General features: G+C 72.2%; 40 protein-coding genes and 1 riboswitch. Of the genes, 14 read left to right on the top strand and 26 right to left on the bottom strand.

Translation table 11 applies throughout. From position 1 onward, the window contains the following. Window positions 1-2046 (bottom strand): GNAT family N-acetyltransferase (locus tag V5O46_RS28700; protein WP_332887634.1); only part of this gene is annotated, 2046 nt, incomplete at its 3' end. A gap of 168 nt (window positions 2047-2214) precedes the next feature. On the opposite strand from V5O46_RS28700, the gene V5O46_RS28695 reads away from it, so the two are divergent. Beyond that, window positions 2215-2496, top strand: coding sequence for an HPr family phosphocarrier protein (locus V5O46_RS28695; protein WP_332887633.1), 282 nt, complete (start codon window positions 2215-2217; stop codon window positions 2494-2496). 127 nt (window positions 2497-2623) lie between these two features. Here V5O46_RS28695 and V5O46_RS28690 read toward each other — a convergent pair whose 3' ends face one another. The 4 genes from V5O46_RS28690 to V5O46_RS28675 form a co-directional block, all read right to left on the bottom strand. Further along, window positions 2624-3319: a GntR family transcriptional regulator gene (locus tag V5O46_RS28690; protein WP_332887632.1), complete on the bottom strand. Its 696-nt coding sequence runs from the start codon at window positions 3317-3319 to the stop codon at window positions 2624-2626. A 225-nt stretch (window positions 3320-3544) separates the two neighbouring features. Next, on the bottom strand, window positions 3545-4309 hold the full coding sequence (locus tag V5O46_RS28685; protein WP_332887631.1) for a M23 family metallopeptidase: 765 nt from the start codon (window positions 4307-4309) through the stop codon (window positions 3545-3547). A 12-nt stretch (window positions 4310-4321) separates the two neighbouring features. Beyond that, window positions 4322-4484: riboswitch (cyclic di-AMP (ydaO/yuaA leader) on the bottom strand. Between the two features lie 200 nt (window positions 4485-4684). Next, window positions 4685-6073: a M16 family metallopeptidase gene (locus V5O46_RS28680; protein ID WP_332887630.1), complete on the bottom strand. Its 1389-nt coding sequence runs from the start codon at window positions 6071-6073 to the stop codon at window positions 4685-4687. Beyond that, complete coding sequence (locus V5O46_RS28675; protein ID WP_332887629.1) at window positions 6070-7422, bottom strand: M16 family metallopeptidase; 1353 nt, start codon at window positions 7420-7422, stop codon at window positions 6070-6072. The genes V5O46_RS28680 and V5O46_RS28675 overlap by 4 nt, the downstream gene beginning before the upstream one ends. A 326-nt stretch (window positions 7423-7748) precedes the next feature. Between V5O46_RS28675 and V5O46_RS28670 the strand changes: the two genes are divergently transcribed. Continuing rightward, a complete protein-coding gene (locus V5O46_RS28670; protein ID WP_332887628.1) occupies window positions 7749-10205 on the top strand; it encodes a DNA gyrase/topoisomerase IV subunit A in 2457 nt (818 codons plus the stop codon). On the opposite strand, the gene V5O46_RS28665 is transcribed toward V5O46_RS28670, so the two are convergent. Then, window positions 10202-11278: a CobW family GTP-binding protein gene (locus V5O46_RS28665; RefSeq protein WP_332887627.1), complete on the bottom strand. Its 1077-nt coding sequence runs from the start codon at window positions 11276-11278 to the stop codon at window positions 10202-10204. The two genes, V5O46_RS28670 and V5O46_RS28665, sit on opposite strands and share 4 nt — an antisense overlap. Before the next feature lie 316 nt (window positions 11279-11594). Between V5O46_RS28665 and V5O46_RS28660 the strand changes: the two genes are divergently transcribed. The 3 genes from V5O46_RS28660 to V5O46_RS28650 all read left to right on the top strand — a co-directional run bounded on the left by V5O46_RS28660 (window position 11595) and on the right by V5O46_RS28650 (window position 12895). Continuing rightward, a complete protein-coding gene (locus V5O46_RS28660) occupies window positions 11595-12146 on the top strand; it encodes a DUF6082 family protein (protein WP_332887626.1) in 552 nt (183 codons plus the stop codon). Window positions 12147-12320: 174 nt separating this feature from the next. Then, the gene (locus tag V5O46_RS28655) at window positions 12321-12533 is read left to right on the top strand and encodes a hypothetical protein (RefSeq protein WP_332887625.1); all 213 of its coding nucleotides are present in this window, start codon (window positions 12321-12323) and stop codon (window positions 12531-12533) included. A 125-nt stretch (window positions 12534-12658) separates the two neighbouring features. Continuing rightward, window positions 12659-12895, top strand: coding sequence for a hypothetical protein (locus V5O46_RS28650; RefSeq protein ID WP_332887624.1), 237 nt, complete (start codon window positions 12659-12661; stop codon window positions 12893-12895). A 145-nt stretch (window positions 12896-13040) separates the two neighbouring features. Here the strand turns inward: V5O46_RS28650 and V5O46_RS28645 are convergent, their stop codons facing one another. Next, window positions 13041-14279 carry a citrate synthase/methylcitrate synthase gene (locus V5O46_RS28645; protein ID WP_408649075.1) on the bottom strand — a complete coding sequence of 413 codons (1239 nt, stop codon included), beginning with the start codon at window positions 14277-14279 and terminating at the stop codon, window positions 13041-13043. A 144-nt stretch (window positions 14280-14423) separates the two neighbouring features. Between V5O46_RS28645 and V5O46_RS28640 the strand changes: the two genes are divergently transcribed. From V5O46_RS28640 to V5O46_RS28625, 4 genes are all read left to right on the top strand, one after another. Next, the gene (locus V5O46_RS28640; protein ID WP_332887623.1) at window positions 14424-15758 is read left to right on the top strand and encodes a citrate synthase; all 1335 of its coding nucleotides are present in this window, start codon (window positions 14424-14426) and stop codon (window positions 15756-15758) included. 58 nt (window positions 15759-15816) lie between these two features. Continuing rightward, a complete protein-coding gene (locus V5O46_RS28635) occupies window positions 15817-16761 on the top strand; it encodes a sucrase ferredoxin (protein ID WP_332887622.1) in 945 nt (314 codons plus the stop codon). A 362-nt stretch (window positions 16762-17123) separates the two neighbouring features. Further along, complete coding sequence (locus V5O46_RS28630; protein ID WP_332887621.1) at window positions 17124-18809, top strand: sensor histidine kinase; 1686 nt, start codon at window positions 17124-17126, stop codon at window positions 18807-18809. After that, entirely contained in the window at window positions 18806-19486 is a 681-nt protein-coding gene (locus tag V5O46_RS28625; RefSeq protein WP_332887620.1) for a response regulator, read from the top strand. The genes V5O46_RS28630 and V5O46_RS28625 overlap by 4 nt, the downstream gene beginning before the upstream one ends. Before the next feature lie 169 nt (window positions 19487-19655). On the opposite strand, the gene V5O46_RS28620 is transcribed toward V5O46_RS28625, so the two are convergent. From V5O46_RS28620 to V5O46_RS28610, 3 genes are all read right to left on the bottom strand, one after another. Beyond that, the gene (locus V5O46_RS28620; RefSeq protein ID WP_332887635.1) at window positions 19656-21248 is read right to left on the bottom strand and encodes a solute symporter family protein; all 1593 of its coding nucleotides are present in this window, start codon (window positions 21246-21248) and stop codon (window positions 19656-19658) included. Between the two features lie 5 nt (window positions 21249-21253). Further along, complete coding sequence (locus V5O46_RS28615; RefSeq protein ID WP_332887619.1) at window positions 21254-21751, bottom strand: DUF485 domain-containing protein; 498 nt, start codon at window positions 21749-21751, stop codon at window positions 21254-21256. Between the two features lie 95 nt (window positions 21752-21846). Further along, window positions 21847-23970 (bottom strand): DNA gyrase/topoisomerase IV subunit B, encoded by a 2124-nt coding sequence (locus V5O46_RS28610; protein WP_332887618.1) that lies wholly within the window; start codon window positions 23968-23970, stop codon window positions 21847-21849. A 443-nt stretch (window positions 23971-24413) separates the two neighbouring features. On the opposite strand from V5O46_RS28610, the gene V5O46_RS28605 reads away from it, so the two are divergent. After that, a complete protein-coding gene (locus V5O46_RS28605; RefSeq protein WP_332887617.1) occupies window positions 24414-24644 on the top strand; it encodes a DUF7455 domain-containing protein in 231 nt (76 codons plus the stop codon). A gap of 163 nt (window positions 24645-24807) precedes the next feature. Here V5O46_RS28605 and V5O46_RS28600 read toward each other — a convergent pair whose 3' ends face one another. From V5O46_RS28600 to V5O46_RS28555, 10 genes are all read right to left on the bottom strand, one after another. Next, on the bottom strand, window positions 24808-25683 hold the full coding sequence (locus tag V5O46_RS28600; protein WP_332887616.1) for a S1 family peptidase: 876 nt from the start codon (window positions 25681-25683) through the stop codon (window positions 24808-24810). Between the two features lie 197 nt (window positions 25684-25880). Next, the gene (locus V5O46_RS28595) at window positions 25881-28268 is read right to left on the bottom strand and encodes an excinuclease ABC subunit UvrA (protein ID WP_332887615.1); all 2388 of its coding nucleotides are present in this window, start codon (window positions 28266-28268) and stop codon (window positions 25881-25883) included. A 206-nt stretch (window positions 28269-28474) separates the two neighbouring features. Further along, complete coding sequence (locus tag V5O46_RS28590) at window positions 28475-28885, bottom strand: VOC family protein (protein ID WP_332887614.1); 411 nt, start codon at window positions 28883-28885, stop codon at window positions 28475-28477. Between the two features lie 10 nt (window positions 28886-28895). Beyond that, window positions 28896-29339 (bottom strand): helix-turn-helix transcriptional regulator, encoded by a 444-nt coding sequence (locus V5O46_RS28585; protein ID WP_332887613.1) that lies wholly within the window; start codon window positions 29337-29339, stop codon window positions 28896-28898. A 152-nt stretch (window positions 29340-29491) separates the two neighbouring features. Next, complete coding sequence (locus V5O46_RS28580; protein WP_332887612.1) at window positions 29492-31039, bottom strand: RNA polymerase sigma factor; 1548 nt, start codon at window positions 31037-31039, stop codon at window positions 29492-29494. 470 nt (window positions 31040-31509) lie between these two features. After that, entirely contained in the window at window positions 31510-32397 is an 888-nt protein-coding gene (locus V5O46_RS28575; protein WP_332887611.1) for a FadR/GntR family transcriptional regulator, read from the bottom strand. Window positions 32398-32558: 161 nt separating this feature from the next. Beyond that, window positions 32559-34760, bottom strand: a complete 2202-nt coding sequence (locus V5O46_RS28570; RefSeq protein ID WP_332887610.1) for an ABC transporter ATP-binding protein — start codon at window positions 34758-34760, stop codon at window positions 32559-32561. A gap of 112 nt (window positions 34761-34872) precedes the next feature. Further along, on the bottom strand, window positions 34873-35631 hold the full coding sequence (locus V5O46_RS28565; protein WP_332887609.1) for an NUDIX hydrolase: 759 nt from the start codon (window positions 35629-35631) through the stop codon (window positions 34873-34875). Between the two features lie 131 nt (window positions 35632-35762). Continuing rightward, window positions 35763-37817, bottom strand: a complete 2055-nt coding sequence (locus V5O46_RS28560; protein WP_332887608.1) for a glycogen debranching N-terminal domain-containing protein — start codon at window positions 37815-37817, stop codon at window positions 35763-35765. A gap of 244 nt (window positions 37818-38061) precedes the next feature. Then, window positions 38062-39609: a DUF4192 domain-containing protein gene (locus V5O46_RS28555; RefSeq protein WP_332887607.1), complete on the bottom strand. Its 1548-nt coding sequence runs from the start codon at window positions 39607-39609 to the stop codon at window positions 38062-38064. A 131-nt stretch (window positions 39610-39740) separates the two neighbouring features. Here V5O46_RS28555 and V5O46_RS28550 point away from each other — a divergent pair, with 131 nt between their 5' ends. Together V5O46_RS28550 and V5O46_RS28545 are read left to right on the top strand one after the other, a co-directional pair. Further along, window positions 39741-41906, top strand: coding sequence for a RecQ family ATP-dependent DNA helicase (locus V5O46_RS28550; RefSeq protein WP_332887606.1), 2166 nt, complete (start codon window positions 39741-39743; stop codon window positions 41904-41906). Window positions 41907-42216: 310 nt separating this feature from the next. Further along, the gene (locus V5O46_RS28545) at window positions 42217-42831 is read left to right on the top strand and encodes a hypothetical protein (RefSeq protein WP_332887605.1); all 615 of its coding nucleotides are present in this window, start codon (window positions 42217-42219) and stop codon (window positions 42829-42831) included. Window positions 42832-43260: 429 nt separating this feature from the next. Here the strand turns inward: V5O46_RS28545 and V5O46_RS28540 are convergent, their stop codons facing one another. The 3 genes from V5O46_RS28540 to V5O46_RS28530 all read right to left on the bottom strand — a co-directional run bounded on the left by V5O46_RS28540 (window position 43261) and on the right by V5O46_RS28530 (window position 45362). After that, window positions 43261-43890: a hypothetical protein gene (locus tag V5O46_RS28540; RefSeq protein ID WP_332887604.1), complete on the bottom strand. Its 630-nt coding sequence runs from the start codon at window positions 43888-43890 to the stop codon at window positions 43261-43263. A gap of 68 nt (window positions 43891-43958) precedes the next feature. Further along, a complete protein-coding gene (locus V5O46_RS28535; RefSeq protein WP_332887603.1) occupies window positions 43959-44660 on the bottom strand; it encodes a ribonuclease HII in 702 nt (233 codons plus the stop codon). Window positions 44661-44741: 81 nt separating this feature from the next. Then, window positions 44742-45362: a TetR/AcrR family transcriptional regulator gene (locus V5O46_RS28530; protein ID WP_332887602.1), complete on the bottom strand. Its 621-nt coding sequence runs from the start codon at window positions 45360-45362 to the stop codon at window positions 44742-44744. Window positions 45363-45549: 187 nt separating this feature from the next. Here V5O46_RS28530 and V5O46_RS28525 point away from each other — a divergent pair, with 187 nt between their 5' ends. Next, the gene (locus tag V5O46_RS28525; protein ID WP_332887601.1) at window positions 45550-47097 is read left to right on the top strand and encodes an MFS transporter; all 1548 of its coding nucleotides are present in this window, start codon (window positions 45550-45552) and stop codon (window positions 47095-47097) included. A gap of 318 nt (window positions 47098-47415) precedes the next feature. Here the strand turns inward: V5O46_RS28525 and V5O46_RS28520 are convergent, their stop codons facing one another. The 3 genes from V5O46_RS28520 to V5O46_RS28510 all read right to left on the bottom strand — a co-directional run bounded on the left by V5O46_RS28520 (window position 47416) and on the right by V5O46_RS28510 (window position 49725). Beyond that, entirely contained in the window at window positions 47416-48324 is a 909-nt protein-coding gene (locus tag V5O46_RS28520; protein ID WP_332887600.1) for an ADP-ribosylglycohydrolase family protein, read from the bottom strand. A gap of 12 nt (window positions 48325-48336) precedes the next feature. After that, on the bottom strand, window positions 48337-48996 hold the full coding sequence (locus V5O46_RS28515; RefSeq protein ID WP_332887599.1) for a histidine phosphatase family protein: 660 nt from the start codon (window positions 48994-48996) through the stop codon (window positions 48337-48339). 123 nt (window positions 48997-49119) lie between these two features. Next, a complete protein-coding gene (locus tag V5O46_RS28510) occupies window positions 49120-49725 on the bottom strand; it encodes a YdbC family protein (protein ID WP_332887598.1) in 606 nt (201 codons plus the stop codon). Between the two features lie 156 nt (window positions 49726-49881). Here V5O46_RS28510 and V5O46_RS28505 point away from each other — a divergent pair, with 156 nt between their 5' ends. Continuing rightward, the gene (locus V5O46_RS28505) at window positions 49882-50415 is read left to right on the top strand and encodes a TerD family protein (protein WP_332887597.1); all 534 of its coding nucleotides are present in this window, start codon (window positions 49882-49884) and stop codon (window positions 50413-50415) included. Window positions 50416-50521 lie beyond the last annotated feature (106 nt).

Raw genomic sequence — 50521 nt, 5'->3', positions numbered from 1 at the left:
GGAGTCGGTCCGGGAGGCGGAGTCGGTCCGGGAGGCGGAGTCGGTCCGGGGGGCGGAGTCGGTCCGGGGGGCGGAGTCGGTCCGGGGGGTGGGGCCCGTCTGGGGCATCGGACCGGGCCGAGCTGCGGGGCGGGACGGCCGGTCGGGGGCCGCGGGGGCGGCCTGAGGGGCGGTGCTGGCCGCCGCGGACAGGGCTTCGGCCAGTCCGCCGAGCTCCACATGGACCACGAGGACGGGCTTGGCAGGCGCCGCGGCGACGGCCGAGCGCAGCGCCTCGGCGAGCTCTGCGTCGCCGGTGGTCGCGGAGTCCTCCCCCACCATCGGGATGGCGGTGACCACCACCGCGTCGCAGGTTTCGTCGGCCAGCGTCCGGGAGAGCGCGGCGTGGAAGTCGCCGGCCGAGGCCGAGGTGGTCAGGTCCAGCGGGGCGTGTGGGCGCAGCCCCTCGGCGAGGCAGGCGTCGTAGGTGAGCAGGCCCAGCGACTCGGAGTTGCCGAGGATCGCCACCCGCGGGCCGGTGGGCAGCGGCTGCCGGGCCAGCAGCAGGCCGGTGTCGACCAGGTCGGTGATCGTGTCGACCCGGATCACCCCGGCCTGCCGGAGCAGCGCGGAGACGGTGGCGTGCGGGAGCCGGGTGGCCCGCACGGCATGGCCCTGCGGTGCGGCGCTGCGGTGGCGGGCGCCCTGGACCACGACCAGCGGCTTGGCCGCGGCCGTCCGGCGGGCGAGCCGGGTGAACTTGCGGGGGTTGCCGATGGACTCCAGGTACATCAGGGCGACATCGGTGTCCGGGTCGTCGTACCAGTACTGGAGCACGTCGTTGCCGGAGACGTCGGCGCGGTTGCCGGACGAGACGAAGGTCGAGACGCCGGTCACGCCGGTGACCCCGCCGCCGCGCCGGTGCAGCCGGGAGAGCAGGGCGATGCCGATGGCGCCGGACTGGGCGAACAGCCCGATCCGGCCGGGGCGGGGCATCTCGGGGGCGAGGGAGGCGTTGAGCCGGACCTCTGGCGAGGTGTTGACGATCCCGAAGGCGTTGGGCCCGATGATGCGCATCCCGTACGTGCGCGCGTGCCGCACGAGGGCCCGCTGGCGCTCGCGACCGTCGGCGCCGCTCTCGGCGTAGCCGGCGGAGATCACTACCAGGCCCTGCACACCGTGCTCGCCGCACTCGGTGACGACCTCGGGGACATGGTCGGCGGGCACCGCGACCACCGCGAGGTCGACGTGGGCGTCGATGTCCCGCACCGAGCGGTGGGCTCGCACGCCGTCGAGCTCCTGCAGATCCTCGGGAAAGGCCCGGTTCACGGCGTACAGGCGGCCGGTGAAGCCGGCGTCCCGGATGTTGCCGAGGATGCTGCGGCCCACGCCGCCGGGTGTACGGCCGGTGCCGATGACGGCGACGGAGCCGGGCGCCAGGAGCCGCTGCACGGAGTGGGCCTCGGCGCGCTGTTCGCGCGCGTACTGCACGGCCAGCGAGCGGTCGGTGGGCTCGAGGTCGAACTCCAGCCGGACGACGCCGTCCTCGAAGCTGCGCTTCTGGGTGTACCCGGCGTCGGTGAACACCTTGATCATCTTGGTGTTGGCGGGGAGCACCTCTGCGGCGAAGCGGCGGATGCCTCGCTCCCGGGCGACGGCCGCGATGTGCTCGAGCAGCGCGGAGGCCACACCGCGGCCCTGATGGGCGTCCTGGACGAGGAAGGCGACCTCTGCCTCGTCGGCAGGTACCGAGGAGGGCGTGCCGTCGGGGCCGATGCGGTCGTAGCGCACGGTGGCGATGAACTCGCCGCCGACCGTGGCCGCGAGCCCCACCCGGTCCACGAAGTCGTGATGCGTGAAGCGGTGGACGTCCTTGGCGGACAGACGAGGGTACGGCGCGAAGAAGCGGTAGTACTTCGACTCGTCGGAGACCTGCTCGTAGAAGCTGACCAGGCGCTCGGCGTCATCGACGGTGATGGGGCGCACGCGCGCGGTGCCGCCGTCGCGCAGCACCACGTCGGCCTCCCAGTGCGCGGGATACTCGTGCCGGTCCGGCGAGGTCTGCATGGGCCCCAGAGTACGGCTCGCGTACGACAACGGCGCGGGGCAGTCTGTGGTGGACGACACGGTCGGGCCGAGGCCGCGGCGCGACCGCCGGCGGCGAGTCGTCGGGGCATGCTTCACGATGTGGGAAACTGGTCTAGACAACCCTGAACACCTGAAGGGCAGCATCACATGGCTGAGCGCCGCGTCAACGTCGGCTGGGCCGAGGGTCTCCACGCCCGCCCCGCCTCCATCTTCGTCCGAGCCGCCACGGCCACAGGCGTCCCGGTGACGATCGCCAAGGCCGACGGCAACCCCGTCAACGCGGCCTCCATGCTGGCCGTGCTGGGCCTGGGCGCCCAGGGCGGCGAGGAGATCGTCCTCGCCTCCGACGCCGACGGCTCGGACGCCGCTCTGGACCGGCTGGCGAAGCTGGTCTCCGAAGGGCTCGAGGAGCTTCCCGAGACCGTCTGAGGCCCGCCTTGTCCTCAGCTCCACGAAAGGCCCGCCCGGATCACCGGACGGGCCTTTCGCTTTTCTTTTTTCGGGCAGCAGAAAACAGGGCCCCCGAATTGCCTGTTCTTTGTATACGGCGCCGGTGTTAATTCCGCAGGCTCGGCATGTTTACGGGACGTTGCGAATGCCTCACACGCGCCGGCCGCTCGCCGCCGGAGGCGAAGCGCGGCCGGTGCGCCGGGGCCGCCCGTTCGACGTGCAGCGCGGTGAGCGCGCGGGCCCGCTCGCCGTCCCCGCGGGCCACCGCGTCGACGATGGCACCGTGCTCCGTCCAGGACTCCACCGGGCCGGCCGGCGGCTCCACCGCGTACATCCAGGCGATCTTGTGCCGCAGCTGGGCCAGCATCGCGATCAGCGCGGGACTGCCGGAGGACTGGGCCAGTGTCTCGTGGAACCAGCCGTCCAGTGAGCGCAGGTCGTCGCTGGTGCCCTGGCGCGCCCGCTGCTGCCCCAGCCGGACCAGGCCGCGCAGCACCTTCAGATGCGCCTCGGTGCGGCGCTGGGCCGCCCGGGCGGCGCCGAGGGGTTCGAGGAGCAGCCGCATCTCCAGCAGATCGGCGGCCTCCTGCTCGGTCGGTTCCGCCACGCACGCGCCCGCGTGCCGCCGGGTGACGACGAAGCCCTCGGCCTCCAGGGTGCGCAGCGCCTCGCGCACCGGGACCCGGGAGACGCCGTAGCGCCGCGCGAGCAGCTCCTCGGTGAGCCGGCTGCCGCGCTCGTAGACACCGGCGACGATGTCGTCCCGGATCGCCGTGCAGACCGAGTGCGCCGGAATACGCATGACCGACCTCCGCCTTAATCCCCGTGCAACGTCGTCGAGTGACGTGCGTTCCGTGACTCTATGGCAATGAGCGGGAATTTCCGACGGCGGGTCGGAATCCATGGCTATTTTTTGGACAGACGGACGTTCGAAAAAGTCCGAAAGCCCCGGCTCGGGGCCGGGGCTTCGGGGTGCGGCGTGGGGTGCGGCTCGCGGCTGCCGCTCCGGGCCGCCGCGGCGGCGGGGTCAGAGGCTGACGCCGTGGGCCCGCAGATAGGCCACGGGATCGATGTCCGAGCCGTACTCGGCGCCGCTGCGGGCCTCGAAGTGCAGGTGTGGTCCGGTGACGTTGCCGGTCGCACCGGACAGACCGATCTGCTGGCCCGGGGTGACGCTCTGGCCCACCGAGACGCCGACGGAGGACAGGTGACCGTACTGGGTGTACGTCCCGTCGTGCATCTTGATCACGACTTGATTGCCGTACGCCCCGCCCCAGCCGGCCTCGACGACCGTGCCGGTGCCCACCGCGCGCACGGAGGTGCCGGACGCGGCATGGAAGTCGACACCGGTGTGACTGCCGGAGGACCACACACCGCCGCCGGCCCGGTAGGAGGTGGACACGTAGGAGCCGCTGATCGGGGCGACGAAGGTGTTCAGTCGCTTGCGCTCGGCCTCGCGAGCGGCGCGCTCCCTGGCCTCCCGGGCCTGCTCGGCCGCCTCGCGGGCCCGCTCCCGGGCGGCCTGCTCGGCCCGCTCCCGGGCTGCGGCGTCCTCGGCGGCCTGCCGCTGGGCCTCGGCCTGGGCGTCGATCTGGTCGGCCACGGAATCGCCGATGGTGACGACCGGGGTGAGACCGGTCTGCTCCGCCGCGGGTTCGGCGGCGAGCGCGGGGGCCGCGAGGGTGCCCACCACGCCGCTGGTGGTGAGGGCGGCGACGCCCGCCGCGCGGGCGGTGGTGCGCTGTATCCGGCTGGGCCGGCGGTGCTTCCCGGTGGCGCGCGTGAACGCCATGTACAGGCTCGTCCTTTCCTTCCCTGTCGCCTACCGGGTTAGCTGACGGGTTCGGAGCAGGAAGGTCTCCTACGGACCCCCTCGCTGCGCGCGGGCGTCCGATTCACCCCAGGGACTGCGTTGGGTCCCCGGCTCCCCTGGCTCGCGCCGTACGGGGACTCGGCGATGACTGTCCGGTGCCGCGGGCGCGGCGCACTGCATGACGAACAGCCCGGAAGACGCTAAGGGGGCCAACTTTCAATTCCCAAACGGATCGGCCCTTTTGTAGCGCACACCACAGGCCAGACGGGGAACCTCTCCCTCAATTCGGACATAGCAGGGCCCTGGTGACGCCTGCGCCACCAGGACCCCACGCGCGTGCCGCTGAGGTGCGGTCTACTCGGCGGTCACGACGGTGACTTCACCGATGCCGAGCGCCTCGACGGGATCCTTGATCTCGGCTGCGTCGCCGACCAGAACGGTCACCAGCCGGTCCTCCGGGAAGGCGTTGACGACCGCCGCGGTGGCCTCGACGGTGCCGGTCGCGGCGAGCTGCTGGTACAGCGTGGCCTGGTAGTCGTCCGGCAGGTGCTGCTCGACCTGGTCGGCCAGCGTGCCGGCCACGGCCGCCGCGGTCTCGTACTTCAGCGGCGCCACCCCCACCAGGTTCTGCACGGCGACGTCGCGCTCGGCGTCGGTGAGCCCCTCCGCGGCGAGCATGCGCAGCACGGTCCACAGGTCGGCGAGAGCCGGACCGGTGTTCGGGGTGTCGACGGAACCGCTGATGGCGAGCATCGCCGCGCCGGTGCCGTCCGGGACGGAGAGCAGGACCTGCCCGAAGGACCGCACCCCGTAGGTGTAGCCCTTCTCCTCGCGCAGGACGCGGTCCAGGCGGGAGGTCAGGGTGCCGCCGAGGCAGTAGGTGCCGAGCACCTGTGCGGGCCATACGCGGTCGTGCCGGTCGGGCCCGGTGCGGCCGATCAGCAGCTGCGTCTGGACGGCGCCCGGGCGGTCCACGATGACCACCCGGCCGGTGTCGTCGGCGGACACCGGGGGCACCGGGCGGGACTCGGCCGGGGAGCCGGTCCATGCGCCGAGGGTGTCGCCGAGCAGCGCGTCGAGGTCGATGCCGGTGAGATCGCCGACGACCACCGCGGTGGCCGTGGCGGGGCGCACATGCCGCTCGTAGAAGGCGCGTACGGCCGCGGAGTCGATGCTCGCGACCGTCTCTTCGGTGCCCTGGCGCGGACGCGACATGCGCGAGTCGGCCGGGAACAGCTCCTTGGAGAGCTCCTTGGCCGCACGGCGCGCGGGGTTGGCGAGCTCGTGCGGGATCTCGTCGAGCCGGTTGCGCACCAGCCGTTCGACCTCGCTGTCGGCGAACGCGGGCGCCCGGAGGGCATCGGCGACCAGCCCGAGCCCCTTGGCCAGGCGGGAGGCCGGGACCTCCAGGCTGAGCCGCACGCCGGGGTGGTCGGCGTGCGAGTCGAGGGTGGCACCGCAGCGCTCCAGCTCTGCGGCGAACTCCTCGGCGGAGTGCTTGTCGGTGCCCTCGGAGAAGGCGCGCGCCATGATCGTGGCGACGCCGTCGAGGCCGGCCGGCTCGGCGTACAGCGGGGCTTGCAGGAGCACCTCGACGGCGACGACCTGCTGGCCGGGGCGGTGGCAGCGCAGAACGGTGAGGCCGTTTCCGAGCGTGGTGCGGTCGGGGGCGGGGAACGCCCACGGCTTGGGCTCGCCCGCCCGGGGCCGGGGGTGGAAGTCCATCGTGGCGAGCTCGGTCACTGGTCCGACTCCTCGGTCTCGTCGGTGGCCTCGGCGGCGTCTGCGGCTTCGGGTGCGGTCGGCTCGTAGACGAGCACCGCGCGGTTGTCGGGGCGCAGGCGGGCTGCGGCCACCTCCCGGACCTCGTCGGCGGTGATGTCGAGCACCCGCTGGACGGCGGTGAGGGCGAGCTGCGGGTCGCCGAACAGGACCGCGTACCGGCAGAGTTCGTCGGCGCGGCCCGCGACGGTGCCGAGTCGGTCCAGCCACTCGCGCTCCAGCTGGGCCTGGGCGCGCTCCATCTCCTCCGCCGTCGGGCCCTCCTGGGCGAACCGGGCCAGCTCCTCGTCGATGGCGGCCTCGATGACCGGCACCTCCACGTCGCCGGAGGCCTTGACGTCCAGCCAGCCCAGCGAGGGTGCCCCGGCCAGCCGCAGCAGGCCGAACCCGGCGGCCACCGCGGTGCGGTCGCGCCGCACCAGGCGGTTGTAGAGACGGGAGGACTCACCGCCACCGAGTGCGGTGAGCGCCAGGTCGGCCGCGTCGCACGCGCGCGTGCCGTCGTGGGGCAGCCGGTACGCGGCCATCAGGGCGCGGGCCGGGACCTCCTCCTCGACGATCTCGCGCAGCTGCCCGCCGATGACCTCGGGCAGTTCGCCGTCACGCGGGGCGGGCTTGCCGTCGTGCGCGGGGATGGAGCCGAAGTACCTCTCGATCCAGGCGAGGGTCTGCCCGGGGTCGATGTCGCCGACGACCGACAGCACCGCGTTGTTCGGCGCGTAGTAGGTGCGGAAGAACGCGCGCGCGTCCTGGAGGGTGGCCGCGTCCAGGTCGGCCATCGAACCGATCGGCGTGTGGTGGTACGGGTGGCCCTCGGGATAGGCGAGGGCGGTCAGCTTCTCGAACGCCGTGCCGTAGGGGACGTTGTCGTAGCGCTGGCGGCGCTCGTTCTTGACCACGTCCCGCTGGTTCTCCATCGACTCGTCGTCCAGGGCGGCGAGCAGGGAGCCCATGCGGTCGGCCTCCAGCCAGAGGGCGAGCTCCAGCTGGTGGGCGGGCATGGTCTCGAAGTAGTTGGTGCGCTCGAAGCTGGTGGTGCCGTTGAGCGAGCCGCCGGCGCCCTGCACCAGTTCGAAGTGGCCGTTGCCCTCGACCTGTGCGGAGCCCTGGAACATGAGGTGCTCGAAGAGGTGAGCCAGGCCGGTACGCCCCTTGACCTCGTGCCGGGAGCCGACGTCGTACCAGAGGCACACCGCCGCGACCGGGGTCAGGTGGTCCTCGGAGAGCACCACGCGCAGCCCGTTGGCCAGGCGGTGCTCGGTCGCTGTCAGGCCGCCGGAGCCTGCCTCGGCTGTGGCCGTGTGACCCATGGGCTGTGTGTCCCTTCGATCGCGGAAATCCTGGGTGGGAGTCGCGCAGCCGCAGTGGGCGGAGCTGCGGGATTCCTGCCGATCCTGCCACTGTATGCAAGCGTGCGGGCCGTCCGCGAAGTTCCCGGACGCCGTCTCCCGGAGCGAGGCCCGCGGTGGCTGGCCGCGCCTCGGGTCCGCCGGGGCCTCGCCGGTGCGAGGGCGTACCCTGCGGGCAGCGCCGGGCGGGCGGTCCCCGACGGGTCCTGGTCGGTCGCTGTCAGTGCCGCGGGCCACAATGGTCAGCGTCAGATCACCGTTCACGCTTCAGCAAGGAGCCGGCAGCGATGGCCCGCCGTAGTACGAAGACCCCGCCGCCCGACGACTCGTACGAGGAGAAGATCCTCGACATCGACGTCGTGGACGAGATGCAGGGCTCGTTCCTCGAGTACGCGTACTCGGTCATCTACTCCCGCGCCCTGCCGGATGCCCGTGACGGCCTCAAGCCGGTGCACCGCCGCATCGTCTACCAGATGAGCGAGATGGGCCTCAGGCCCGAGCGCGGATACGTCAAGTGCGCCCGTGTCGTCGGCGAGGTCATGGGCAAGCTGCACCCGCACGGCGACGCGTCGATCTACGACGCCCTGGTGCGCATGGCGCAGCCCTTCTCCATGCGCGTGCCCCTGGTGGACGGCCACGGCAACTTCGGCTCGCTGGGCAACGACGACCCGCCGGCCGCCATGCGGTACACCGAGTGCCGGATGGCCGAGGCGACGGGCCTGATGACGGAGTCCATCGACGAGGACACCGTCGACTTCGCCCCGAACTACGACGGTCAGGAGCAGGAGCCGGTGGCGCTGCCCGCCGCCTTCCCGAACCTCCTGGTCAACGGCGCCTCGGGGATCGCCGTCGGCATGGCCACCAACATGCCGCCGCACAACCTGCGCGAGGTGATCGCCGCCGCCCGTCATCTGATCCGGCACCCGAACGCCGATCTCGACGCCCTGATGAAGCACGTCCCCGGCCCCGACCTGCCCACCGGCGGCCGGATCGTCGGCCTGCCCGGCATCCGGGACGCGTACGAGACCGGCCGCGGCACGTTCAAGATCCGGGCGACGGTGTCGGTGGAGCCGGTCACGGCCCGCCGCAAGGGTCTGGTCGTCACCGAGCTGCCCTTCACGGTCGGCCCGGAGAAGGTGATCGCCAAGATCAAGGACCTGGTCGGCTCGAAGAAGCTCCAGGGCATCGCCGACGTCAAGGACCTCACCGACCGCGAGCACGGTCTGCGCCTGGTCATCGAGATCAAGAACGGCTTCGTACCGGAGGCGGTGCTGGAGCAGCTGTACAAGCTGACGCCGATGGAGGAGTCCTTCGGCATCAACAACGTCGCGCTGGTGGACGGCCAGCCCCTCACCCTGGGCCTGAAGGAGCTGCTCGAGGTCTACCTCGACCACCGCTTCGACGTCGTGCGGCGCCGCAGCGAGTTCCGGCGCGGCAAGAAGCGCGACCGGCTGCACCTGGTCGAGGGCCTGCTCACCGCGCTGGTCGACATCGACGAGGTCATCCGCCTCATCCGCTCCAGCGAGAACTCCGCGCAGGCCAAGCAGCGCCTCGTCGAGCGGTTCTCGCTGAGTGACGTGCAGACCCAGTACATCCTGGACACGCCGCTGCGCCGGCTCACCAAGTACGACCGCATCGAGCTGGAGGCGGAGAAGGACCGGCTCAACGCCGAGATCGAGGAGCTGACCCGCATCCTGGAGTCGGACGCGGAGCTGCGCAAGCTGGTCTCCGGGGAACTGGCCGCGGTGGCCAAGAAGTTCGGCACCGACCGGCGTACGGTGCTGCTGGAGTCGGCGGCCGCCCCGGCGACCGCGATGCCCCTGCAGGTGGCGGACGAACCCTGCCGGGTGCTGATGTCCTCCACCGGCCTGCTGGCCCGCACAGCGGGCGACGCACCGTTCGCGGCGGACTCCGGCGCCAGACGGGTCAAGCACGACGTGATCGTCGCGTCGGTGCCGGCGACGGCCCGCGGCGAGGTGGGGGTGGTGACCTCCGCGGGCCGTCTGCTGCGGCTGAGCGTCGTCGACCTGCCGCAGCTCCCGGCGGATCCGGCGACGCCGAACCTGTCGGGCGGTGCGCCACTGGCGGAGTTCATCTCCCTGGAGGACGATGAGACGGTGGTCGGTCTGACCACGCTGGACGAGTCCTCACCGGGTCTGGCGCTCGGCACCGAGCAGGGCGTCGTCAAGCGCGTGGTGCCCGACTACCCGGGCAACAAGGAGGAGCTGGAGGTCATCACCCTCAAAGAGGGCGACCGGATCGTCGGCGCGGTGGAGCTGCGCACCGGCGACGAGGACCTGGTCTTCATCACCGACGACGCTCAGCTGCTGCGCTACCAGGCCGCGCAGGTGCGTCCGCAGGGTCGTCCCGCGGGCGGTGTGGCGGGCATCAAGCTCACCGACGGGGCGAAGGTCATCTCGTTCACGGCTGTCGACCCGGCGGCCGACGCGGTGGTGTTCACCGTCGCGGGTGCGCGGGGCACGCTGGACGACTCCGTGCAGACCACGGCGAAGCTGACACCGTTCGACCAGTTCCCGCGCAAGGGCCGGGCCACGGGCGGGGTGCGCTGCCAGCGGTTCCTGAAGGGCGAGGACTGCCTCTCGCTGGCCTGGGCGGGCGCCGCCCCGGCCCGCGCCGCGCAGAAGAACGGCTCCCCGGCCCAGCTCCCGGACCCCGACCCGCGCCGGGACGGCTCGGGCGTGTCCCTGCAGAAGACGGTGGCGGCGGTGGCGGGGCCGGTCTAGGACGGCTCGGCGGGCGGCTCCGGCGTCGGCTCGTCGCCCGCGTCGGGGCCCGGCACATAGCGCAGGACGCCCCACATGCCGTGTTCGTCGGCGCTCGGGGCGTCGCTGCGGCACGCCCGGAGCTCCTTGTCGAGAGTGGCGGTGTCGATGCCCGACCCGATGAGGACCAGCTGGGTCAGGCGGTCCTCGGCGGGCGCCCACGGCTGCGGGTGGAAGCGGAGGAACCGGCCGACGGCGTGCACGGCATAGCGGTTGCGTGTGTCGTGCGGGCCGAAATCGACATGTCCCTTGATCCGGTAGAGCCCGTGTGGGCGGCTGTCCAGGAACCGCATCAGCCGCCGCGGGTCGAGCGGGATGCCGGAGACGAAGGACAGACTGTCGTACGCGGTGTGCAGATGGCCGGCGTGCGCGTCGCTCGCGGAGTGGTCGTGCAGGTCGTCGAAGGACAGTTGCCCGATCCGCTCCTCGCCGGCCCGGCAGTCGAAGAGGAACTCGGGGTCGATCCGTCCGTAGGTCGCCGGAAGCACGGCGGCGCCGTCCGCGAGGGAACCGGCGAGGGCGAGCACACGCTCGCCGTCCGTCGCCCGGTCGAGCTTGTTGACCACGACCAGATCGGCCAGGGCCAGATGCCGGTCGATCCCGGGATGCCGGGCGCGGGTGTCGTCGAACTCGGCGGCGTCGACCACCTCGACCAGCCCGCCGTACGCGATCCCGGGAAGCTCGCTGGCCAGCAGCATGCGGACGAGTTCCTGCGGTTCGGCCAGACCGCTCGCCTCCACGACGATCACATCGATACCGGCCTCCGGCCGGGCCAGCCGCTCCAGGTAGACGTCCAGCTCACCGGGATCGACGGCACAGCACAGGCATCCGTTGCCGAGCGAGATGGTCGAGTCGCCGAGCGCGCCGGCCACGGCCATCGCATCGATCTCGATGGCCCCGAAGTCGTTGACGATCGCTCCGATACGGCTGCCGCCGCTGCGGTGCAGGAGGTGGTTGAGGAGCGTGGTCTTTCCGGAGCCGAGGAATCCGGCGAGTACGACGACCGGGATCTGCGGGCTCGGGCTGTGCCCCACTGTGCGACCTCTCTCACGCCTGTGCGTACACCGGCACGCGGCTCGGCGTAGGTACCGGGAACGAATGCCGGACCAGGATACGAGCCAGGCGAAACACGGCGAAGTGAACGATTGTTAGCCGCGTTCGCGGGGCAGACGTTGGACAAGGCGCCGGATCGTGCGGCCTTCGCTGCCCTCTGCGCGCCCCCTCTCCGCCTCCCGCCGATCAGAGCCGCTCGGCACCCGGAGGCGGCAAGCGCCGCCCATCGCTCGCCGGTACCCGTCAGCCGACCCGCACCCGACGACCGGCGGACGGTCGCCTGAATCGGGGGTTGACATGACCACACGGAACAGGGTCGCGGGGAGCCTCGGCTCCGTCACGGCCGGTCTGCTTCTCGCCACCGCGGGGCTGACGCTGGCCGCCCGTCAACGAGACCTGGAGGCGGAGCGACTGCACGTGAGGCGACTGGAACTGGAAGAAGTCGCCTCCCGTCGCCGGGCTCTGGCCCATCAGCAGCGTATGCACTGGGAACTGCTGTCCCGTGCCATGGACGACCCGTCCCTGGCCGCCGTGATCGACACCTACGACCCCGCCGTCCCGGCGGAGAAGCGGCGCCAGTACTTCTACGCCAACGCCTGGTACATCAACCTCTACCACCTCTACCGGGCCGGGATCCTGGACCAGGAGGAGCTGTACGGGCATGCGCGGGAGCTCTTCCAGAACCCCCTGATGCGGGAGTACTGGGAGGCGTCCAGAGGCCAGCGGGCCACACTGAAGCAGACGTCCGACGAGGCACGGATCGGCCGCATGGTCGACGGCCTCATCAGGGATCTCGACGAGGCCGACACGGACGAGTGGTGGGTGGTGGGCACGCCTCCGTCCGCCTGAACCGACAGCCGGAGACGACCGGCGGCCCCGATCGGGCAGGTTCTGTCCCTGCACCCCCATCAGCTGCCCCATACCCAAGCACCCCCGAGCCATAACGCCCGGGATGACGCACGCAGTTGACGTCCCCCGCCGTGTTTCGACGGCGGGCAGGCCGCGAGGGTCTGGAGACAGCCGATGAGTCTGGAAGCGATCGTGTTTCTCGCCGTGGGCGCGGTCGTCGGTCACCTTGTGTACCGACGAGAGGGCATCGGGGCCGCCATCACGGCAGCCGTCGCTGTCGCGGGCCTGCTCCACGTCCTGTCGGGCGGCATTCCCACCTCGGCTCCTCAGCCACCCCCGGCCCCGGAGAACAGTCAGAGCACGTCGGTGCAGGTGCCCGGGGGCTGAGCACCCGGGGCAAGGCGACACGCCCGGCCCGGCGGCCGGCCAGGAGCGGCGGCAACTCACCCGTACCCCAAGTAAGGTACTGCTCTCTACCCCGCGAGCAGACCACGTGTAAGGACCGGTACCCCTTGAAGATCCTGCGCCGTATCGGTGTGCCTCCCAGCGCCCGTGGCAGTGCCTCCGGAGCCAACTGCCCCGATCTGTTCGAGCTGAGCGACGGCAACTTCGCCGTCATCGGCACCGAGGCCACCGAGGCGCTGGAGGGTGAGCTGCCATCCGACGCCTCCCGTGCGGACTACGAACGCATCGTCGTCGTCAGCCGGGAGACGCTCATTCGCGCCAAAGCAGACATCCCCGACGCCTGAACCCCGTCCCCCTTTCCCCGTCCGGCCGCACGCAACCGCCCCCCGCAGTGCCGGACCGTCCCCCCGGCGAGCAGCCGGTACCCCGCCCCTGCTCGACCGCCGGCCGATGAGGCCTGGTGCCAGAAGCACCAGGCCGCATGCTCTCTCAGACCACCGCGGGCACCTCGACCGGCGCAGCCGGTCCGACGTACCGCGCCAGCGGCCTGATGATCTTCGGGTCCCGGGCCTGCTCCAGGATGTTCGCGCTCCAGCCCACCACGCGCGCCGCCGCGAACGTCGGCGTGAACATCTCCCGCGGCAGGCCGCACAGCTCCATGACGACGCCCGCGTAGAACTCCACGTTCGTGTGCAGTTCCCGGCCGGGCTTCAGCTCCGACAGGATCGCCTCGACCCGGCGCTCGACCTCCACGGCGAACTCGACCCGGGGTCCGCCGAATCCCCGGGCCACCTCGCGCAGCATCCGGGAGCGCGGGTCCTCGGTGCGGTAGACCGCGTGACCGAACCCCATGATGCGCTCGCCGGCGAGCACCCGGTCACGGATCCAGGGGTCGATCCGGTCGGGTGTACCGATCGCGTCCAGTGTGTCCAGTGCACGGCTGGGTGCCCCGCCGTGCAGAGGCCCGGACAGTGCCGACACGGCACCGGCGAGACAGGCGGCCACATCCGCCCCCGTCGATGCGATGACCCGGCCGGTGAACGTTGACGCATTGAAGCCGTGGTCAATAGTGGAGATCAAGTACTGCTCGATCGCCCGCGCCCGCCGCTCGTCCGGTTCCTCACCGGTCAGCATGTACAGGTAGTTCGCCGCGTACGGCAGGTCCCCGCGTGGCTCGACCGGTTCGAGGCCCTGTGTGAGCCGGTGCAGCGCGGTGAGCAGGGTGGGCACGGCCGCCGCGGCCACCAGGGTGTCCTCGCGGCGCCGGTCGGCACCGACGTCGTACACCGGCCGGAAGCCCCGGGCCGCGCCCAGCAGGGACAGCGCCGTACGCATCCCCGCGAGCGGCCCTGAGCGGCGGCCGGCCGCGGCGATGACGGGCAGCGCCGTACGCACCTCGCCGGGCAGCCGCCGCAGCGCCGCGGTCTCTGCGGCGAAGGCCGCGGCCCGCCGGGCGTCCGGCAGCCCGCCGTGGACCATCAGGTGCCAGACGTCCTCGAAGGAACGCGTCTGCGCGAGCTCGACGGCCGAGTACTGGCGATAGTGGTAGAAGCCCTCGGTCCCGCGTACGTCGCCGATCTCGGTGTCCGTGACCACGACTCCGGCGAGGCCCCTGGGGACGTCGATGCGCGGGGTGGCACCCCTGTGGACGGGCTTGACGACCTTGGCAGCTTCGGCGGCCTTGGCAGCTTCGGCGGCGTTGACGGCTTTGGCGGCGTTGACGGACATGATGCGCTCCCGCTTCCCTCTGGATGACCATTGAGTGATCACTGAATCTTGATTCGACTGTCCACATGTGACCCACGATCTGTCAATATTGATTCAGTCAATGTGCAGTCTGGAGGGAGAGCAGGAGTGGATACCGTGGCCCCCATGCGCGATCAAGAACCCGGCCCGCCCGCCGACGCCGGGCAGCCGCAGCCGCAGCGGCTCAGCACGAAGGAGGCCGCCGACCTGCTGGGCGTGAAGCCGGAGACGGTGTACGCCTACGTCAGCCGCGGACGGCTGAGCAGCAGACGGGCACCGGACGGGCGGGGCAGTACGTTCGACGCCGGGGAGGTCGAGGCGCTCGCCCGGCGCGGCAGGCCCGACAGCGGCGCCGGTCCGGCCGCAGGCGGTGAGCCGTCCGTCCGCACGCGCCTGACGCTCATCGAGCGGGACCGGTTCTACTTCCGGGGCGTCGATGCCGTGGAACTGACCGCGCGCCACAGCTACGAGGAGGTCGCCGAGTGGCTGTGGACCGGCCGGCCCGGCCCCGCCGCCGCCTTCGTCGCGCCCGAGGCCTCCGTCGCCGTCGCCCGGCGTGCCGTGGACGCCCTGCCCGACCACGCCGGGCCCACCGACCGGTTGCGGGTGGCCGCCATCGCCGCCGCCGCCGCGGATCCTCTGCGCTTCGACCTGTCCGAACACGCCGTCCTGGGCACCGCCCGCGTCCTGATCCCCACCCTGGTCGCCGCCCTCCCGCCGGCCCTGCACGACATGAGGCACGCCGAAGGGCCGCTCGCCCTCCGGCTCTGGACGCGGCTCAGTGGCCGGCCCGCCGACGACGCGTCCCTGCGTGCCCTGGACACCTCTCTCGGCCTGCTCGCGGATCACGACCTGGCCGCCTCGACACTGGCCGTGCGTGTCGCGGCGTCCGCCCGTGCGCACGCCTATGCGGCCGTCTCCGCCGGGCTCGGCGTGATCGAGGGGCCGCTGCACGGCGCCGCGAGCGGGGATGCGCACCGGCTGCTGCTGGATGTGCTCGACCAGGGCAGTGCGGCTCCCGTGATCGCGGAGGAGCTGCGGGCGGGCCGCCGCATCCCGGGGCTGGGCCACCGGCTCTACCCGGCCGAGGACCCCCGCGCGCGTGCCCTGTTCACGCTCCTCGAGGACGTCCCCGGGTCCGCACCGGCCCTTGCCGCGGCCCGCGACGTCGTGGCCACTGCCGCCCGCCACACGCCGCTGCACGCCAACGTGGACCTGGCGCTCGCCGTGCTCACCGCATCCACCGGGATGCCCGCCACCGCGGGCGAGACGATCTTCGCCGTGGCCCGCACGGCGGGGTGGATCGCGCACGCCCTGGAGGAGTACGGCGAACGCCCGCTGCGCATGCGCCCCAGCGGCCTCTACGTGGGCCCACGTCCGCCCCAGCCGCTGCCCGAGCCACGTTCCGGGCAGGCCGACAGGGACGGAGAACCCGGCATCTCCCCGACATCACTCCCGTAGCGGGCGCAGCAACGCGACCGGAAGTCACCCAGGAGAAAGTCAGGTTAGGCTCACCTGTGTGAGTACGTGCTCAACCGCCTCCCGGGACCTCGACGAGCCCCTCGCGGGCACCGCGGCCACCGCGAGGACCTGGCTGCTGCTGGAGCAGCCCGGGCCCTGGGGTGCCGAGGCGCTCACGTCGAGCCACCTGGACCCCGCGCTGGGCCGGGCCCTGGAGAAGGCCGCCAAAGGCACAGGCGTACGCATCGCCCTGATCCGCCGTCCCGGACGGCATGCCGACTTCGGCACCCCCGCCGAGCGCCGGGTCTATGCGGCCCACACGGTGCCGGGCAACGTGTGGCTGCGCGGCGCGACCGTCACGGACCCCGCGCAGCTGCTCGGCCTCGACCTCTCCGCACTCGGCGGTGGGGACCCGGGCGGCTTCGACGCCCTGCTCCGGGGTGGTCCGCACACCGGCGATCCACTGGCCCTCGTGTGCACCAACGGCAAGCGGGACCGGTGCTGTGCACTCCTCGGCCGCCCGCTCGCCGCCGAGCTGGCCGCGTCCGGCGCCGACGGCGTCTGGGAGGTCACTCATCTGGGTGGTCACCGCTTCTCGCCGACGCTGCTCGTCCTCCCGTACGGATACGCCTACGGCCGGGCCGAGGCGCACACCGTCAAGGAGGTCCTGCACGGCGTGCGGGAGGGGCGGATCGTGGTGGAGGGCTGCCGCGGCGGATCCGCCTGGGAGCGGCCCGGGCAGACGGCCGAGCTGGCGGTGCGCACGGCGGCGGGCGAGGAGGCGGCCGAGGCGCTGTCCGTCGTACGGACCGACGGTGCGGCACCCCGCTGGGAGGTGACCGTGGCCCACGTCGACGGGCGGCGGTGGCGGGTCACCGTCGCCCAGAACGCGTCGGCGCCGCCCCGCCCTGAGAGCTGCGGCACGTCGGTGCTGGGCTCGCCCGCGCGGATGGAGGTCACAGAGCTGGGCGAGCTCGCGGTGACCTCGGCGCCCGCGGGCTGACGCCGGGACCCGGACACGCCCGCCGGAAGGCGTACCGACGCACCCGGCGGTCTGCCGGCCACGCGTCCGACCACATTCCCGACAGGCGTGGAGCGACACATCCGGCACGCCCGACACACCCGACACACCCGGCACACCAAGGGCCGACATCCCCGCACGCCCCCATCACCGGCGCACCTGCGCACCAGCCCGCATCACCCGCGCACCGGCGCTTCCCGCACGCCACACACCGGCGGTCGGGCGGAACCGCCGCCCCGCCGCACACCCCCTCGGGGAAGAGTTCCGCCCGGCAAGCGCCCCCGCCGAGATCCAGATCTCACCCCTCTACGGCCCGGCGCACGGGAGCACGTACCGTCTGCGTCATGAGCCGCACTCCCCCCGCACGCCGCCTGCGCCTCGGGCTGCCGCGGCGGATGTTCTCCCAGGTCCTGCTGATGCAGCTGGCGATCGCCGCGGGCGTCGCCGTTCTCGCGACCGGGCTCTTTCTCGCACCGCTCAGCGACCAGCTGGACGACCAGGCGATGCGCCGGGCGCTCGCCGTCGCGCAGACCACCGCGCAGCAGCCGCACATCGTGCGGGACCTGCGCGACACTCCCGCGGCCCCGGACGGGCCGGTGCAGCGGGGGGCGGAGCGGATCCGCCGGGCGACCGGGGCGGAGTACGTCGTGGTGCTGGACCGGCGCGGCGTGCGCTGGTCACACCCGAATCCGCAGCGGATCGGCGGGACCGTGTCGACCGACCCCGGTGAGGCGCTGGCCGGCCACGAGGTCATGGAGATCGACGAGGGCACGCTGGGCCGCTCCGCCCGTGGCAAGGTGCCGCTGCGCGACGGGGCCGGCGACATCGTCGGCGCGGTGTCGGTGGGCATCGCCTACGACAGCGTCCGGGCCCGGTTGATCCACGCTATCCCCGGGCTGCTCGCCTACGCCGGCGGCGCCCTTGCGGTCGGTGCCCTGGCCGCCTGGCTGATCTCCCGCCGGGTGCAGCGGCAGACCAGGGACCTGGCCTTCTCCGACATCGCGGCGCTGCTCGCGGAGCGGGAGGCGATGCTGCACGGCATCCGGGAAGGCGTCGTCGCCCTGGACCGCGGTGGCCGGATCCGGCTGCTCAACGACGAGGCACAGCGGCTGCTGGGCACCGGCGGCGAGGCCGTCGGACGCTCCCCGCACGAGGCGCTCGGCGCGGGGCGCACGGCCGACGTCCTGGCCGGCCGGGTGACCGGCACCGACCTGCTGACCGTGCGCGGCCCAAGGGTCCTGGTCGCCAACCGGATGCCCACCGACGACGGGGGCGCCGTCGCCACCCTGCGCGACCGCACCGAGCTGGAGCAGCTCGGCCGGGAGCTGGACTCCACGCGCGGCCTGATCGACGCCCTGCGCGCCCAGGACCACGAGCACGCCAACCGCATGCACACCCTGCTGGGGTTGCTCGAACTGGAGCTGTACGAAGAGGCGGTGGAGTTCGTCGGCGAGGTCGTCGGCGACCACCGGGCCACCGCCGAGCAGATCACCGAGCGGATCGGCGATCCCCTGCTCGCCGCGCTGCTGGTCGGGAAGGCGACCGTCGCGGCGGAGCGCGGGGTCACCCTGTGGGTGGCGGACTCCACACGGCTGCCGGACCGGCTCATCGACCCCGGCGGGGTCGTGACGGTCGCGGGCAACCTGGTGGACAACGCGCTCGACGCCGCCGCGGGCACGGCACACGCGCGTGTGGAGGTCGCCTTGCATGCGGAAGGGCGCACCGCGATCCTCAGAGTGCGCGACAGCGGCCCCGGCATCGCGCCCGAGCACCGCGAGGTGGTGTTCACGGAGGGCTGGTCGACCAAGGAGCCGCCGGCGCATCGCCGACGCGGCATCGGGCTCTCCCTGGTGCGCAGGCTGGCCGAACGGCAGGGCGGCAGCGCGACGGTCACCGAGGCGCCGGGCGGCGGCGCGGAGTTCACCGTCGTCCTGCCGGAGGCACTGTCCGCCACCGGGTCGGCCCCCGCCCGCACCGCCGCCGCGGACACCGCTGCCGCCGGCACCGCCGCCGAGGAGGAGTCACGATGATCGAGGTCCTGGTCGTGGACGACGACACGCGGGTCGCGCGCGTCAACGCCGCCTACGTCGAGAAGGTCCCGGGCTTCCATGTCGCCGCCGAGGCGCACAGTGCCGGGGAGGCGCTGCGCGCCGTGGAGACCCTCCCCCGCCTGGACCTCGTCCTCATGGACCACTACCTGCCCGACCGTACGGGTCTGGAGGTGGTCCGCGAGATGCGCCGGCGCGGCCACCAGACCGACGTGATCATGGTGACGGCGGCGCGGGACGTGTCGACGGTACAGGCGGCGATGCGGCAGGGTGCCCTGCAGTACCTGGTCAAGCCGTTCGCCTTCGCCGGACTGCGGGCCAAGCTGCAGGCGTACGCGGACCTGCGCCGCACCCTCGACGGCGGCGGGGAGGCGGAGCAGGCAGAGGTGGACCGCATCTTCGGCGCCCTCTCGGTACAGGCGGAGCCGGGCCTGCCCAAGGGGCACTCCCCCACCACCGCGGAGCTGGTGCGCCGGTCGCTGATCAAGGCCGCCGGCCCGCTGTCCGCCCAGGAGATCGCCGAACGCACGGGGGTGAGCCGCCAGACCGCCCAGCGCTATCTGAAGCTCCTGGAGCGCACGGGACGGGCCCGGCTGACCCTGAGGTACGGCGATGCGGGGCGCCCGGAGCACCGGTACGAGTGGGTGACCCGCGCGTGAGGTGCGGCGTGCCACCGCATGCCGCCGCGCTGCCCGGCGCCGCCGCCCGCCCTGGTGCTCCCACCCGGCCCGGCACATCGCCGGGGTATGCGTACACCGGTGCCGGCACATCGCCGAGGCATCCGTACACCGGTGCTGCGCGGCGGCGCCCGCCGGGCACCGCCCTCTCTCAGACCGCTCCCGCCCCCGTCAGGGAACGCACCTCGGTCTCGGCGTGCCGGCCCTCGTCCGGGGCCTCCGTCGAGGTGACGGTGCCGGCCCAGCCGGCGAGAAAGCCCAGCGGGATGGAGACCAGACCGGGGTTCTGCAGCGGGAAGTACTGGAAGTCCACGCCCGGGAACAGCGCACCGGGGCTGCCCGACACCACCGGTGACAGCAGGACGAGCAGCACGGCCGGGATCAGTCCGCCGTAGACCGCCCAGATCGCGCCGCGGGTGGTGAATCCGCGCCAGAACAACGAGTAGAGCAGCACCGGCAGATTGGCGGAGGCGGCCACGGCGAAGGCGAGGCCGACCAGGAAGGCGACATTGAGATCGCGGGCGAGCAGGCCGAGGCCGATGGCGACCGTGCCGATCCCGATGGCCGCGATCCGGGCCACGGCCACCTCGCTGCGCGGGGTACCGCGGCGGCGCCGCAGCGACGCGTACAGGTCGTGGGCCACCGAGGCCGACGAGGCCAGGGTGATGCCTGCGACCACCGCGAGGATGGTCGCGAACGCGACGGCGGCGACGATCGCGAACAGAACCGTTCCTCCGGTGGTGCCGGTGCCGCCGCCGAGGTCGAGGGCGAGCAGCGGGACCGCAGTGTTCCCGGCCGCGTTGGACTCCCGCACGGTGCTGGTCCCGACGACTGCGGCGGCGCCGAAGCCGAGGACGATCGTCATCAGGTAGAAGCCGCCGATCAGGCCGATCGACCAGACGACCGACCGGCGGGCCGCGCGAGCGGTGGGCACGGTGTAGAAGCGGGACAGGATGTGCGGCAGCCCGGCCGTGCCCAGCACCAGGGCGAGGCCGAGGCTGATGAAGTCGAAGCGGGCGGTCCAGTCCGCGCCGTAGGCCAGCCCGGGTGCCAGGAACGCCTCGCCGTGGCCGCTGCGTGCGGCCGCGGTGCGCAGGAGCCGGTCGATGTCGCCGGCGAAGCGGACCAGGACGAGCACGGTCAGCACGACGGTGCCGCCGAGCAGCAGGACCGCCTTCACGATCTGGATCCAGGTGGTGGCCCGCATGCCTCCCAGGGAGACGTAGACGACCATGAGCGCGCCGACTCCGACGACGGTCCAGGCCTGTGCCGCTTCGCTGCTGCCGCCGAGGAGCAGGGCGACCAGGCTGCCCGCGCCCACCATCTGCGCCACCAGGTAGAGAACGGACACGGTGACCGAGGAGGTTCCCGCGGCGATCCGCACCGGTCGCTCCCGCATCCGGGCCGCCACCACGTCGGCGAGGGTGAACCGTCCGCAGTTGCGGACCAGTTCGGCGACGAGCAGCAGCACCACGAGCCAGGCCACCAGGAAGCCCACCGAGTAGAGCATGCCGTCGTAGCCGTAGAGGGCGATGAGTCCGGAGATGCCGAGGAAGGATGCGGCCGACATGTAGTCGCCTGCGATGGCAAAACCATTCTCCATGGGGGAGAAGAGCCTCCCGCCCACGTAGAACTCCTCGGCCGAGCCCTGGCGGTGGCGGCTCACCCAGGTGGTGATGCCCAGGGTGACCGCGATGAACGCGCTGAACAGCAGCAGTGCCAGCGTCTGGTGACCGCTCGTCACGCCCGTCATGAGCCATCGCCGCCGCGGGCTCCACGCGCCAACTCCTGGGTGTCCCAGCGCAGGTCCAGGGCCGCCCGGTCCCGACGCAGCCGGGCGTGCCGGGCGTAGGCCCAGGTGAGCAGGAACGTGGTGAGGAACTGCCCGAGCCCGGTGACCATCGCCACGTTCACCGCTCCGGCCACCGGCCGGGCCATCAGGTCGGGAGCAGTGGTCGCGGTGATCACGTAGGCGAGGTACCAGGTGAAGAACGCGGCCGCCGCGGGCAGTGCGAACCTCCGGTAGCGACTGCGCACCTCCTGGAAGGCCGCGCTGCGCTGCACCTCCAGATACACGTCCGCGGTGCCCCCGGGGGCGGCCGGTTCCCGGCGGGCCGAGGGCACTGCCGTCTCGGGTGCAACCGCCGCGGCCGACTCGCCCCACCCGGAGGCGAGGGCGTCGTACCAGGGGTCGTCGTACCTCGGACCGTCTCCGGGTGCTTGGAGACGGTCATCGCTTGACTGCATGCCCAAGGATGGACAGAACGGGAAGATCCCCGACTCTTCTTCTCCCTGCTCTTCACCCCATCAGGTGACGTGCCCCTGGGTCGGCGCCCGCTCGGCTAGGCGTCGATGCGCGACCGGTCGAGGGTGGCCGCGGAGCTGGTGATGAACTCCTTTCGGGGGGCGACGTCGTTGCCCATCAGCAGGTCGAAGACCTGCTCGGCGGCCTCCAGGTCGCTGAGGTTGATCCGGCGCAGGGTGCGGCGGCGAGGGTCCATGGTGGTCTCGGCGAGCTGGTCGGCGTCCATCTCACCGAGGCCCTTGTACCGCTGGATGGAGTCCTTGTAGCGGATGCCCTTGCTCTGGAACTCCATGAGCTTGTCGCGCAGCTCGCGGTCCGAGTACGTGTAGACGTACCGGTCCTGGCCCTTCTTCGGCTGGACGACCTCGATGCGGTGCAGCGGCGGCACCGCGGCGAACACCCGGCCGGCCTCGACCATGGGCCGCATGTAGCGGTGGAACAGGGTCAGCAGCAGGGTACGGATGTGGGAGCCGTCCACATCGGCGTCGGTCATCATGATGATCTTGCCGTAGCGGGCGGTGTCGATGTCGAAGGTCCGGCCGGACCCGGCTCCTATGACCTGGATGATCGCACCGCACTCGGCGTTCTTCAGCATGTCGGTCACGGACGACTTCTGGACGTTGAGGATCTTGCCGCGGATCGGGAGCAACGCCTGGAACTCGGAGTTCCGGGCGAGCTTCGCCGTGCCCAGCGCGGAGTCCCCCTCCACGATGAACAGTTCACTGCGGTCGACGTCGTCGCTGCGGCAGTCGGCCAGCTTGGCGGGCAGCGAGGACGACTCCAGAGCCGTCTTGCGGCGCTGGGCGTCCTTGTGCTGCCGGGCGGCGATCCGGGTACGGGCTGCCGCGACGGCCTTCTCCAGCACGACACGGGCCTGCTGGGCCGCGTCCCGCCTGGTCGAGGTCAGGAAGGCCCGGAGCTCCTTGGTGATCACGTTGTTCACGATCCGGCGGGCCGCCGAGGTGCCCAGGACCTCCTTGGTCTGGCCCTCGAACTGCGGCTCGGCGAGGCGCACCGTGACGACCGCCGTGAGGCCCTCCAGGGCGTCGTCCTTGACGATGTCGTCCTCGGCGACACGGAGCAGCTTCTTGGCACGCAGCACCTCGTTCACCGTCCTGGCGACCGCCTGCTCGAAGCCCGCGACATGGGTGCCGCCCTTGGGGGTGGCGATGATGTTGACGAACGACCTGACCGTCGTGTCGTACCCGGTCCCCCAGCGCAGCGCCACGTCCACCCCGAGGTCGCGGGTGACCTCGGTGGGCGTCATCTGGCCGTGCTCGTCCAGGACGGGAACGGTCTCCTTGAAGGTGCCCTGACCGGTGAAACGCAGGACGTCGCAGACCGCCCTGTCGGTGGCCAGGAACTCGCAGAACTCGCTGATGCCGCCGTCGAAACGGAAGGACTCCTCGCCCTTGCTGCCGCCCTCGCCGAGACCGAACTCGTCACGGACCACGATGGTCAGGCCCGGCACCAGGAACGCCGTCTGACGGGCCCTCTGGTGCAGCGTGTCCAGGGAGAGCCTGGCGTCCTTGAGGAAGATCTGCCGGTCCGCCCAGTAGCGCACCCGCGTACCGCTGCGCGACTTGGGGATCTTCTTGGCCTTGCGCAGTCCGCCCTTGGCCTCGAACCCGGCGTCCGCGCCCGCTCCGGCGAAGACACCGGGGGCCCCGCGCCGGAAGCTGATGGCGTGGACGTGCCCGCCGCGGTCCACCTCGATGTCCAGGCGCGCGGAGAGGGCGTTCACCACGGAGGCACCGACGCCGTGCAGACCACCGGACGCCGCGTAGGAGCCGCCGCCGAACTTGCCTCCCGCGTGGAGCTTGGTCATGACGACCTCGACACCGGACAGGCCGGTCTTGGGCTCGACGTCCACCGGGATGCCCCGGCCGTTGTCACGGACCTCGACCGAGCCGTCGTCGTGCAGGATGACCTCGATGTGGTCGCAGTGGCCGCCGAGGGCCTCGTCGACGGAATTGTCGATGATCTCCCACAGGCAGTGCATCAGACCGCGGCTGTCGGTCGACCCGATGTACATGCCCGGGCGCTTGCGTACGGCCTCGAGTCCCTCGAGGACGAGCAGGTGCCGCGCGGTGTAGTTGGAACCGTCCCGGTCTGCTCCTGCCAGCAGCGCTGTGGACGGCACGGACGTCTCGGCGGTCACGCGGTTCGCTCCTCGCTGAATTTCAGATGGGGCCCTGGTGGGTAAGGGCGCGGCGTCGTTCACCGCTCAGAGGGTACCGAGGCCTGGTAGAGCCGTTGTAACGCCACCCTCGTCGGGGACTCACCCTAGACCAGGGTCGCATATCTGTTCGATCCCTCGTTGGAGTGAAGCACACATCACGTTCCCTTCGAGGCATGAACCATTTAGGCTCCGGGCACGTCCTCATGAACAAACCGGCAACCCAGCCGGCCGGGACCGACACTGACCGAAGCGCGAAATCCGTACGACACAGAGACACGCAATACGGCACATTCGCCGCCAACCGGCAACAGCCAGCCTCCTCGGAGAGATTTTTTCGAGGAAAAGCCACGAGCGGGAACGTTTTCGGGCTGGTTGGATGTTGACCCTGGTACGACAGCTCGTCGAGCTAGAGAAGAGGCGACGTGACTACTGTTCTGACTTCCGCGAGCCCGCTGACGGCCGCCGACCGCTGCGACCGTTGCGGCGCCCAGGCATACCTGCGCGTCGTCCTGCTGAGCGGCGGAGAACTGCTCTTCTGCGCCCACCACGGTCGCAAGTTCGAGCCGGAACTCAAGAAGATCGCCGCTGAGATACAGGACGAGACCGAGCGGCTGACCGCTGTTCCGGAATCCGCCTCCGACGAAGAGCGCTGACACATCTCGCGTCCACGACGAGCCAGCCCGGCACAGGCCGGTGAACAGGCGGTCGCCCCGCCCCGGGGCGACCGCCTCGTCGTATCTTCGCAGCCCCTGCAGCCCCTGCAGCCCCTCAGCCCCTGCAGCCCCTCCGCGTGCCTCCGCAGCCCGCGGATCCGGGTCAGGCGCCGCCAGGGCGCCCCACGCGGCTCTTCCCGGTGGTAGCGGCGGCATCCCAGCCCAGCGTCCGCAGCACGGCCGAGACGCGCGTGTAGACACCCGGGCTGTCGGGCCGCCCGCAGCCGCTCCCGAAGGACACCAGCCCGATCAGCTTGCCCCGGGCCACCAGCGGTCCGCCGCTGTCCCCCTGGCAGGCGTCGCGGCCACCCTCGTCCGTACCCGCGCACAGCATGGTGTCCGCCCGGTACTGCCCCTCGGCACCACCCGGGTATGCCGCCTCGCAGCGGGGATCGGGCAGCACCCGCACCGGTGCCCCCCGCAGGCTGCCGGCGTAGTCGCCGCCCCCGGAGGTGTCCCCCCAGCCGAGGACCACGGCCCCCTCCCCCGCCCGGTACGCAGGATCACCGTCGGGGGCCATGCCTATGGTGGAACCCGGAGGCAGCGCCTCGGAGAGGGTGACGACGGCGAAGTCCCCGGAGTTGCTGACGTCGTCGTGGGCCGGATTCACCCAGACGTCGCGGACGGGGATCTCCCGCCCCTGGTCCGAGAGCAGATCCGTACGGCCCGCCACCACCTTCAGGTCCCGCACCCCCTCCGGCGGGGTCCCCAGGACCTCCTCACCCAGGCAGTGGGCCGCGGTGAGGACGGTGGTCCGGCCGACCGCGACTCCTCCGCAGAACTGCCCCGACCGCGTACCCCCGAACCGGTCACGGCTGGAGAGCGCCACGGTCCAGGGGGTGTCGGCGGCATCGACGGGAAATCCGCCGAGGACGATGCTGTCGGCGGACGCCGGGGCGACGGACACCAGCGGTACGGCGCTCACGACGGCCGCCAGGACCAGCGGCCGGGCCAGCGCTCGGACAGAAGGGTGACGCATGCGGACTCCTCACTCCGGGTGGGTCATGGAGAACCCAGAGTGATCCCTGTGGCCGCGGCACGCACCCGCGCAGGGCACGCCCGGGACCGTGCGCCACCCACGTCGCCCTGCGCCCGCCCCGCACCCACGGGGCGGCCGCCGGTGTTCTCGGTGGCTGCCGGTGCCTGCCGGTGTCTCTCGGTGTCCGTGGGTCCGCGTCAGGCGCCGACGTACTCCGCCAGATGCTCGCCGGTGAGGGTGGACCGCGCGGCGACGAGATCGGCGGGCGTCCCCTCGAAGACGATCTCGCCGCCGTCGTGACCGGCGCCCGGGCCGAGGTCGATGATCCAGTCGGCGTGTGCCATGACCGCCTGGTGATGCTCGATGACGATCACCGACTTGCCCGAGTCGACGAGCCGGTCGAGCAGCCCGAGCAGCTGCTCGACGTCGGCGAGGTGGAGCCCGGTGGTCGGCTCGTCGAGGACGTAGACGCCGCCCTTCTCGCCCATGTGGGTGGCCAGCTTCAGCCGCTGCCGCTCACCGCCGGACAGCGTGGTCAGCGGCTGGCCGAGGGTGAGGTAGCCGAGCCCGACATCGGCGAGCCGGTCCAGGATCCGGTGCGCGGCCGGTGTGCGTGCCTCGCCCGCACCGAAGAACTCCTCGGCCTCGCCCACCGGCATCGCCAGCACCTCACTGATGTCCCTGCCGCCGAGGCGGTACTCCAGCACCGACGCCTGGAACCGTCTGCCCTCGCACTCCTCGCAGGTGGTGGCGACGCCGGCCATCATCGCCAGGTCGGTGTAGATGACGCCGGCGCCGTTGCAGGTCGGGCAGGCGCCCTCCGAGTTCGCACTGAACAGGGCGGGCTTCACACCGTTGGCCTTCGCGAACGCCTTGCGGATCGGGTCGAGGAGACCGGTGTACGTCGCGGGGTTGCTGCGCCGGGAGCCGCGGATCGGGGTCTGGTCGACCGCGATCACGCCCTCGGCGGCAGGGATCGACCCGTGGACGAGCGAGCTCTTGCCGGAGCCGGCCACACCCGTGACGACGGTGAGTACTCCGAGCGGGATGTCGACGTCGACGTTCCGCAGGTTGTTCGCCGTCGCGCCGCGGATCTCCAGCGCGCCGGTGGGCCTGCGTGTCTCGGCCTTGAGCACGGCCCGGTCGTCGAGGTGGCGGCCGGTGACGGTGCCGCTGGACCGGAGCCCCTCGACGGTGCCCTCGAAGCAGACGGTGCCGCCGCCGGTGCCGGCGCCGGGGCCGAGGTCGACCACGTGGTCGGCGATGGCGATCGCCTCCGGCTTGTGCTCCACCACCAGGACCGTGTTGCCCTTGTCCCGCAGGCGCAGCAGCAGGTTGTTCATGCGCTGGATGTCGTGCGGGTGCAGGCCGATGGTGGGCTCGTCGAAGACGTAGGTGACGTCGGTGAGGGAGGAGCCGAGGTGGCGGATCATCTTGGTGCGCTGGGCCTCTCCGCCGGAGAGCGTGCCCGAGGCGCGGTCGAGCGAGAGATAGCCCAGGCCGATCTCCGTGAACGAGTCGAGGGTGTGCTGCAGCTTGGCGAGCAGCGGCGCCACCGACGGATCCGTCAGTCCGCGGACCCACTCGGCGAGGTCGCGGATCTCCATGGCGCAGGCCTCTGCGATGTTGACCCTGCCGATGCGCGAGGAGCGGGCCAGCTCACTGAGGCGGGTGCCGCCGCAGTCGGGGCAGTCCGCGAAGGTGACCGCCCGGTCCACGAAGGCCCTGATGTGCGGCTGCATCGACTCGCGGTCCTTGGACAGGAACGACTTCTGGATCTTCGGGATGAGCCCTTCATAGGTGAGGTTGACCCCTTGGATCTTCACCTTGGTGGGTTCGCGGTAGAGGAAGTCGTGCCGCTCCTTCTTGGTGTACTTGCGGATCGGCTTGTCCGGGTCGAAGAAGCCCGACTCCCTGATGACGCGCACCACCCAGCCGTCGCCGGTGTAAGTGGGGATGGTGAACGGATCCTCGCTGAGGGCCTTGGAGTCGTCGAAGAGCTGGGTGAGGTCGATGTCGGATACGGTGCCCCTGCCCTCGCAGTGGGTGCACATGCCGCCGGTGCGGCTGAAGGTGACCTTCTCGGTCCTGGTCTTGTCCGCGCCGCGGTCGACCGTGAGCCCGCCGCTCGCCGAGACCGAGGCGACGTTGAAGGAGAAGGCGCCGGGCGGGCCGACGTAGGGCCTGCCGAGCCGGCTGAACAGGATGCGCAGCATGGCGTTGGCATCGGTCGCGGTGCCGACCGTGGAGCGGGGGTCGCTGCCCATGCGCTGCTGGTCGACGATGATCGCGGTGGTCAGCCCGTCCAGTACGTCGACGTCGGGCCGTGCGAGCGTGGGCATGAAGCCCTGCACGAAGGCGCTGTAGGTCTCGTTGATCAGCCGCTGGGACTCCGCGGCGATCGTGTCGAAGACCAGCGAGCTCTTGCCCGAGCCGGACACCCCGGTGAACACCGTCAGCCTGCGCTTCGGGAGCTCGACGCTGACGTCCTTGAGGTTGTTCTCCCGCGCGCCGTGCACCCGGATCAGATCGTGGGTGTCGGCGGTGTGCGGCGCGGTCGACCGCGTCTCCGTCCTCGTGGCCATGCTCTTTTCCGTCTCCATCTGTCGGTGGACCGCCGACGCCCGTGAGTGGGGCCGCCGCGGTGCGTCGGTGTCGTCCGGCTCGGATCCTCAGCGGGTTCGAGCGTACGTCCGGGCACTGACAGCCGGGGCCGTTCCGGCACCGGATGTACAGGGCAACCGGTGCCGGAACGGCCCCGGCCGTCGGCTCACGGCGGCGCCGTTCCGGATCAGCGCTCTTCCTGGATGCGGAGCAGATTGCCCGCGGGGTCGCGGAAGGCGCAGTCCCGCACGCCGTACGGCTGGTCGGTCGGCTCCTGGACGACCTCGGCGCTGCCGGCCTGGAGCCGCTCGAAGGTGCCGTCGACGTCCTTGGTGGACAGCAGGAGCACGGCGTAGGTGCCCTTGGCCATCATCTCGGCCACGGTCCGCCGTTCCTGCTCCGTGATGCCGGGGTCGGCGGTCGGCGGGTGCAGGACGATGGAGGTGTCGGGCTGGCCGGCGGGACCGACGGTGATCCAGCGCATCCCTTCGTAGCCGACGTCCTTGCGGACCTCGAAGCCGAGGGTGTCGCGGTAGAAGGCTAGCGAGGCCTCCGGGTCGGTGTGCGGCAGGAAGCTTGCCTGAATGGTGATGTCCATGGCTCTCACGCTAGCCACGGCCGGTTGACCGCGCTTCTCGATTCCTGACCGGTCTCGTCACCTGCTTCGCCGTGCAGGACGGCATCCCCTCGGTCTCCTGCGCGGCCCGGCGCCGGTAGACGCTGGGCGGCACCCCGACCAGCTCGGTGAAGCGGGTGCTGAACGTGCCCAGCGAGGAGCAACCGACCATGAAACAGACCTCGGTGACGGTGAGGTCGCCGCGGCGCAGCAGCGCCATCGCGCGCTCGATCCGCCGGGTCATGAGGTAGCTGTAGGGCGATTCGCCGTAGGCCTGCCGGAACTCTCGGCTGAGGTGTCCGGCCGACATGTGCACGCCGCGGGCGAGTGCCTCGACGTCCAGCGGCTGCGCGTACTCCCGGTCGATCCGGTCGCGGACCCGGCGCAGCCGCGCGAGGTCGCGCAGGCGCTGCTCCGGTGCGGGGCTGCTGTTCACGTACGGATCGTACGTCGCGGTGCCCGGAGACGGACGGTGGGTACGGAAGACGCCCCCGCCCCCGGGCATCCCGGGGACGGGGGCGCGCCGGCGCGGACCGGCCGAGCCGGGTACCGGCTCGGCCGAGGTGCCGGCTCAGTCGAGGTGGCGGCTCAGTCGAGGTAGTCGCGCAGTACCTGGGAGCGCGACGGGTGGCGCAGCTTGGACATCGTCTTGGACTCGATCTGACGGATGCGCTCGCGCGTGACGCCGTAGACCTTGCCGATCTCGTCGAGGGTCTTCGGCTGGCCGTCGGTGAGGCCGAAACGCATGGAGACGACGCCCGCCTCGCGCTCGGACAGGGTGTCCAGCACGGAGTGCAACTGCTCCTGCAGGAGCGTGAAACTGACGGCGTCGGCCGGGACGACGGCCTCGGAGTCCTCGATGAGGTCACCGAACTCGCTGTCGCCGTCCTCACCGAGCGGGGTGTGCAGCGAGATCGGCTCGCGGCCGTACTTCTGGACCTCGATGACCTTCTCCGGGGTCATGTCGAGCTCCTTGGCCAGCTCCTCCGGGGTGGGCTCGCGGCCCAGGTCCTGGAGCATCTGGCGCTGCACGCGCGCGAGCTTGTTGATGACCTCGACCATGTGCACCGGGATACGGATGGTGCGGGCCTGGTCGGCCATCGCGCGGGTGATCGCCTGTCGGATCCACCAGGTGGCGTACGTGGAGAACTTGTAGCCCTTGGTGTAGTCGAACTTCTCCACCGCGCGGATCAGACCGAGGTTGCCCTCCTGGATGAGGTCCAGGAAGAGCATGCCGCGGCCGGTGTAGCGCTTGGCCAGGGACACCACCAGACGGAGGTTGGCCTCCAGCAGGTGGTTCTTGGCCCGGCGCCCGTCCTCGGCGATGATCTCCAGCTCGCGCTTGAGCTTGGGGGCGAGCTTGTCGGAGTTGGCCAGCTTGTCCTCGGCGAACAGGCCCGCCTCGATCCGCTTGGCCAGCTCGACCTCCTGCTCGGCGTTGAGCAGGGGGACCTTGCCGATCTGCTTGAGGTAGTCCTTGACCGGGTCCGCGGTGGCGCCGGCCGCGGCGACCTGCTGCGCGGGGGCGTCGTCCTCGTCGTCGTCGGACAGGACGAAGCCCGCATTCTCGGTGCCCTCGGGCTCCTCCGGGGCCGCAGCCGCCTTGGTCTCCTCGAGCACCTCGTCCTCGAGCAGCTCGGTGTCGTCCTTCTTGGCGGCGGCCGTGGTCTTCTTGGCCGCCGTCTTCTTGGCCGCGGTCTTCTTGGCCGCGGTCTTCTTGGCGGTCGTCTTCTTCGCAGCCGCCTTCTTCGCAGCGGGCGCCTCTTCCTCGACGGCGGGCTCCGGTGCGGGCGCCGCCGGGGTGGCGCTCGCGGTGGCCTTCCGGCTTGCCGCCGCCTTCGCCGCGACCGTCTTGGTGGCGGTGCGCTTGGCGGGAGACTTCGCTGCGACGCTCTTGCGGGTGCGCTTGGGTTCTGCGGCACTGACCATCAGCGTCACACCCTCTTCCTCGAGGATCTGGTTGAGGCTGCGCAGTACGTTCTTCCACTGAGTGGCCGGAATCTGGTCGGCTTCGAAGGCCCGACGCACGTCATCGCCGGCGATCTGCCCCTCAGCCTTTCCCCGCTCAATGAGCGCCATGACAGAGACGGACTCGGCGATCTCCGGCGGGAGCGTACGGGATGTGCTGGCCGACACGAACAACCTCTCGGAACGTTGGAAAACGGCTTCCGGCACCGTCCGGGCGGACAGGAGCCGACCGTCGGCTTGGGGATGGGCCGACGGCGCGGGCGGGGGCCGGGAAGATGCACAGCGCCCTGAACGGCGTCCGTATTCCCTCCGCGGCTGTCACCTCTTAGGTCATCGCGCTGTTCCCGCAAGCGTTACGCCCAATCCGCGTGGCCCGAGTCACACCCCGTAAGCGTTCAAATCCGGTCAGGAAGGAACACATAGGGTCAAGGGTGACACCGGCCTGGCCGCAGGCCGGTGCCGACCCCGGGATCGGGCCGGTCCCATCGGAAGTCCGCCCCCCTTCATCTCACCGTCGGACCCCGCAGAACCGGGTGGATCCTGCGGGGTCCGACGGGGCGGCGGCAGGGTGACCGGGCGCGACCGTAGGAGGGGTCCGGCCCCGCCCCGGGGCATCGCGCCGCCACGGCGGAACGCGCTCAGTGCTCGCGCGGGGCGGGCACCACGCGCTCCACCTCGGGATGGACCGTGAGCAGCTGCCGCATGGCCGTCTCCGCCGCCGCGCCGTCCCCCGTGGCGAGGGCGTCGACGATCCGGCCGTGCTGCGCCAGCGTGGCGTCGTTCAGCCGGTCACAGCCCGTGACCGGCCCGCCGGAGACCTGCAGGGCGGAGGAGACGATCCCGGAGAGGTGCTCCAGCATGCGGTTGCCCGCGACCTGGATGAGCAAGGTGTGGAACTCGGCGTCGGCACGGGAGAAGGTGAGCGTGTCGCCCTGCCCCATGGCGTGCCCCATGATCCCGACCATGTCGGCCAGGCGCTGCTGGACGTCCTCGCGCCCGTGCCCGGCGGCCAGGCGCGCGGCGAGGGGCTCGATCGTCCAGCGCAGCTCACTGAGCTCGCGGCGCTGGTCGTCGCGCTGCGGACCGAAGGCCCGCCACTCGATGATGTCCGGATCGAGGAGATTCCAGTCGCTGACGGGACGTACCCGCGTGCCGACGTTCGGCCGGGCGCTGACCAGGCCCTTGGCCTCCAGAACACGCAGCGACTCACGGACGACGGTGCGGGAGACCTCGAACCGCTGACCGATCTCCTCGGGGACCAGCGGACGGTCGGCACCCAGATCGCCGGAAACGATCATCTGGCCGAGCTGCTGGACGAGTTGCCCGTGCAGTCCGCGTCCGCGGCTGCCGGCGGCGCGCCGGCCCACACGGCCCAGCTCGGGGTCCGCCCCTTCCCAGGCGGGGGCCCCGACGCGGTCGACGGCGGGCGCGTCGGCGTAGGGGTAGCGGTCGAGTTCGCCCGGGTTCGCGATGCCTGAGTCGGCGGAGCGGGCGGCGGTCATCATGGTGTGCGCAAGGGTACTCACGCATCCTTTGTCGGCGTCACTCCCAACTCCCTTGAGGGCTTTGGTGAAAAGCACACGAAAGGGTGATCGCTCACCCCGTCGCAATTGACGCCTTATCGGAAAGAAATGGGCTTTCCCCGGGGAGTTGTGCACAGGGCCGGACGGGAGGTCACCGACGGTTGTCACCGGACCCGGCTGCGCAGGGACGTGAGCAGGTAGGCGCAGAGCAGAGCGGTCACGGACAACGCGAGCGCGCTGCCCACGGGTTGGGCCACGACCCGCAGCAGGACGGCCACGTACTGCTCCCCGCCGAAGGGCCACTGCGTCAGCAGAACCTCACGGACCCGCATCGGAAATCCGGCGGCGGTCCGCACGGACGGGCCGTCCCAGACCCTGTGTACGAGGGGGACGACGGCGACAGGAACGGCGACCACCGCGGCGAGCCCGGCCGTGGTGGACCGGAACAGGCCCGCCGCGAGGACACCCGCCCAGGAGCACCCGACGACCAGCCCGGCCCAACCTGCGGTCAGGGGCAGCCAGTCGGCGGGAACCTGTGCGATCTCTCGTCCGTAGAACAGATGGAGCACCTCGGTGTTCCAGGCCACGGTGAGGGCGGCCAGGAGCAGCGCGGTCGCCGCGGAGACGAGGAGTTTGGCGGTCAGCAGCCCCAGCCGGCGGGGCACGGTGCCGCGGTCCGCCGCCAGGGCGGGGTGGCGGAACTCGTCGCCGAAGGCGAGCGCGCCGAGCAGTCCCGCGCCGAGCGCCGCAGGCGGCAGGGGCAGTTCCCGCGGCCAGGCGGCGAGCAGCCGCGGCTGGGGGGTGTGCCCGGTGCGGGCGGACACCACGGCCGTGACGGCGGAGACGAGGAGCACGGCGGCCCCCGTGCGCAACACCGTGCCGATGCCGGCCGTGCGACGCAGCTCGTAGCGGAGCGGACGCAGAGGGCTCGGGGCGGAGCGGACGCAGATGGGGGGCGGAAGTGGGGAGCCAGCCGCCCTGCGGGAGCCGGCGTCACCGGGGATGAGGCCGGAGCGCGGGGCGGCCGGGGATGCGGCCGGGGTCCGGGATGCGGCCGGGGACGCCGGCGGGGCGCCGGCCCCGGGGGGTGGAGGGGCGGGAGCGAGGCCCGGGTGGTCTTCCGGTGGCGAGGGTGGCTCGGCGACGTTCGCGCAGGCATCGCCGGTCTGATGCTCGGTGGTGGGTTCTTCCGCCTCGTCCCGGCGGGCCGTGTCCCGGCCGACCGCGTCGCAACCCCGAGCCTCGGATGCGAGCCGATCCGCGGCGGCCCGGGGCTCCTGGGTTGCGCGCGCCTCGTGCATCGCTCCGTGCGCCTCGGAGGACGCATGTGCGTCAGGGGGCTCAGAGGTCCCATGCGCCTCATATGCATCGGGCGCTTCAAAGGCCCCGTTCAACGCTTCAAGAGCCCCGTTCACATCATGCACCCCAGAGGCCGCTGGCATGTCATGCGCCTCGGAGGATTCCGGCGTCACCGGCGCCTCCGCACCCCCCGGGCCCATGTCGCCCACCTCGTCGGCCAGTTGGTGTACGAGAATGCCGTGCCGGAAGGCGGTCTCGCCGATGTCGGCGCAGGTGCTGCCGTACACGGAGAGCCGGTTGCCGCCCTCTCGCACGACCTCGACGGAACGCCGGTCGGTGCGGGCCTCCTTGGTGAGGAGCGCGGCCAGGCGGGCGGCGTGCGGGGTGCGGACCGCGACGCGGGGGCGCAGCCGGGTGCGGGAGAAGTCCCCGGCCTCCTGGTCGGCGACGACTCTGCCCTGCTCCAGCGTGACGACCCGGTCGGCGGTGCGCGCGGCCTCCTTGGGGTCCGCGGTGGCGAAGAGAACCGCGCCGCCCTGGGAGGCGTACGCCCGCAGGGTACCGTGCAGCCAACGGCTCTCCCGGACGGAGAGCTCACCGGCGGGATCGTCCAGGACGAGGGTGTGCGGGTCGGCCAGCAGGGCGCAGCCCAGGCCGAGGCGGCGGTCCATGCCGCGGGAGAGCGTACCGAGGCGTTCGTCGCGCAGGCCGGCGAGCCCGACGGTCTCCAGGACCTCGTCCGCGCGCCGGACCGGCACCCCGCTCGCCGCGCACAGCATGCGCAGATGGCCCCGGACCGTGCGGGCGGGATGCCCCGGCACATCGCCCAGCAGGACGCCGACCTCGCGGGACGGGTGTGCGATGCGGTGCAGGGGGCGGCCACGGAAGTGGGTGATGCCACGGCCCGGTTGGAGTTCGAGCATGAGTCTGAGCGCCGTGGTCTTTCCGGCGCCCGGTGCTCCGAGCAGCGCGGTGACGCAGCCCGCCCGTGCCTCGAACGAGACGTCGTCGACAGCGGGCGGAACCTCTTTGCGGGGGTTGCTGGTCAGTCCGAAGGCCTCGATCACCCGAAGCAAGATAGCGCGGTATGTCGGTTTTTTCGGTCACCACAGGGCCTCGGATCGATGGTCCTGCGGTGCTGCCGCCCGATCCTGCGGGTTGCCCTGAAGGCACCCCGCGTCACACTTCGGGGCGCAGCATCGGGGGGTTGAGGAGGGTGGCTCCGCCGGCCCGGAAGAGCTGGGCGGGGCGGCCGCCCTGGCGGGTCGTGGTGCCGCCGGTCGGGACGAGGAAGCCCGGTGTGCCCGTGACCTTACGGTGGAAGTTGCGCGGGTCGAGCGCCACGCCCCAGACCGCCTCGTACACCCGGCGCAGCTCGCCGACGGTGAACTCGGGCGGGCAGAAGGCCGTGGCCAGCGACGAGTACTCGATCTTGGAGCGGGCTCGCTCGACCCCGTCGGCCAGGATCAGGGCGTGGTCGAAGGCGAGTGGTGCCGGCGCCTCGCCGTCGCGGCCGTAGCCGGCCTGCTCCAGCAGCTCCTCGACGGGGGCCCATCGGGCGTTGCTGGCGTCACCGCCGGCCCGCGGCGCCGGCAGGTCGGGTGCGAGGGCGAGATGGGCGACGCTGACCACGCGCATCCGGGGGTCGCGCTCGGGGTCGCCGTAGGTCGCGAGCTGCTCGAGATGAGCGCCGTTGTCGTGGGCGGGTGCGGCGGGGTCGTGGACGCGCAGCCCGGTCTCCTCGGCCAGTTCCCGTGCCGCCGCCTGTGCCAGATCCTCGTCGGCCCGTACGAAACCGCCGGGCAGGGCCCAGCGGCCCTGGAACGGCGGTTCGCCCCTGCGCACCGCCAGCGCGCACAGCGCATGGCGGCGTACGGTCAGTACGACCAGGTCCACGGTCACGGCGAAGGGCGGAAAGGCTGACGGGTCGTAGGGCATGCCGCGATCATAGTCGTCTGCCTGACGATAAACACGTCCTTGTCCCGTCGCATCGGCGGCTGGTCCACTGCGGAGCGGCATGCGCTCTCCAGCCCCTTCCCGGCGGTCGTGCGGCGGGGTGTCATGCCAGGTCACGCCCCCAGCTGCAGTCCGGCCCCGGCCTCCTCGACCATGGCCAGTCCGAGCCGGCTGATCCGTACCGAGAAGGGGGCGCCCGCGATCCTCAGCCCCGTCAGACCGATCTCGCCGAGGGGTGCGGTGCGCACCGGGCGCAGGGTGACCGTCCCGGCGGGAGTGTCGGGGCGGATCCCCGCGAGTGTGGTCAGCAGCAGGACTCCGGCTGCCGCCGCGGTGGCCGCGGGCCGGCAGGCGGCGGGGTGCGGCAGGGGGGCGCTGCCCTCAGTGCGCTGCTCCCCCGCGTACATCTCCGGCAGCCGCTGGCCGAGGGCGTCGGCTGCGGCCAGCACGCCCCGCAGCAGGGAACTCGCCTCCTTCTCATGGTCGATGGCGGCGAGGCCCGCCACGGCGACCGCCGTCTCATGCACCCTTACGGCACCGGAGCGATGGCCGAAGGGGTTGTGCCCGGCCTCGTTGCGGGCGAGCGAGCGCAGTCCCCAGCCGGAGTCCAGGGCCGGGCCGCCCAGCAGTCGCGCCAGTTGGTCGGTCTGCGCCTTGTCCAGGAGCCCCGGCGCGTGGGTGCCTCCGCCGAGCAGCCCGGTGTCGAGGAGATGGGCCGCGGCGGCGCCGAGGCGCGGTACGAGGCGCCCGTCGGGTGCGCGGGCGGCCGCGGGCCGGCCTCCGCCCAGGTCCTCGGCCCAGAAGTCCTGCCGGAACGCCGCTCGCAGCTGCTCGGCCCACTGCCGCAGCTCGGCGCCACCGGGCCGGCCGCAGGCGTCGAGCAGATCGGCGCCGAGCAGCGCGGCACGGTGCGCATGTGCCTGGGTCTCACAGCGGGCCGGGCCGCCGGGCTGCGGGTCGGGCAGGTACGGGCCGTCGCCCGCGGTGTTCCGCAGCCACGTCAGACAGCGTTCGGCGGCCGGGAGCAGTCGCTCCGTGTCGGGGTCGGGCAGTCCCCAGCGGCGGGCCTCGGCGAGCAGTACGGGGAAGAGCAGGGTGGCCTCCGTTCCGGTGCAGCACGGTGGAAGGTGGGGGCCAGCGTCGCGGAGCGGCCCGGGGATCATGCCGGACCGCGGTCCGCCGCGGGGGAGTTGGGTACGCGCGAGGGCACGCAGCGTCCCGGTGGCGACACCCGTGCCCAGGGGCAGCGCCATCCTGGCCGCGGCGAGTGCCTCGGCGGGGGCGAGGCCGCAGCGCCAGGGTGCGCCGGCCGCGAGATGCACGTCGCCGGGCCTGGCCGGGTCGCGCAGCAGCAGTGCCCGGAGGTCCTCGATGCTCGTCCGCAGCAGCGCGGAGACCCGGGGGTCGTCGCCGGTCGCCTGCACCGGGGACAGCGGGCTGGTGGCCGCCCGGCCCACCGGACGGACCGGTCCCGCCCCGTCCGGGCGCACCCGCAGCTCCAGGCCGGCGCTGCCCCCCGGGGGCAGATCGAACTCCCACCGCAGCAGACCCGCCGAGGCCACCGCGTCGGTGGGCGGCGGCTCGGCCGTGACCGACGCGGCCCCGGCACCACTGGTCCAGCGCAATCCCGCGTCGTGGACACCGGCGGGCAGATCCGCCCCCGCACCGCCGACGGCGATGGCACCGAGGTCGGCCAGATCCGTACCGAGGTCCAGCTCGACCGGCAGGCGGAGGGGGCGGGCGGCCCAGCTGTGCAGGGTGATCCGCTCCGTGCCGTCCGCATGGCGGGTCCGCTCCACCACGACCTCCGGGTCGGGTCCCGGCGCGAGGGACACCCTCAGCGTCCCGACGAACCGCGCGCGGTCCGCGGCGGTCATCCGGGCCTGCACCGCGAGCGGCTCCCGACCGGCCACCCGCAGCCGGCACCGGGAGAGCAGGCGCCGCCCCGAACGGTAGAACCCTTCCAGGCCCCGCCCGGTCAGCTGCCCCTGGTCCGTGGAGACGACCAGCCCCGGCAGCGCGACGCAGATCAGACCGGTGTGAGTGGGCGGCAGATCGACCGGCCGTCGGCCCCCGGACTGCGGGGCGCTCCGGGGAGCGGCCGACGCGGCTCTTCTGCTTCCGGGACTGCTTCGCCCCGCGGCGGAGGGCGGATTCGGCTGAGACATGGGCTGGCTTCCTCTGTGCTCGATCCGCCGGGCGGTGTGGTGGTCGCGGCGGGTGCAGGACGGGCCGGTGCGCGCCCCCGGACTTGCCGGGGTCCGGGCGGCACGCCTTGTCCCGGCGCTCCGCCACTCAGGTGAACGGCCCGGCCGTCGTCCGGGTCACGGCCGTGCGCGGGCAGAGGCACGGTCCGGGTGTGCTGTCCCGGGACGTTGGTGACACGCCCGCAGCCGGACCCCGGGGTGCCGCTCACCCCGGTCCGTCGCCTCCCCGGCCACGGTCGTCTCCCCGGTACGGGTCGCCTCCGGTGGCGGTCGGCCTGCGTACGGCGCGCCCGCCCGCCGCCGACGCCCTGCTCCTCGACTGCGCACGACCCGGCCGTGCGCTGCCGGGCCGCTCCTGCCCGGCCGGGCTGCCTGGATGCGCTCCGGCGGCGCCCGGACCGCGCTCCAGCGCACCGGCACGGCGCGCTCCGGCGTCGGCCGATGCCCGGGAACGGGTACGGCGGCGGTGATGGGCCCGGGCGTCCGGTGCGGCTGCGGATGCTCCCCCTTCCATGCGGTCGGCGCCTTCCGTGCCGGGCTCCGCACCCATCCGGTCGCCGCGCTCCGCGCGCAGGCACCGACGGATCGACTCGGGATCGAGCCCTTCGTTGCACGCCTGGTGCAGGAGACGGGCGAACAGGTAATCCGGGTCGGCGCCGATCGCCATCGCCAGCGCCTCCCGGGCCTCCAGCTCGTCACCGGTGGACCAGGCGACCCAGCCTGCGAGGGTGAGCGGCGGTGCCGCATGCTCGCCGTACGGTCCGACGCAGCGCCGGGCGAGGGCGCGCCACAGCCGCAGGGCGGGGCCGGCCTCCTCGCCCTCCATCCACGCTGCCGCCCGGTCCCGGGTGGTGCGGTCCTGGAGGCCGAGGATCAGGGCGGCGGCCTCGTCATGGCCGAGCAGGGCGTCGTCACGGAGGTCGGCCGGGGCCGTGCCGGACACCGGCGACGCGTCGGCCAGACGGTGCATGACCCGCTTCGCCAGATCCAGCGTCTCCCGAGCCACTTCCCCACGACCGGGCTCGTCGAGGATCCGGGGGACCAGTGACAGTCCGGCGGTGTCGAGGGCGGCCTCCTGCTCGACGGCGGCGTCGCCCTCCCAGGGGAGGAGCCGGGCGTGCAGGTCGCGCAGCGTGCCGGGCGCCCGGATGCCGGCGTATGCGGCGGCGGCGGCGAGCACCGAGGTGCCGGGCGGTCCCATGGGGGTCCCCCCGGCCGGGCAGCAGGTGCGGTCGTCACAGCAGTAGGACCAGAAGCAGCCGTCCGAGAGGCACAGTGCTTCGACCACGGGCACGTCCAGGGCGCCGCACTCGACGCGCAGTTTCTGGGCGAGTGGGCGCAGCCGCTCCATGACCTGGCGGCCGGACTCGCCCCGTCCCGGTTCCTGGCAGAGATAGGCGACCATCTGCTCGGGCCGGGCGCCCCGGCGCTCGCTGCCGGTCACCAGGCCGTGGGCCAGTTGCCGGGCCGCGGCCGGCCAGTCGTCCGCGTGGGCGGGGATCCCGAGGCGGGCCCGGCCGCCGAAGCGTCCGCGCCCGTCCCGGTCGCGGAGGGCGACCAGGACGATGCTGTCCTCGGGGCGATAGCCCAGCAGGTAGGGCAGGGCGTCGGCCAGCTCGGCCGGGGTGCGCAGGGTGACCTGCTGCTCGTCACCGCGTCCTTCTCGGGGCGCCGGGGCCGGCTGCGTCGGCCGGGCGCGCCGGGTGATGTCGCCGTTCCCGGAGGATCCTGTGGTGCCGCTGTCGTTCGTCATGGCCCGACGATCTCGCGGAATGTCATCCTCCGGTTGCCCCTGTGGAAAACTCTGGTCAGGGTCACGTCACCCTTCGTCGGCACTCACCACTCGCCCGCACGGTGTCAGTGCCGTCCTGTTTGATGGAACGCATGGAGCACACGAGCAATGCGGATCTTCGGACGGCCGCCGACACGGTCCTGGCACGCCTGGTCGGGGATGCCTCCGGGGCCGCCCGGCTGCGCGAGGACCAGTGGCGGGCGATCGAGGCCCTCGTCGCCGAGCGCCGGCGAGCCCTGGTGGTCCAGCGCACGGGATGGGGCAAGTCGGCGGTCTACTTCGTCGCCACGGCGCTGCAGCGGGCCCGGGGCGGCGGCCCCACGGTGATCGTCTCCCCACTGCTCGCGCTGATGCGCAATCAGGTCGGGGCCGCGGCCCGGGCCGGCATCCGTGCACGGACCATCAACTCCTCCAACACCGAAGAGTGGGAGGCGGTCCAGGACGAGATCGCCGCGGGCGAGGTCGACGTGCTGCTGGTCAGTCCGGAGCGGCTCAACAACCCCGACTTCCGCGATCAGGTGCTCCCGAAGCTCGCCGCCGCGACCGGTCTCCTCGTGGTCGACGAGGCACACTGCATCTCCGACTGGGGCCACGACTTCCGCCCCGACTACCGTCGGCTGCGCACGATGCTGGCGGACCTCCCACCCGGCGTGCCCGTGCTGGCCACCACCGCCACCGCCAATGCCCGGGTGACCGCCGACGTCGCGGAGCAGCTCGGTACGGGCGGCGGCTCCGACGCCCTGGTACTGCGCGGGCCGCTGGACCGGGGCAGCCTGAGCCTGAGCGTGCTCCGGCTGCCGGACGCCCCCGCCCGGATGGCCTGGCTCGCCGACCACCTCGACGAGCTGCCGGGGTCGGGCATCGTCTACACCCTCACCGTAGCCGCCGCCGAGGAGGTCACCGCCCACCTCCGGCGCCGCGGGCACACCGTCGCCGCGTACACGGGCAAGACGGAGAACGCCGACCGGCAGCAGGCCGAGGAGGACCTGCTCGCCAACCGGGTCAAGGCCCTGGTCGCCACCTCGGCGCTCGGCATGGGCTTCGACAAGCCGGACCTGGGCTTCGTGGTGCACCTGGGCTCCCCCTCCTCCCCCATCGCCTACTACCAGCAGGTGGGGCGCGCCGGGCGAGGTGTGGCGCATGCCGAGGTGCTCCTGCTGCCGGGCCGCGAGGACGAGGCGATCTGGGAGTACTTCGCGTCTCTGGCCTTCCCCTCCGAGGAGTTGGTGCGCCGCACTCTCGACATCCTCGCGCGCGCGGAGCGGCCCCTGTCGTTGCCGGCTCTGGAGCCCCTGGTCGAGCTCCGCCGGTCCCGGCTCGAGACCATGCTCAAGGTCCTCGACGTGGACGGTGCGGTGCGGCGGGTCAAGGGCGGCTGGACCGCGACCGGGCAGCCCTGGGCCTACGACGCCGAGCGGTACGCCTGGGTGGCCCGGCAGCGGAAGGCCGAGCAGCAGGCGATGCGCGAGTACGCGTCGACGGCGGACTGCCGCATGGAGTTCCTGCAGCGCCTGCTGGACGACGAGGGCGCCAAGCCCTGCGGCCGCTGCGACAACTGCGCGGGCCCGCGTTTCACCGAAGAGACCTCCGCAGGCGCCCTCGACGCGGCACGCGCCGACCTGGGCCGGGCCGGTGTCGAGGTGGAGCCGCGCCGGATGTGGCCGACCGGTCTCCCGGCGATCGGCATCGACCTCAAGGGGCGTATCCCTCCGGCCGAACAGGCCGGTCACGGCCGGGCTCTGGGGCGCCTGTCCGACATCGGCTGGGGCAACCGGCTGCGGCCGATGCTGGCACCCCACGCCCCCGACGGCCCCGTGCCGGACGACGTCGCCCAGGCGGTCGTGGGGGTGCTGGCCGACTGGGCGAAGGAGCCTGGCGGCTGGGCGCCCGGGGCGCCGGACGGCCGGGCGCGGCCCGTCGGCGTGGTCACAGTCGCCTCGCAGAGCCGGCCGCTGCTGATCCGGTCCGTCGGCGAGCGGATCGCCGAGATCGGCCGGCTGCCGCTGCTGGGCACGGTCGAGTGCGCGGGCGACGCGGCGCGCGGCTCCCGCAGCAACAGCGCCCAGCGGCTGAAGTCGCTCGACGGTGCGCTGTCCGTGCCACCCGCGCTGGCGTCCGCGCTCGCCGAGCAACCGGGCCCGGTGCTCCTCGTGGACGACTTCACCGAGACCGGCTGGACTCTGGCGGTCGCCGCACGGCTGCTCCGGCGAGCCGGCGCCCAGGACGTGCTGCCGCTGGTCCTGGCCGTGCAGAGCTGATCGCTTCCGGCCATCACCACACTCCGGACCACCGCCCGCTGGACGGCACGGGCCCCGATCGCGTACGAACGTGTCGGGCCCGCGTGACCTGTGCGTCGGGGGATGCGGCACCGGGCAGGGATATAGGACGTGCATCGTCAGATATCGGTCCGCCGTTCCAATTGCTCGTTGCCGCATCCCGGTTCCGCAGGAAGAATTGGGTTCCGCTCCCCGCACGGCTCGTCCGTGATCCGGTAGGGCTTCGCTGCGGTGCGCGCTCCCCCGAATCCGACCCCGCCCGCAGTATGGGCGCGTAGCCGAAGGGAGGAACGTGACCTTCGGACTCGCTCCGTCCTCAGCGGCATCGTTGTCGCCGTCCGCGGCATCCGCCGGCCGCGTGCTCGAACCGGCGGAGTGGACCGCCGCCGGGATCCCGCTGCTGCGCAATCCCCGGGAGGTCGTCAGCGGACTGCACTCCCGGCACCGGCCCCGTTCGGCCACCGCCGTGGTGGCGGTCCTCGACCCCGACGAACGGCTGTGCGCCAGCGCCTCGTTCACCAGCCGCTCCGCCCGAGCCGACGGCTGGCTGTTCCGCAACGCCCTGCTCGCACAGCTCCGCCGGGTCATCCCGCACGATCTGCGGCGCCGTACACCGGTGCGCACCGCTGTGCTGCTCTACTGCCGCGACGGCGACGCACGTTGGACCGAGGAGGACGGCGCGTGGATGTGGGGCCTGCGGGACGCCTGCACCCTGCACGGACTGCGTTGCGGGGCGTACATCACCCTGACCCGTGACGGCTGGCAGGTGCTCGGCGAGGGCCGTGGCGGCCGACGCCCGAACACGGCATCGGCACCGGAGCAGTTCGCCACGGCTGGGGCCTCACCTGCACCACCGCGCACCGGCGGCGCCCCGTCCGAGGTACTGCGCCGGGCCGCCGCCCGCTGACCGACCGGCGACGCCCTCCGAGGCACCGTCCGGCCAGTACACCGTCTCCGGCAGCACATCCGGCGTCCCCGGCAGCAGGTCCGGCGTCTCCGGCAGCATGTCCGCCGCCCGGCCGCCGCACGGCCGGTCGACCGCCTTGGGCGCACGGCCAGGCGCGCACCAGCGGCACCCCGCACCCACGCCACGTGCGGCGCCGCCATCGACGCTCCGGCCGTTCCCGTTTCCCGTTCCCGATCCCCCGGTCGCTCCCGGTCCGGTCGCTCCGGGTCCGGCCCGTCCGCGGAAACAGCCGGGCACACGGCGACGAACGCCGAGGCCCCGCAGCATGCCGGCGGACCGGCCTCGGGCACGCCAAGAACGCCACCGCGCCCGTGGCCGCGCGGTGGCAACGCACCGCACCCCGACGCCCGCCGGAGGCGGCGGCGTCGGTCAGACGCCCGCGCCCAGCACCAAGTTGATGCGCTCCGGATCGCCGCAGACGATCAGCAGGGCACCGGCCCGGGCGTGCGCCAGGGACAGCGCGGTGGAGGCAGCGGCCTCGGACCCGCCGTTGAGCGCGACGACGACCACGGGTCGGGCCCCGGCACGATCGGCGACGGCGGCTTCCGCGTAGAAGACGTCGTCGCCCGCGTCGTGCTGAGCCCAGTAGGCGGTCTCGCCGAAGGACAGTTCGTGGGCGGCCCATGGGTGCGGTTCGCCGGTGGTGAGCACCAGCACGTCACCAGGGCCACGACCGGAGTCCAGCAGCAGGTCCACGGCCTCGTCGGCGGCGTCGAGCGCACCGTCGACCGAGGCGGGGATCAGCTGGATCTGCGGGGTGGCCGAGGCGCCGCCCGCGGCCGGGGCCGACGGTTTGGGCTTCGGCGCAGCCGTGTCGCGGGGCGTGCGCTGCGTCGGAGGCGCGGCCCGGTGCTGACCGGGACGGCCGGGACGCGGCGGAGCCGCGGGACGGGGGCCGGGTACGGGGCGGGGGGTCGGCGCGCTGCGGCCGCTGGCCGGAGTGGCGCGGGGACCCTGGGCACTCTCGTGAATCTGAGGCTCCTCGGGAATGAGAGGCATGGGCTGATATTTATCAAACGTGGGTGCGGCCCGCATCGGCGGGTGGCACATACGTGCGAGCGGAACCGTCAGAAACCGAAACCGAGCTGGCCCTCGATTTCCGGAACGCTTCCCTCCGCCCAGTTGCGGACCTTCTTGAGATGCCGCCACTGGGGCAGCGCATCAAGATACGCCCACGACAACCGGTGGAACGGGGTGGGTCCCCGCTCCGCCAGTGCGGCCTTGTGGACGGGCGACGGATACCCGGCGTTGTCCGCAAAACCGAAGTCTGCATGGTCGATACCCAGTTCGGCCATCATTTTGTCGCGCTGGACCTTGGCGATCACCGAGGCCGCCGCGACCGCCACACACGACCGGTCGCCCTTGATCACCGTACGGACCCGCCAAGGCGCCCCGAGATAGTCGTGCTTGCCGTCGAGGATGACGGCATCCGGCCGTACCGGCAGCGTCTCCAGGGCGCGCCCCGCCGCGAGGCGCAGCGCGGCCGTCATCCCCAGATCGTCGATCTCCTCGGGAGAGGCGTGACCCAGGGCGTACGACGTCACCCACGCCCGCAGCTCCGCTGCGAGTTCGGTACGCCGTTTGACGGTGAGCAGCTTGGAGTCGGTGAGCCCGACGGGGGGCCGCCGCAACCCGGTGACCGCGGCGCAGACGGTGACGGGCCCGGCCCAGGCACCACGCCCCACCTCGTCGACGCCGGCAATGACCTTCGCTCCGGTCGTGGCGCGGAGTGAGCGCTCGACGGTGTGAGTAGGCGGTTCGTACGGCATGGCGCCCTTAGCGTACGCCGCCGCCCCCGGGCTTCGACACCCCGGTTCCCCTTGTGGCACGGGAAGGGCCGCGGACCGCCGTCAGGTGCCGTCCGGCCGCAGCAGCGGGACCATCAACCGGTCGATCATCTCCTCCAGATCCGAGTCCGGCCATTCACTACCGCAAACTTTTGAGCGGTACATCATCATGGCCGGAATCGCATCGAAGACATAGTCGTTCGCCGCATCAGGGCGCACCTCACCTCGCGCTATTCCCCGGGCGAGAACCTCGCGCAGCATGTGAAGCGTCGGCTCGACGACCCCCCGCAGGATCACTCCATGAAAGCGCTCCGCCTGCAGATTGTCACACTCGTGAATCACCGATCGCACGGCGAATCCGGAGCGGGAGAACATCGCGTCGCGCGCCCGGCGGCACAGCGCCAGCAGATCCTCGCGCACGCCGCCCAGGTCGGGCACCGTGTCGAAGCTCGGCAGCCCGGACCGCAAAGCATCCGCGACGAGCTCCTCCTTGGACGGCCAGCGGCGGTAGACCGCAGCCTTGCCGGTCTGCGCACCGGCCGCCACACCCTCCATCGTCAGGCCGCTCCAGCCGACGGTACTGAGCTGCTCCAGCGCGGCGTCGAGGATCGCACGTTCGAGCACCGCACCGCGACGACGGGAGGCCGACTGAGCGGAGGCGGCCTCCCCGTGCGAAGTAACCATGGGGCTGTCTCCAGAGGCGAAGAGAGCGGACGTTCCGGGGGCGAGCGAGGCGCCGCGCGGCCCCAACTGGGGGACGGGCCACGGAAAGGCACCACAAGTGAACGCTTGCGTTCACTGTTGGGCTGTCACTACGGTACGGAGGGCAGTGAACGCAAGCGTTCACTAAGGCATTCGTGGGGGACCCATTGTGACTACCTCTCCGTTGATCGAACACGACAAGCCAGGTGCGGCCCGCCGGGCGGGGCGTCCCGGCATCGCACTCACCGTCATCGCGGCCTGCCAACTCATGGTGGTACTCGACGCGACGATTGTGAACATCGCGCTCCCGCACATTCAAGACGCGCTCCGGTTCAGCACCACCGACCTGACGTGGGTGGTCAGCGCCTACACGCTGACCTTCGGCGGACTGCTGCTGCTCGGCGGCCGGGCCGGTGACATCCTCGGCCGGCGACGCGTCTTCATGACCGGCATCCTGGTCTTCACCCTGGCCTCGCTGCTCGGCGGCTTCGCCCAGGAACCCTGGCAGTTGCTGGCCGCACGCATCCTGCAGGGCATCGGCGGCGCCGTCGCGTCCCCCACATCGCTGGCACTCATCACCACCACGTTCCCCGAAGGGCCGGAACGGAACCGCGCCTTCGGCGTCTTCGCCGCGGTGTCTGCGGGCGGCGGGGCCATCGGCCTCCTCGCGGGCGGCATGCTCACCGAGTGGCTCGACTGGCGGTGGGTGCTCTTCGTCAACGTGCCCATCGGCGTCCTGATCGCCGTACTGACGCCGCTGTACATCAGCGAGTCGGAGCGCCACTCCGGCCGCTTCGACATCGCCGGTGCGGTGACCTCGACCGCCGGCATGGCCTCGCTCGTGTACGGATTCATCCGGGCGGCGGAAGAGGGCTGGCGCGACAACCTGACCATCGCCTCCTTCGTGGCCGCCGCGGTACTGCTGCTGGCCTTCGTGCTGATCGAGTCCCGCGCCAAGGAACCGATCACCCCGCTGAGGATGTTCGCCGACCGGAACCGCTCCGGGACGTATGTGATCATGCTGTGTCTGGCCGCAGCGATGTTCGGCATGTTCTTCTACATCGTCCTCTTCGTCCAGAACGTGCTGGGCTACAGCCCGATCCAGGCGGGCCTCGCCTTCCTGCCGGTCACGGTGGTGATCGCGCTCGGCGCCGGCCTGTCGCAGCGGCTCCTGCCGGTCTTCGGTCCGAAGCCCTTCATGCTCGTGGGCTCCGCCCTCGCCGCGGCCGGACTCGCCTGGCAGGCCCTGATCAGCTCGGACAGCTCCTATGCCGGCGGGATTCTCGGTCCCATGCTGGTCTTCGGTTTCGGCATGGGGCTGAACTTCGTGACCCTGACGCTCACCGCGGTCTCCGGTGTCGCCCAGCACGAGGCCGGGGCGGCCTCCGGGCTGCTCAACGCGACACAGCAGGTCGGCGGCTCCATCGGGCTGGCCATCCTGACCACGGTGTTCGGCACGGCCGGGCGGGACGAGACGGAGAAGCAGCTGCCGGGCTTCCTCACCGGCAGTTCGCCGGAGCAGCAGGCGGAGTTCTCCAGGACGCAGCAGCTTCCCGCACCCTGGGGGCACGAGGTACTGGCACAGGGCATCTCCGCCGCCTTCGTCCCGGCCGCCGCGATGTCCGTGGTCGCCCTGGCCACGGCCTGGCTGGTGATCAGGGTCCGCAAGAGCGATCTGGAGGCCCTCTCCGGCTCCGCCGGTCCGGGTGTCGGCTGAACGCAACACCGTGGGAGCCGGACGGCACTCGCAGGCAGGCGTCAAGGGCGGCTGCCTGCGGCCACCGCTCCGGCCCGCACGAACAGACCCGAGCGGCCTGCAGGGGGCGCCGAAGAGCACCGGCCCGATGGCGGCCCTCACCACGATGAACGAGACGACGGCGAGCGACACGACGCGAAGCGGTACGCCGACAAGGTCCGCGGCGGACGGCAGCAGCACGAACGTCTTGGCAACCGGGACGAGCAGGCTCTCCATGACCGTCCAACGCCTGGCCGGTCACGCAGAGTTCCCATCCGGCACGGAGAGTTTCGGAAAGGTTCAGGGCGATGCGGGCGCCCAGTCCGGCAGCGCCTCCGTCCGCCCGGTCCACTCGGCGGGCGGTGCCCCCGCCTTGCCGGCGGCGATCACCCCGCCCACGATGGCGCAGGTGGTGTCGATGTCGCCGCCGACCTGGGCGGTCGCCCAGAAACCCCTCTCGTAGTCGCCGAGGGCCCGCGCGGCCGACCAGAGCGCGAAGGGCACGGTGTCATGCGCGGTCGTGCGCCGACCGCAGCCCAGTACCGCTGCGACCGTGGCCCCGTCGCCGTAGTCGAGCATGTCCCGGGCCCGCCGGAGCCCCGCGCCCACCGCGCTCTTCTTGGGCACCAGCGCGATCACTCCGTCCAGCAGCGCGTCGGCGCCCGGGGGCCCGCCGGGGGCAGCGGCCAGGGCGGCGGCAGCAGCCACCGCCATCGCGCCCATCACCGCCTCCCGGTGCTGGTGGGTGGGGTAGGCGGAGATCTCGGCCTGGTGGGCGGCCTGCTCGGGATCGTCCGCGTACCACGCGCCCAGCGGGGCGATCCGCATCGCGGCGCCGTTGCCCCAGGAGCCCTGGCCGTTGAAGAGCGCGGAGGCGAGCTCCCGCCAGTCGCCGCCCTCCCGGACCAGCCGCAACAGGCGGTCGACCGCGGGGCCGTAACCGCGGTCGAAGTCGTGGTACTCGGCGAAGGAACGCGCCAGGGCGTCCTGGTCGATGCGCCGGTGGGCGACGAGCACGGAGACGACGGAGCACGCCATCTCGGTGTCGTCGGTCCACTGCCAGGGCCCCGGTGGCAGCTCGCGGCGCTTGAGCAGCGGATAGTGCGCGGGCACGAAGAACTGCGAGCCCAGCGCGTCACCCACGGAGAGTCCGCGCAGGCTGGCCAAGGCGCGCTCCAGGCGCCCGTCGGGTGCGGGGTGTGCGGTCATCGCTCTGCCACTCTATCCGGTGATCCCGTACGGTTCCGGATCTCGCCAGCGGTCGAACGGCCGGTCAAGGGTGTACTTGCCGTCCTCACCGAGAACGAGCATCCGTACCTCGCCGTTCCCCGGGTTCGACAGCGACTCGAACTCGGCGACCGTCCAGTGGAACCACCGCATGCAGAACAGCCGCATCGCCAGGCCGTGGGTCACCAGCAGGACGTTCGGCGGATGGTCGGGGGCCTCGAAGCTGCGGAAGAGGCTCTCCAGAAAGTTCCCGACCCGGTCGTAGACGTCGGCACCGGACTCGCCCTGGGCGAAGCGGTAGAAGAAGTGACCGTAGGCGTCCCGGTACGCCTTCTGCAGGCGCACGTCCTCCTGGTCCTGCCAGTTCCCCCAGTCCTGCTCGCGCAGCCGGGGCTCCTCGCGCACACGGATGAGTCCCGGGTCGAGCCGGAAGGCGCGCAGCGTCTCGTGGGTCCGCCGATAGGGGGAGACATAGACGCTGACGCGCTCGCCCCCGAACGCCTCACGCAGTGCCGTGCCGGTCCTCGCGGCCTGCCGCCGCCCCCGCTCGGTCAGCGCCAGCGCGTGGTCGGGCTCGCGCTCGTACACGGAGTCATCGACGTTGCCGGTCGACTCGCCGTGCCGGACAAGAACGATGCGCCGTGGTCGTGCCATGCCAGCACCCTAGATCGGACACACCACGGCCGAGCACCCGCACCGGCGCCGTACGGCGTATGTCACATACGCCCCCTACGTCCCGCACGCGTCCGGGCCCTGCGAGCCCGCCGGACGTCGCGTTCACACCGTCCAGGAGGGCTCCAGCTCCACGATGTCCCCCGTCAGCGCCGCGATGTCGGCCTCCGTCTGGGCACGCAGGGCAAGCCGCTCCACCCGTTCGGTGCGGTATTTGCCGTGTTCGGCGGACGACTGCCACATCGACAGCACCAGGTACCCGTGCCCGGGCGCCTCTCCGAACAGGCCCCGGACCATGCCGGGCGAACCGGCCATCGCGGGATTCCAGACCTTCTCCTGCATCAGCACGAAGTGCTCGGCCCGTTCCTCGCGGACCCGGCAGAGCGCCACACGCAGCAGATCGGCGTCGGTGAAGCGCGGTTCGAATCCGGTCTTGACGTCGAAGCGGTGGTCGAACAGACGGGCCTGCGCGTCTTTGAAGGTGCCGGACTGGGCCGCGGCGAGCCGGTCGTGGGACCGTGCCATGAACGAGTCGTAGAAGGCCCGGCTCTCCCAGAAGGCGAAGACATGGGCCACGCCCGGCCGCCCGCGGCTCCAGCCTCCGCCCTGCCCGCGAAATCCCGGCTCCCCCGGAAGCCCCGCCCACTTTCGCTGTCCCCGCTCGAACCCACGGCGGTCCACCACGGTGCAGCGAATCCACTTGACCAGCACCGCGCCATGGTAAGGCCACCGGGCGTGGCCCCGGTCACTCTCCTGCGGACGCACTCCCACGTCCGCCCCCACCCGCGTGGCAGGATGGACAACCGGCCGTCACCGCTCGCCAGTTGTGGTGACGAGCGGGGCGGAGCAGCGGGAAGGGGAAAGTTCGTGAACGGCCTCAGCAAGGGGATCCGCAAGGTCGAGGTCGCACTGCGGTGGGACCCGAGTCCCGCCGGGCAGCCGCCCTGCGACCTGGATCTGGTCGCCGGGACGTACCCGGCGGGCGACCCGTACGGCGATCCGGCCTATGTCGTGCACTTCGACAGCCGCTCCCCCGACGGCACCATCTATCTCAACCGGGACAGCAAGGACGGCAAGGGCTTCGGCTTCGACGAGGTCATGACGCTGGAGCTGGAGCGACTGGACCCGCGGTACGCGCGCGTGGTGGTCGGTGCGGTCATCCAGCAGCGCTCCGGAGAGCGCACTTTCGTCGGGGTGGGCAACCCGGGGCTGCGCATCCGCGAGGGCTACACCGACCTGGCCACGGACGACTTCGGCGGGGTGCTGGGGGCGACTGCGGCGACGGTCGCGGAGTTCGTCCGGGACGGGACGGGGGCGTGGGACTTCCATGCGGGCGTCCACGGCTTCGAGGGCGATCCGGCGACGTTCACCCGCACAATGGGCGCGGCACGCAGGCCCTGAGCAGTCCGCGCGCGAGGCAGTGTCCCGCGCGCAGGGCCCATGCGATGTAAGGGGCGACCGTCTTGGGAGCCGCCCCTTACCCACGGTCCCCGGAACAGGCCCGCTC

This window comes from Streptomyces poriticola, from assembly GCF_036689765.1.
Taxonomy (GTDB): Bacteria; Actinomycetota; Actinomycetes; order Streptomycetales; family Streptomycetaceae; genus Streptomyces; species Streptomyces poriticola.
This window is presented reverse-complemented; position numbering and strand designations above follow the sequence as displayed.

Bases quoted from the DNA above. Each gene is read 5' to 3' on its own strand.
- V5O46_RS28695 (WP_332887633.1), top strand. From the start codon at position 2,215: ATGGCTGAGCGCCGCGTCAACGTCGGCTGGGCCGAGGGTCTCCACGCC.
- V5O46_RS28690 (WP_332887632.1), bottom strand. From the start codon at position 3,319: ATGCGTATTCCGGCGCACTCGGTCTGCACGGCGATCCGGGACGACATC.
- V5O46_RS28685 (WP_332887631.1), bottom strand. From the start codon at position 4,309: ATGGCGTTCACGCGCGCCACCGGGAAGCACCGCCGGCCCAGCCGGATA.
- V5O46_RS28675 (WP_332887629.1), bottom strand. From the start codon at position 7,422: ATGGGTCACACGGCCACAGCCGAGGCAGGCTCCGGCGGCCTGACAGCG.
- V5O46_RS28670 (WP_332887628.1), top strand. From the start codon at position 7,749: ATGGCCCGCCGTAGTACGAAGACCCCGCCGCCCGACGACTCGTACGAG.
- V5O46_RS28660 (WP_332887626.1), top strand. From the start codon at position 11,595: ATGACCACACGGAACAGGGTCGCGGGGAGCCTCGGCTCCGTCACGGCC.
- V5O46_RS28655 (WP_332887625.1), top strand. From the start codon at position 12,321: ATGAGTCTGGAAGCGATCGTGTTTCTCGCCGTGGGCGCGGTCGTCGGT.
- V5O46_RS28645 (WP_408649075.1), bottom strand. From the start codon at position 14,279: ATGTCCGTCAACGCCGCCAAAGCCGTCAACGCCGCCGAAGCTGCCAAG.
- V5O46_RS28640 (WP_332887623.1), top strand. From the start codon at position 14,424: ATGCGCGATCAAGAACCCGGCCCGCCCGCCGACGCCGGGCAGCCGCAG.
- V5O46_RS28630 (WP_332887621.1), top strand. From the start codon at position 17,124: ATGAGCCGCACTCCCCCCGCACGCCGCCTGCGCCTCGGGCTGCCGCGG.
- V5O46_RS28625 (WP_332887620.1), top strand. From the start codon at position 18,806: ATGATCGAGGTCCTGGTCGTGGACGACGACACGCGGGTCGCGCGCGTC.
- V5O46_RS28615 (WP_332887619.1), bottom strand. From the start codon at position 21,751: ATGCAGTCAAGCGATGACCGTCTCCAAGCACCCGGAGACGGTCCGAGG.
- V5O46_RS28600 (WP_332887616.1), bottom strand. From the start codon at position 25,683: ATGCGTCACCCTTCTGTCCGAGCGCTGGCCCGGCCGCTGGTCCTGGCG.
- V5O46_RS28595 (WP_332887615.1), bottom strand. From the start codon at position 28,268: ATGGCCACGAGGACGGAGACGCGGTCGACCGCGCCGCACACCGCCGAC.
- V5O46_RS28590 (WP_332887614.1), bottom strand. From the start codon at position 28,885: ATGGACATCACCATTCAGGCAAGCTTCCTGCCGCACACCGACCCGGAG.
- V5O46_RS28565 (WP_332887609.1), bottom strand. From the start codon at position 35,631: ATGCCCTACGACCCGTCAGCCTTTCCGCCCTTCGCCGTGACCGTGGAC.
- V5O46_RS28560 (WP_332887608.1), bottom strand. From the start codon at position 37,817: ATGTCTCAGCCGAATCCGCCCTCCGCCGCGGGGCGAAGCAGTCCCGGA.
- V5O46_RS28555 (WP_332887607.1), bottom strand. From the start codon at position 39,609: ATGACGAACGACAGCGGCACCACAGGATCCTCCGGGAACGGCGACATC.
- V5O46_RS28550 (WP_332887606.1), top strand. From the start codon at position 39,741: ATGGAGCACACGAGCAATGCGGATCTTCGGACGGCCGCCGACACGGTC.
- V5O46_RS28540 (WP_332887604.1), bottom strand. From the start codon at position 43,890: ATGCCTCTCATTCCCGAGGAGCCTCAGATTCACGAGAGTGCCCAGGGT.
- V5O46_RS28535 (WP_332887603.1), bottom strand. From the start codon at position 44,660: ATGCCGTACGAACCGCCTACTCACACCGTCGAGCGCTCACTCCGCGCC.
- V5O46_RS28530 (WP_332887602.1), bottom strand. From the start codon at position 45,362: ATGGTTACTTCGCACGGGGAGGCCGCCTCCGCTCAGTCGGCCTCCCGT.
- V5O46_RS28520 (WP_332887600.1), bottom strand. From the start codon at position 48,324: ATGACCGCACACCCCGCACCCGACGGGCGCCTGGAGCGCGCCTTGGCC.
- V5O46_RS28515 (WP_332887599.1), bottom strand. From the start codon at position 48,996: ATGGCACGACCACGGCGCATCGTTCTTGTCCGGCACGGCGAGTCGACC.